We start from the raw sequence: 53,799 nt of genomic DNA, 5'->3' as shown, positions 1-53,799 counted from the left end.
GACGGCGATACCGCCATGGTGGACGCCGTGAACAAGACCTTGAAGGAGATGTACGACGACGGCACCATCGCCCAGCTGTGCGAGAAGTGGGGCGAGTACGGCATCAGCATCGACAACTGGGTGCTGACTGACTAGCCGGTCGCAACCTCGCTGACTTCCTTGGGCGAACCAGCGAGAAGTAGGTAAAGATATATAGAGGGAGGGCGAAGTCCTGACGGGCTTCGCCCTCCGTGGCGCTGGGGTGCGGTATCATGGGCACCCGGGTGTAGGCCGGACGGCTAGAGAGGAAGTGGAGAGGCGTGGAATTTCCCGTTATGATGGGCATTCTCATGGAAGGCTTCGGGCTGACGGCCCAAATCTTCGTCATTACGCTCGTGGGGTCGCTGCCCCTCGGCATTGTGGTGGCCCTGGCCCGCATGAGCCGGTTCAAGCCCTTGGCCTGGCTCGCCCAGCTCTACATTTCCATCCTGCGCGGCACACCGCTCATGCTGCAGCTTATGGCCATCATGTTCGGCCCCTACTATTTGTTCGGCCTGAACATGGGTAGCGATTGGAAGTTCTGGGCCTGCGCCATCGGCTTCATCCTGAACTATGCGGCCTACTTCGCGGAAATCTACCGCTCGGGCATCCAGTCCATTCCCCGCGGCCAGTACGAGGCGGCCACGGTGCTGGGCTATTCCAAGGCCCAGACCTTCACGAAGATTGTGCTGCCCCAGGTCATCAAGCGCATTCTGCCGGCCATGGGCAACGAGATCATCACCCTGGTGAAAGACACGTCTCTGGCCTTCGTGCTCGGCATCATGGAGATGTTCTCGGCAGCCAAGGCGCTCGCGGCCAGCGAGGTGTCCATGATCCCCTACGCCATCGCCGCCCTCATCTACTGGGTGTTCTGTCTGGTCATCGAGTTTATCCTGAACCGCGTCGAGAAGAAGCTGGATTATTATCATGACTAACGCTGTTGTAACATTGAACCACGGCAAGAAGGCCTTCGGGGACAACGAGGTCCTGAAGGATATCTCGCTGACGGTGAATAAGGGCGACGTGCTGGCGGTCATCGGGCCGTCGGGCGGCGGGAAGTCCACGCTGCTGCGCTGCCTGGCGCTGTTGGAAACGCTGAACTCGGGCGACTTGTCCTACGGCGATTTGGTGGTGTGCTCCAACAACGCCGAGGGCCGCGCCGTGTACGGAGATGCGGCCACCATCGCGACGGCCAAGACCCGCTATGGGCTCGTGTTCCAGAACTTCAACCTGTTTCCGCACTATACGGTGCTGCAGAATGTGACCGATGCCCTCATCTGCGTGCAGAAGATGCCGAAGGACGAGGCTTTGGCCCGGGGGCGCGATCTGCTGGCGAAGATGGGCTTGGCCGATAAGGAATCCATGGTGCCCTGCGATCTGTCCGGCGGCCAGCAGCAGCGCGTGGCCATTGCTCGGGCGATGGCCATGAACCCCGATGTGCTGTACTTCGACGAGCCGACGAGTGCCCTGGACCCGGAGCTCACGCGCGAGGTGCTGAAGGTTATCCGCGATTTGGCGGCCGAGCATATGACCATGGTGATCGTCACCCACGAGATGGGCTTTGCCCGCGACGTGGCCGATCAGATCATCTTCATGGACGGCGGCGTTATCGTAGAGCAGGGACCGGCCAGCGAGGTCATCAACAACCCCCGGCACGACCGCACCCGGGCCTTCCTGGCGAACTACGACCGAGATTAGCCGCACGTCATGGCCGTCACCTTCTACTTCACCCGCCACGGGGAAACCCAGTTCAATGTTGAGAACCGCGTTCAGGGCTGGTGCGATTCGCCCCTCACCGAGAAGGGTGTGCGCGATGCCCGCCTGCTCGGCCGGGGCTTGGCCGATCGGGATTTTGCGGCCGCCTATGCCAGCGACGCCTCCCGGGCCCGCGATACGCTGGCCCTGGCCTTGGAAGCCCGGGCAGAGGCGCGTGCCTGCGAGGGACGGGCTATTGCGCCCGTTCCCGTACGCGAAGATGCACGGCTGCGCGAGTGGTGCTTCGGGGCGCTGGAGGGAGAACCCTCTGAGGCCATGCGCCAGTGCCTGCGGGATCTGTTCGGGGAGGATCTGCCCCGGGAAGCCCAGAATCGGCGCCTCAACGAGATCGCCGACTATCTGAATGCCACCGATCCAATGGAACGGGCTGAGAATTTCGCTGCCATAGCTGCCCGCATCGAGGCGTTCCTGCACGAATGCGGCCGCGCCGTGGAGGAGGCGGGCGGTGGCAATGTGCTCGTGGTGTCCCATGCCCTGCTCATCCGCGCGTTGGTGTTCCTGTACGCCCGCGATGACGTGCCCTTTCCCTCCAAGATCGAGAATGCCTCTATCACCGAGGTGGTGTGGGATGATGGCGCCATTTCCGTGGGGGCCATCGGCGCCACCGATCATTTGGCGGGCTAGCTGCTGGAGTTGCATCGGCTCCCGCCCAACGGTGCAGCGGGACTCTTAACGGCATGTTTCGTTCCCGAGCAAAGACGCTTTGTTGAAAAATCGTCGGGTTGGCGTATACTGTGCGACACCTATACTGACGATTACGTTTGCGTCTTCCTCGGTCCATCGGCTGTGGAAGGCCAGGTGGGAGCAGCAATGAAAGAAAACGTACCCCAAAAGAAGCTGTTTCGCTGCATCCTGGCGGTAACCCTGGCGGCGGGCTTGACCCTGCCGTCCGTGGGTGCATTCGCCTACGGAAGCCCTGAAGAAACATCTTCCGATTCGCTGACGGTGAACGACCGTCCTCTGGATGCCGGCGAAACTGGCACTGGCGAGGCCCTGCCGCCCGAATCTGATGAGCACGCCGACACTTCCGCTGGTGGCGATGGCGTTGCGCCTGACAGCTCGGCACCCGGCGATGGCTCCGAAAACGCCACGGGGGGGGGCGCTTCTAAGGAAGAGGTAGCCGATCCCGCTGTCGATGCCGCCGACTCTGCCGATGCCCCGGCTGTCGCTGCTCCCCCAGCCGATGATGGCATCGTCGCGGCCTCCGAGGAAGGCGAGCCCGCGCCCCAGGCCGACGGTGACGGCTTCACCGACTACGGCGGCCTCTCCATCCAGGGCGGCACGCCCGGCACCGACTACGATTTGGAGACGGTGACCTATACCCATTACTGTCGGAGCAGCACGCGTCCCGCTGGCTCGAACAGCGGCCGCGACATTACGGTGTACCCTCAGTACAAGGCCGAAAACACGATATCCTCCCTCGTCATCAAGAAAGACGGCACCTATCGTCTGAAGAATACCCAGGGGGTTGATACGGCGGTGGCCACCTCCATCCGGGTCGAGCCCGGCGTGAAGGCCGATATCACCTTCGAGGGCGTGAACATTCGCAGCGAACTTCCCTTCAACATCGTCACCAACAGCACCGATAACGGCTCCTACCTTACAACTGAGGTGTCTGCTGACGATGTGAAGAACAAGACGACCGTGCACCTCACCCTCGCTGACGGCACGGTGAACACGCTCTACGCCAACCAGCACCTTACGAAGACGGCGAACACTGCCACCGACCCCACGCGCTATCAGCAGTACCCGGCCCTTCGCTGCGGCGAGGGTTCGGTCCTCGTGGTAGACGACGCGGTCCGCAACGTGGACACGGCCGGCAGGGCCATTGTTCCCGAGCAGGGCATGATTCCCGCAGGCACGAAGTACCGCGATAAGGACGGCGACACGCAGACGGCTACGGCCAAAGGCTCCGATCTGGTCAACAGCCTCTCGAACCTCGACAGCCGCAACCCGGGAGCCCTGAACGCCTATGGCGGCATTCGTGCGGCGGCCATCGGCGGCGGCCCTCTGGAGAATTCGGGTCACATGACGTTCAACGGCGGCATTATCCATGCCGAGGCAAACGACAGAACTGGCAACGGCGCCGGCTGCGGCATCGGCGGCGGCCACGCAGCGGGCAGCACCGAGACTATCTTCAACAGCGGCGAGGTGAAAGCCTATGCCTCCTATCATGGGGCGGCCATCGGTGGCGGCTGCACCTACGAGGGCGGCATGTCCCTGGGAACCCAGTACACATTCCCCTTCCAGGATGCTCTCATAACGCGTAACGCCCACGCCACGGTGGCTGGCGACATCACCATTAACGGTGGCTTCATCGAGGCCTTTGGCGCCGAGCACAGCAATGCCTTCGGCCAGGGTTGCGCGGGCACCAATGCAGGAAAGACCATTCTCATCACCGGCGGTACGCTGCTTCCCCATTGGGGCAACGGCGCTGGTTACCTCGAGATCGGCGGTGACGGCGGTTATGTGATCATCACCGGCGGCTCGGTCTACTGCACGCGCTTCCAAGGCAACGGCGTGGCGCCGGGTCAGACCGCTTTTGCATGGGGCGACGTGGAGAAGACCAAGAAGGTCGGCATGATTACCGTGGACGTGAAGTCGAAGATTCAGGCGGCGGCCGACAAGGCCGGGGTTACGCCTGACTTCAACGCCAAGATGGAGAGCTGGGAGCTTCTGCTTGACAAGAAGCTTTCCGACCCACGCTATGGGGCACCGGCGAACCTGAACGACGGCAAGCTGTATCTCTGGCTTCCCCAAGGCACGAACGCCGATCATCAGATTGATGCGAATTTCTCCTATTATGTGGGAGACAAGCTGCTCACCTCCAATACCACCCTTCCCCCCGGATCGGTGGACGGCGGTGACACCAAGCCGAAGGAATGGAACGTCTTCGAGCTGGACGAGACCTTCGTGCAGGAGAACTGGAACAAGTACTACGATGGAGAACAGCTTGAGCCAGTCGACGTGGAAAAGACCCCCATTCCCGTCGACGATCCCCCTGCCGGCGAGTTGAACCAGAACAAGTTCATCAAGTACTACTATTGGCAGGTGGATGAGGACGGTGAGACGGTCGGCAGCGCGTCGGAGAATACCAAGACGCCCACCGCTGCGGGAACGTACACCATCGAAGTACGCTCCAATCAGTATGCCTCCGACACGAATTTCAACATGACCTACTGGGGCCATGCGGCTACGGGCAGCGCCATCATCTCGCCGGTGACCTCGAAGACCTCCTGGGAGCTGACCGAGCCGCTGAAGTTGGAGATCACCGACGGCGACGGCAACAAGGTGGAGAAGGAGTACACCGGCCCCACCTGGGCCCAGGATGAGAACGCCGGCAACTTCAACACTGCCACGAACAACCACCTTGTGGTGCCCGTGGACGTGGCCAGCGACAAGTTGCCTTTCGGCGACACCTATCCCGACGGTTCCAATATGTCGAAGCCCACTTGCAAGGCGCCGACGGGCCGTCTGCAACTGTACATCGACGGGCGCGCGGTGCCCGAGAGCCTCGGCGGCGTCATCGAGTTCGACCGCGCCGAGCTGGAGGATGACACCTTCGAGAAGGCGTGGATCAAGCAGGACAAGGACGGCCGCGAGCACACCATGGCCTACTTCAACCTGACCCGCGGCCAGCTGGAGGCTTTCGGCCTGGAGGACAAGAGCGCCGAGGGCAACGAGCACCATGTGTATGTGGAGTACACGAGCGCCCGCCCGGGATCCGACCCGCGCGACGAGGCCGCTGCCGGCGCCGCTGTGGCCTCGGCTCTGGCCCGCATCATGGGCACCGAGCCCCGTGAAGCCTGGCAGCCGGCCCACAACGATTCCGCCTACGTGAACTACTACGAGTCGGCCAACGAGGCGGCACCGGTGGAAATTGAGCTGGCCACGCCGGACTTCCGCCTGTTCAACATGAAGGACACCGGCTATGTGCCCAATGGCGAGGGGCTCAGCGAGGCCGAGCAAGCCGCCAACGAGGCTACCGTGAAGGCCAACATCAACGAGAAGACCGAGCGCGACTGGGTTGACCCTGCCACCAAGGAGCCCCGCGGCAAGCGGGAAGAGACCGACGTGTCGAAGTTCCGCGACGAGACCGACGAGGACGGCACGGTGATCGCGACCCATGCGGATTGGTTCCCGCTGTACGTGCAGTCCAACTCCATCGGTGACATCGTGTTCACCAGCTCGAACCCGGGCGTGATTAAGATCGAGCCCAACGACTTCACCACGAACCGCCCCTATGTGGACGGCAAGGTGGATTACGGCGTGGGCGCCGTGGCGCGGGTGATGTCGGCGGGCAAGACCACCATTACGGCCACCATCAAGGGCACGGGCGCCTACAGCAGCGTGACCAAGAGCTTCGACGTGTACATCTTCCCCGACCTGGCCAAGGAACCCGAGCTGGCCATGACCGAGACGGCTTACGATATGTCGCGCACCGACGGCACCATTCGCCCCGGCGACACCTTGCGCTATGTCGTGACGGCCACCAACGAGAAGAACGACACCGCCTGCATCAACCCCGTGTACGAGCTGGGCATTCCCGGCGACACCGACTTCTCGGCCCTGACCATCGTTGACCCTGAGGGCAACGAGGTGCAGGCCGATTACGAGGTGGTCGGCGACAAGGTGGTGGTGAAGAGCCTGCCCACGCTGTTCGGCGGCCAGTCCTACCGCTTCAAGCTGGACGTGGTCGTGAAGACCGATGTGCTGGACAAGCAGCCGGGCGAGAAACCGGAGTTCCTGAGCCATTCCGAGGTGTCGGGCGTCTACGGTATCGATCCCGACGCCTTCGACTGGGATAACCGCATCGATACCGAGAACGGCGTGGAGGTGACCCCGGCCGAGGCCGAGGCCAACCCGACGCTGCCCCCGAGCCCCGATGCCGCTCCCGAACCGGAGCCGGAGCCCATTGTGCCCGACCCCGATACGGCCACCGAGATTCTCGGCGGCGACCTGGAGGACCCGGAGCCGGAAGACCCGAGCAACCCCGACGGCCCGAAGAAGCCCGGCGTGCCCGTAGGCCCCGTGAAACCCGGCTCGCCCTTCGACGAGGCCGTGGATGCCGACCCCGACGACCCGGCGAAGCCGGCTCCGCCGACCGACCCCGATGCCGACCCGGACGATCCCGATGCCCAGCCGCCGAAGCGCCCCATCCAGGAGGGCGACGTCATCGTGCAGTTCGGCGACAAGGAGGACCCGCAGTCGCCCGAGGATATTGCCAAGGAGCTGGACGAGCAGATCAAACAGAAGCTGGAAGAGGACCCCGAGGCCGACCACGTGGACATTCCCGTGACCATCGAGCGGCCCAACCCCGATGACCCGGATGGCGACCCCATTCGCGAGGAGGTCATCGTCACGGTGCCCATCACGCCCGAGATGCGCCCCGACCCGGTGGACCCCGATGCTCGCGACGATCACGATCTCATCATCGTGCCAGACGACGTGGACCCTCGTCCCGGTGGCGACATTACCACGACCAAGACGGCCGAGAACGTGACCCCCGGTTTCGCGAGCCGGCCCAACCAGGCATCGGCCCTGGTGGGCGATACCATTCGTTTCACCATTACCGTGGCCAACGGCAAGCCCGGCAGCTCCTACTACGATGTGGTGGTGAAGGATCCACTGCCCCAGGGCCTGGCCTATGTGGCCGGCTCGGCGGTGGTGATCGACGCGGCGGGCAACGAGTACCGCGACTTCGAGGCCGACTGGGACGAGGCCTCGCGCATTCTCGGTTTTTGCTTGGGCGATGTGCCGGGGCTGAAGAGCGCCAGCGTCACCTTCGAGTGCACGGTGACCGGCGAGGCCCTGGACGGCGACGGCAACCTGTCCAACATAGCGGCGCCCCTGGGCACCCAGCCCTCGCAGACGGTGCCCGAGCCCGATCCCGACAACCCCACACCGGGGCCCATCGAGATCGACCGCAAGCCCACCCCGCCCGGCCCCTACAACCCCGAGGACCACGGTACCACGTGGGAGGACAAGGAGAAGGACGTCATCGACGAGATCAAAGACCTGTTCCCCGAGATTCCCGAGGACGAGGAGATCGTGATTCCGCCCTCCGAGCCGGCCGACCCCGGCACGGCAAGCCCGTCGGATCCGAAGCTGGAAGATGACGACGAGGGACCGGCCGACGTGAAGTTGGTGAAGACGGCCGAGAACCTGGACCGCAGCGACGGTAGCACCCACGTGGGCGATACCGTGCGCTACACAGTAACGGTGAGCAATGCCAAGCCGTATTCCATGTGGTACGACGCGGTCGTTCGCGACGAGGTGCCCGAGGGGCTGGAGGTGCTGGAGAAGAGCATCAAGCTGACCGATGCCGCCGGCACGGTGCACGACGTGCCCGATTCGGCCTACGATGTGCGCAGCCGCGTGCTGGCCGTGGCCTGCGGCGACTTGCCCGGCGGTGCCTCGGTGTCGGTGACCTTCGACGCTCTGGTGACCGAGGACGCGGTGGGCAAGGACGTGGGCAACACGGCTTCGGCCCACGGCACGCTGCCTTCCACCCGCGAGCCCGGCGGTGCCGGCACGACGCCTGGTGGCCCCTTCGTGCCCTCCGAGGGCTGGGACTCCTTCATCGAGGGGCATCCCGGGGTGAGCAACCCCGACCCGGTGTACCCGTCGGCCGATGTGAACGCCAAGGGCGGCATCATCGGCGGCGAGGCAGACGATGACAAGAAGCACCGCACACTGCTGTACCTGGCCCAGACCGGGGATGCGGCCCGCGGGGCCCTCCTGGTGGTCGCGGCCTGCGTGGCCGGCTGCGTGGCCGTCATCGCCCTGGCGCGGTCGCGGCGTCAGAGCCGGCGCAGGGCTTAGGGGGCTGCGGCGGCTAGGGCCGGGGTCGGCCGGGCCGCGAGCCAGGCCTGTCGAACGCGGATAGCATGAGCGAGTGAGCAGGGCGGTTCCGGAAGGGGCCGCCCCGCTTTTCGTTGAGCGCCACGTCCGTGCCCGGCAGACCGTCCTTCTTCACGAGCAAGGGGCCGCCCCGTTTTCCATGGGGCGTCACGGGATGTACACCAGTTGGTGTATCTCCGTGACGCAAGCGTGACGATGGGTTGCCAGCATGGTGGATTCTCTCAGGGGCGTGCTAAGGTTTGCCGCAGCATACGTTGCAACCCTTCTGCAAAGGAGACCCCTATGACCGACATGAACGGCACTCCCGCCCCCGGCGGGAGCACCCCGAACCCCGGCGGCCAGCCCGGCCAGCCGAACCCCTTCCAGCCGGTTCATCCCGCGCCGACTGCCCCGCAGACCCACGGTGCTCCCCATGGCCAGCAGGCCTACGGAGCGCCCCAGCACGGTTATGCCGCGCCCCAGGCCGGCGCCCAGCAAACCTATGAAGCCGAGCCCGTCCATGCCCAGCATGCGGCTCAGAAGAGCTCCGGCGGCAAGACCTTCCTCATCGCGTTTGCCGGTGCCCTGGTGGCCTGCGTGCTCGCCTTCGGCGTGTGGGGCGCCGTGGACGCCATGACTGGCTCTTCCCCGGCCGCCACGGTGACCGACCCCAACACTGGCCAGCCGGTGGTCATCTCGCCGAGCGAGGATGCCACGTTGGCCGAGGCCGTGGCCGCGAAGTGCCTGCCCTCCGTGGTGGCCATCGACGTGTACGCCGCGCCCCAGTCCATGGGCGGCATGGGCGGCCTGGAAGAGCTGTTCGGCTACAATTACGGTTATGGTGCCCCGCAGGATCAGGGCGGCCAGGAACTTCAGATGTACTCCCAGGGCTCTGGTGTGGTGCTGTCCGAGGATGGCTATATCATCACGAACAACCACGTGGTGGAAGGTGGCGCCGCCTATAAGGTGACCGTGGCCGGCGAGACCTACGATGCCGAGCTGGTAGGCACCGACGCCTCCTCCGACGTGGCCGTGCTGAAGGCTAAGGATGCCAGCGGGCTTACCCCCATGGATATCGGCGATTCCGACAACCTAACTATCGGCGAGTGGGTCATGACCCTCGGCTCCCCCTTCGGCCTGGAGCAGTCCGTGGCCACGGGCATCGTATCGGCCACGAGTCGTTCCCAGATCATGGACGCCACCGAGTCCATGCAGTCCGGCGGCTCGGGCGAGGTGACCATCTATCCGAACATGATCCAGACCGACGCGGCCATCAACCCCGGTAACTCGGGTGGCGCGCTCGTGGATGACGAGGGCAAGCTCATCGGCATCAACACGCTCATCACCTCCTATTCCGGCAACTACTCCGGCGTCGGCTTCGCCATCCCGGTGAACTACGCCATCAACCTGGCTCAGCAGATCATCGCCGGCCAGGAGCCCACCCATGCTCAGCTCGGCGTGAGCCTGTCCACCGTGAGCGCCCAGGCGGCCCAGCGCTACGGCCTGGCCGTTGACACTGGCGCCTACGTGGCCGGCGTGTCCGAGAACTCCGGCGCCGCCGCGGCCGGCATCGTGCCCGGCGACATCATCACCGCCTTCGACGGCCAGCCCGTGGAAAGCGCGAGCGACCTCATGCTGGACGTGCGCACCAAGAACCCCGGCGACACCGTGACCCTGACTGTGAACAGTGGCGGCCAGGAGAAGGAGGTTCAGGTGACTCTCGGCGACGATGCTGCCACCCAGCAGCAGAAGAAGGCCGAGACCGAGCAGCAGTCCATGGGCCAGCCCCAGGGCGGCATGGGCGGCATGAGCATCGAGGACATGCTGCGCCTCTACGGCCAGCAGCAGCAAGACGCCGCCTAGGCCTCGAGCGCTCCGACCTGCGTCGCCTCAGCATCGCAGCCAGGCGCAGCAAGCGCTCCAGCCAGCGGCGGCAACGCGCCGCGTAGGGTTCGCGTCAACCTGCGCCGCTTAAGCACCACTCGCGCCCCAACACCTCAGTGGGCCGGCTCCCTTCCCGGAGCCGGCCCGCTTTCCGTTTGGTGGGGGCGGGCCCGATTGTCGGCCACGAAGAAAAAGAGCGGCGCAGATAACCCTGCTGGCTGTAAAAATGGTCCCATAAGACCCTCTTCGATACCAAACCCCTCATTTCTGCCAGCCTCAGAAGATTTTCCGGCAGAAATAAGGGGTTTGGTACCGTTTTTCCCGGCAAAAAGCAGGGGTTTGGAACCCTCGCCCAAAGAAGCACCAGGTCACGGCATCGCCAAAAAACCGCCCGCGATACCAAACCCCTCATTTTTGACGGAAAACCCGAAACGCCCGTCAAAAACAGGCGGTTTGGTACCCAGGAGCCCTGCCTAATGGCTACCCCAGTCTGTCATTAGCCGTTTGGTGATTTTGCAGACTGAATTTCTCCGATGCGGCCATCAATTTTGATTTGCGCTTGAATCGGGATTGACTTCGTTGTCCGAAGGAAGTTCTACGGTTATGCGGGGTGTTGAGATGGGATAGAAAACCAGGTCTGACTTGTCCATCCATAGAAAATGAGATGTGTCTACTTTCAAGAGTGAGGAATCGCTTAGATCGCATTCCTCCACGCAAACGCGATCTTTGTCAGAGAACACGACAAGCCAGGTTTGCTTTTCTTCGGTCTCGTTGTCGACAACAGCAATAGTTGCGGGAGCGCCAGGATACTGCGGAGCGATAAAACCTATGGCGACAAAACCACACGACAGAATAGCTAGAGCTAGGCCATATCGAAGTGCCTGGCGGCCAATTTTGTTCCGTATGATTCCCGCGTTATTGCTTGGAGCAGTTTTTTGCGGCGAGTCTTTTTCGTAGCAGCGGACCGATAGGGGGCTTCTGCGCTCAGAGAGGCCGAAGATAGCTCCCATTCCAAAAACCAGTATCCATATAAGGAGAGCAAGAAGGACGAGTGCGCCAAGAAGTCCTGGCAATGGTTCAATCCAGGAGTCGCTCTGGCCATTTTCAGCGTTCTGCGGGGCAATTAATGTGTTAATTGGCGCGTTAATTATCGCGGTAATTAGCACATATAGTACAAAAATAATAACTACCAGGATGAATAAAAAGCCCCACCATTTGACGAGTTGTTTTAGGATGTGGGTGCACTTCTGGTATTTTACCTCGCGATATGAAACTGAATTTGTTGCAAGCAGGATAACGGCGGCAGCGATCATGATCAAAATGGTTTCCAAAGTTTCCGCAGGGGGAATTTCAGTGATTGGAATGGCGAAATAGAAGGCTCGGCCGAATTGAGTGCAATAGGAGAGGAAGATGAGCACGAAGCCTGCGGCGCTCGCAACGAGGGCAAGCAAGGCAGGGCGTTCTGCACACCATGCAAGTAGTTTGGACCGAAAACGTCGGATTTGCTCCTCGGTGGCCTCCTCCTTCCACTCGGGAGCTCCAAATGGAGAAAAGGTATCGTCCATTGTCAAACCGCCTTTCTTAATCAGCTGCTCGAATGTGTGACTGTTGGCAATTGGGATTGGTCTTTGGACCAGGATGGATATTGGTGCTCGTAGTTCTTCGTGCTAGCCGATGGGATGTCCTCCGGGCTCTTCGTTGAGGCGCCGGGCAAGGCGCTGATCGAATTGCCAAAAACTAGTGCTCCGTGCATTCTCTCCTGTAGACATAGTTCTCCTCTCTCGATTATGGGCGGGAACGATTCGCGGGTAACGGTTCTTGCGATCCCCGTCCTCGGATAAGGGTGGATTGAAGGCGGGAAAGGCTAAGGTGGTTTTTATTCTGGGGGTAGGTGAGGTAAAGGGGCAGGGCGAAGATGCCTTCTTCGACGGTAAGTGGCTTTTCGCACAGGAAATCACCCAGTTCCAGAAGCGGACTCTTCTGGCCCGCCAAGATGAGGCCATCTTTGGCGAGAAAGGCTTTGTGGGCTTCGAGGGTTGGCGTGAGGGCTTCGAAGCGATTACTTTGGCCTGTTTGGGTAAACTGCTGATCGATTTTGGGAAATACAAAGCGCAGGTCTTCGGGAAGCGCGATGGGGAATCGTGCCAAATCGTTGAAATCGACCGCTTCGCCCACGGCGGCGGGGTGGCCTGTGCGAGCCAGAACCTTAAGTTGCAACGAGCCGATACGCACGTTGAAAAAGTCATCCTGGTTGCAGCGGCCAATGCTGACCGCTGCATCAATGAGCCCCTGCTCTAAGGCCCTCAGACACCCGTCCGCTGAACTGTGAAATAGTTCCAGTGAGATTTCCGGGAATTCAAATCGGAAAAGATCGAGCCGGCTTTCATCAAACAGAGCGCCGCGTAAGGCGGTAACGGGAATGCCCAGTCGAATAGCGCGAGGAGAATCGCCGTCCTTAACGTAGCTTAGCCCAAATGCCTCGAAGTCTTTATACCCTTCAACAACGGGACGGGCGAGGTCTGCAAGCTCGGTGCCTAGCGCTGTGGGCTTAATGCTGCGCCCGTCGCGCGCAATGATCTCGTGGCCAAAGTACTTCTCCATGTCTTTGATGGCCTTGGAGATTGCCTGACTGGTCACGTGCAGGTGGTGGGCCGCTTCGGCCATGCTGCCCAAATCCACCGTCGCGACAAGGTAAGCTAAATGATCGATATGCATATCGTCATCTCCGCAATCAACAAAACTTCGTTGGTAATCAATGATACTCGATGATTGGGGGTGTTGTGAATCGCATATAGGGCACTTTCTGGAAAATGAGCCTTGTGATTATCAACGAATCGTTTCAATTAACAACGAAAAGTTGATAATCGGGACTGGAAAACAACGACGAAAGAGCGGAAACTATGATTCGGCTTGAGAGGAACAATGCGTATCGAAAGGGGCGAAATGCAGTGAACGAACGGGCTCGGCTTTTCGCCGTCGACGGTATTGCGATGCTTGGAAACCCTCAGACAGGCTTCGTGATTGGCCTCTCGCCCGATGAAGTGCCGCTGGCGCAGGCATTCGTGGCCGGCGAAGTGTCCATCGCTGAGGTAGGGAGATTGGCTCCTGATTTGGCGGCGCAGATGGAGGCAGGCCGATTGGACCGGCTGGCCTTGCCTGTATTGAAGAGTGCCTATCTGCATATTACCCACCGGTGCAATTTGCGATGCGAGGGATGCTATTCCTGGATTGGTGATCGCAATGGTGCTGATGACCCTACGGTAACGCAGATTGGCAACGCATTGCGGTATCTTTCGTCGCGGGGCATTGCGGAGTTGAATATATCGGGCGGTGAACCCTTCTTGCGCTCCGACCTCCCTGCTATCCTTGAGTTGGCGGCTATCGATCATGGGATTTCATCCATCAACGTGCTAACAAACGGAACAGTGCTTGATCGGAGTCTTCTTTCTGCTTGCGCTCCCTATATCGATACGATCTCCGTTTCCTTCGACGGGGCGACTGCCGACCATCCAGCGTTCATTCGCGGAGAGCAACGTTTCGATCGACTGGTGGAATTCGTGACCGAGGCGCAGGCGACGGATATCAATGTCTGCATTACCCCCACGATGCACCGCCTCAATATAGATGATGTGCCGCTCTACTATGATTTGGCTGCTCGGCTGCATTGCGAACTGAACTTCAGCCTCCTTTCTTCTACGTCTTGCGGATGGGGCGACGAGGGCCTCATGCCCACTGACGATGACTTGCGACGCTTGGCTTCCATAATGATCCAGTGCTCTGGAGGCGATGGGGCGGCCATTCAGACACTCGCGAGCGGGTTGGAGTGCCGCGAGAATTGCGGTGCCGGCATGGACACGCTCAGTGTGGCCGCCGATGGCGAGGTGTACCCCTGCCACATGATGCACGACGAGCGCTATGGCATGGGTAATGTGTTTGATGGGCAGGGACCGACGGCGAAGGAATGCGAGCTGATTGGCCGCCGAGTGCACGAGGTGAGCGCTTCGAGTCCGTGTGCCTCGTGCGACCTGCGCTACCTTTGTGGCACCGGTTGCCGGGCCCGCGCCATAGGAAGTGGCGGGGAAACTGACCCATATTGCACCTTGTACCAGGTGTTTTTTAGGGAAACGTTGGAAAGTATCAAACGACAACTGCCAAAGGAGGCAAACCATGCTGTTTCATTCTGATCTCGATGATTTCGATGTCCCTTCCCACTCGCGTTGCCAGCATATTGGGTTTGGAGGCGTGTGCGTAAACGTCGGCTATGCGAAGCAAAGCGCGGAGACAAAAAGCGAGTCTTCCCAGGTGCGCAAGTTTTGTGAAAAGAAAGGCTACTTTCCTCAACCCAAGCCTCTCGTCCTATAGTTTGTTGGGCATAGCAGACTGAGAAAAGGAACTTTGTTGAAAATCAACAGAGAATTGGGCAAGATCGAATCATCGCTTCAGAGGGCTCATCGTATGGGCCGCTTCCTTAGCGTAGCTTTTGCTGTAGCCGCAGCGTTCTTTGTCGTTCTTGCCCTATTCCTTCTTGTCGCTTTGGTTCAGCAATCAGGCTCAGGGAATGGGGCTGCTGTCTGGATTGGGGCGATGTATGCTCTTACGCAGGATGTCGTGATGGGCCTCGCCTTTACCCTCTGCGCTCTCGTTGCTCATGATGTGGCGAAAGGCGCCACTCCGTTTTCTGAAAAACAAATCAGGCGCATGCTGGTCACGGGGTGGCTTATGGTTGGCTTTACCCTGTTTTGCCTTTTCTGGGATCCTTTGGTCTCGGCGCTTAGCTTTTCTTTTGGCGGTGTTGACTTTGGGATTTTTACCAGCGATCAACCCGGAGGGCTCAACCTCAACTTCGAGACACTTATTGCTGCTGGGGCATTCTTCCTGTTTGCTTACATTCTCAGCTATGGGAAAACTCTGCAAGAATTGGCCGACGAGGCCCTGTAGGGGAGCGGAGCCATGGCAATCATCGTAAACTTAGACGTAATGCTTGCGAAGCGGAAGGTTCAGTCGAAGGAAATAGCCGAGCTCATTGGCCTTTCGGAGAACAATCTTTCGCGCATCAAAACGGGGCGCATCAAGGCCATTCGCTTCTCTACTCTGAATGCACTGTGCCGGGCGCTCGATTGCAAGCCAGGGGATATTCTCGATTACGTCTACGATGAGGCGGACGAGCAGGAAGACTTCTACACTGAAGACTAGCGCGCTGGAGACGAGCGTGATTCTCAACGAATCGTTTTCTTTATCAACGATAAGTTGGCGTTAAACGAATGATATTTTAGCTGATAGATTCCATAATGGTTTTCATGGGCCCTTGGCTTCAGAAGGGGATGAGAACCATGTCTCGGGGGTTTGGCTACGTTATTGCAAAGTGCTTGAGCGCTATGCTCGGCGCCGCAGTTTTGGCGGCATTGCTGTCAGGACTGGTTGGCTGGGCTGCCTGGGAATGGGTTGTGCCCGCTCACGGCTTGTCAGCGGCCCGGGCTTTCGTTCGCATGGCTTCCGTCGCGATCGGCCTGGGCTCTTCCACCGTAGCCATGGTCATGCTCGTGCGACATCTCTACGGACGTTCGCGGAGGAATCGAAGCGATCGGGGTGGCATCAACGCGAGTGTTTTGGATGCCGTGGTGCCCCGGATGCGCCGATCGGGTCGTCAAGCCCTCTGTTGCCTCCTTGCATTCTTGCTTACGTTCTCGCTGCTGGGCGATGGCGTGGCTGCCTATGCTGACGAGTTGCGAGGTGATACGGGAGCACCGCAGGCGGAAAGCGACATTCAGACACCCGGCGCAGATGGGGAGCAATCGGGCCTGCCCGGGCCCGCGGACGAGCCCGATGAAGAAACATCTCCCAGTCCGACCGAGGAAGACGCCCCTTCTTCGGCAGAATCGGATCTGGGGAGTGACGATGTTCTGCCGTTGCCTTCGGAGGAACAGCCGGAGGATCCCTCGGCATCGGCAGATGCGGGATCCGAAGGGGAGGGTCTGCATTCGGAAGAAGCCACCGAGGAAGTTCCCGTTGTCGAGGTGATTGAACCTGCGCCGCCGGTGGACTACTACGCCGAGCCAGAGCCCGAAGGGGAGCTGATATCGGCAGAAGATGGAGTGGCGGTCTACCAGCTTTCGGAGACGCGGTTCCGTACAGTGCTGGGTGGTGTGGCCACAGCCTATGTCGACGAAGATGGCAGTGCCCGACCCATTGATAACACCCTGGTTGTCGCTGAGGAACCGGCGAACGAAGGACCCGTGGCCGCGTTCCTTTCCCTGTTCGCGCCCGATTCGCCTGAAAGGGGGAGCGCTGCGGCTGTTGCCGAGGGCGCAAGCGATTCCGGCGAAGGCGATGGAGCGGCCCCCGTGTTTCCCGAGCCCAACTTCGCCACCGTGTACGAACCTGCTGCCAACGGGTTCGATCTCCGTTTGCCCGCAGCCTTGGGCGAGGGGCGCGGCATCGTTATCGAGAAAGATGGCCATCGCATCGAGCTCGTCCCTGAAGAGGGAGACTTCACCCATTCGGCCGCCGAGGGTAATGCCATTCGCTACACCGAGGTGCGTCCTGGCGTGGACTACCAATACACGCTCCTCGGCGGCGTGGTTAAGGAGGACGTCATCCTCACGCGCCCCGTGGAGGCCTTCGCGCCGGCCATGAAGATCATCGTGGACGATGATCTGGAGGTGGTGCATGAACGGGGCATCGTCATCGTACGCGAGAAAGGAGCGGCGCCCGATCCGAGCGATGGAGAGAGCGCCGATCCGGCCCTGGCGGCCACGGCCCAGGACCCGCGCGAGATCATCACGCTGTCGGCACCCATAGCCATAGACGCTGCTGAGGCGGTGGACAATTCGGTCTCCATGGCCCTCGGCACTGCTGAGGACGGTACGCCCGTGGCGCGGGTGGAGGCGAATTGGGAGTGGCTTTCGGCTCCCGAACGCGCCTACCCGGTGCGCATCGATCCTACCATCGACATTGCCAAGAGCGCCATGCGCGTGACGGCGGTAGAGCAGCTGGCGCCCGATACCTACGTCGGCGAGAACGACTTCCAATATGCCGGCTACGACGACGGCGACAAGACGGGTACAGCGGAATTCCGCGGCGGCTACGGTCTTGGAATGTGCCGGGTGTACCTGGCCATCCAGTACGACTTCGGCAACATCATGGACGAGGCTCGCATCGATTCGGCCAAGCTGTGGCTGCATCAGCGTACGGCTTTCTCCAACGGCAAGACAGAGCTTGGCCTCTACCGCAACAAGTCGTCCTGGGACTTCGACTCTATTACCTGGAATAGCCAGAAATCCATGGGTCACGAGTTCGTCACCTCGCAAAACGCCCGCACCTCCAAGGGCTATCTGGCATGGGATGTGCGCGAGCCCGTCAACAACTGGGTGCAGGGCACCTGGGGCCAGAACGGCCTGTGCATCAAGGCCACCGATGAGCGCAACATGCAGTGCGAGCTTTTGGACAACAAGAACGCCGACAACCCTCCATCCTTGGAAATTGACTGGGCGGTGCCCGACCCGGTGAGCGAATCGCTGTCTCTGAACGCCACGACCATCAATCTGCGCACGGTGACCGAGGCGGATTTCGCGGGCAAGCTACAGCTAGACGGCGTCTTCGCGGACGGCGTGGCCCAGCCCCGTTCCATGGTGGCCTACGAGCTGGTGGGTAAAAACGACGCCGGGGTGGCCTATGCCAGCCGCAGCTACAAGTACCCCGACAGCACGGAGTGGGAGAAGCAGGTACCCAGCGGTACCAAGTACCGCGACAAGCTGTCGAACTGGCAGAGCAAGTTGTTCGGCGGCTTCGCGTTCAACACCAGCTACAAGGTGCGGGCGCGGGCCGCGGCCAACGGCAGCTCGGGCAAACTGGTGGAATCGGACAGCTTCCTCGTGTACAAGGCCACGGCCAAAGATACCCTCCCTTCCATTGCGTCTCATTACGGGGTCAGCCTGAACACATTGGCCCAGGACAATCGTGTGCAGGACACACTCATCGTGGGCGGCAACACTATATTCGTGCGCAATCCGAAGACCACTAAGGCCTATAACCCCAAGCAGCTGACTGACAGCCAGAAGAAGCGCATCGATTCGGCGCTCATGGGCCGCGGCAGGCATTGCGAATACGGCTTCGAGCCCATCAACCTGAATACGGGCAATTTCATCCTGGAGGCCACCGACGCTTCGGTGCCGGGCCTCGGCGGCGACTTTGCCCTCACGCGCACCTACAACGCCCAGGGCGACGGGTACCTCTCGTCTTTCGGCCGCAACTGGAGCTTCGCTTGGGATGAGAGCTTGGGCCTGCAGGAAAACGGCGCGGCGGTGTACTCAGTGGGCGATGGCAAGACATACTGGTTCGACCCCGACGGCAAGGGCGGCTTCAAGAGGCACGGCGAAGCGGGGTTGGCCCTGAAGAAGATCGCCTACAAAGAAGGCTCGGCCACGCGCTACCGCTGGGAGATCGTCGATGACGACGGAACGGTGCGCCGCTTCGATAAGTGGGGTCGTCTCACCGAGATACAGGACGCGGGCGGCTCCATCACGCGGATCGGGCGCGACGCCAACGGTCATATCGCCTCTCTCGCCGATCGCACGGGCACCTCCTACGCTGTGACCTGCAACGCTCAGGGGCTCATTACCGCCGTGAGTCTTCCCGGCGGTGCGCGCTTGGCCTACGGCTACGATGCCGGCGGGAATCTAACGAGCTTCACCGATGCCGGCGGTCGGGCGGTGCGCTACGAGTACGACGGCGCTGGGCGCATGACCGCCTGGTACGACCAGAATGGCCGGCGCGTGGTAGCCAACACCTACGACGGGGCCAATCGCGTGACACGCCAGGTGGATTTGGCTGGTAATGTGAACACGCTTTCCTATGGGTCTGGCTACACCCGAGCCACCGATGCGGCCGGGCGCACGACGGTGCATCGCTATGACGACCGAGGACGCACGACGTCCATCGAGTATCCCGACGGGCGGAAGGTCGCGCGCGTCTATGGGGCGAATAACACACTCATCTCGGACGAGAATGGTACCTACGCTTACGATGCCGCCGGCAACTTGGTGCAATCCACTAGTCCCGATGGGCACGTCACCCGCTACACCTATGACGGCAAGAACCATGTGACGAGCCGCACTGACCCCGACGGTGCCACCACCCGCTATACCTATGACGGCGCGGGCAACTTGCTCTCGGAAACCTCGCCGGCCACGGGCACGACCGCCTACACCTACGACTTTGCGAATCGCTGCACCTCCAAGACCGATGCCGATGGCGTGCGCGAAACCTACGCCTGGACCGGTGCGAAGCTCATGCGCGTGGAAACGGCTGCGGGCACCACCCGATACGCTTACGATGCCATGGGGCGCAAGGTGTCCGAGACCGACCCGGCGGGGCACGGACGCACGTGGGCCTACGATGCGGCCGGTCATCTCGTCGGCGAACGGGATGGTGCAGGGGGAAGCCGCTCCTACCGACTGGACGGGTTAGGGCTCGTAAAGGCCATCACCGACGAGCGTGGTTACACCACTTCCTTCACCTACGACGGCGCCTACCGAATAGCCACCATGACCGACCCAGCTGGCGGTGTCACCCGCTACGGCTACGACAAGGCGGGAAACTTGGTACGTCAGGTCGAACCCGGCGGAGCGGTTGCCACCTACGCTTATGACGCTCGCGACCGCATGGTGTCCGAAACGGACGCTCTGGGGCACACGACCCGTTATGCCTATGACGAGCGGGATAACGTCATTCGCGTGGAAAGCCCCGATGGCGTTGTAGAGGAGGCCGCCTACGACGACACCTACGGTGTGCCGACCAGCTATACGGATCCGCTGGGGAATGTCACAACCTATCGCTATGATGCTGCTGGTCATCTGACGGAAACCGAAGATGCCCTGGGTGTGAGCGAGCGAATTACCTGGGAGCCGGGTGGGCGCCGCGCATCGGTCGCTGACGGGCGTGGGACAACGACATCCTACGCATACACGGCTGCCGGGCGCGTGAGTTCTATCGACGAAGCGGGGCGCACCTGGTCGTTCGCCTACGATGGCTCCGGCGCCATGGAAGGCGCCACCGATCCCGCCGGTCGCGCTTTCTCGTTTACGTGGGATGGGGCGGGAAACCTGACGAGCCTTTCCGACGGTCAGGGTGCCATTGCCTCCTGGACCCATGATGGCGAGGGTCGCACTCTCAGTGAGACTGATGCTCTGGGAGCGGTTACGCGCTTCGCCTACGACGGCGCTGGCAACGTGGTGCGCGAGTGCGATGCCCTCGGCCATGAAACGAGCTACGAGTACGATGCCTTCGGAGCCGTGACGGCGGTCACGGACGCAGCGGGCAACACGGTGCGCTGCGAATACGACGAGGCGGGCAATGTCGTGGCAGTGACTGACGCCTTGGGCCACCGGCGCACGGCCGCCTACGATGCGGTGGGCAATCTTGTGAGCGCCACCGACACCCTGGGAAACGTCACAGCCTACGAGCACGATACAGCGGGACGCGTGACTGCCCGTGTCCGGCCCGATGGGGCCCGCGAGACCAGCGAGTATGACAAATTGGGTCGGCTCGTGCGCACAGTGGATGCTGCCGGCGTGGAGGCCACCTATGAATGGGACGTGCGAGACAACCTGACAGCTGTCTCCGATAGCGCCGGCAGTGCGGAGGTTTACGAGTACGACGGTGCCGGCAACCTGACGAGTGCGACTGATTCTCTGGGCCGCACCGCGTCGCTGGAGTACGATGCCTGGGGCCGCGAAGTGCGGGCGAGCGACTTCGATGGTTCCGTAACGACCTACGAGTACGACGCTGCCGGCAATCTTTCCCGCGAGATCGATGGGCTGGGGCACGCTATCTCCTATGGCTGGGATGCTCGCAACAATCTGCTTTCCGAGACGCGAGAGGCGGATGGGGCGGTCACGAGCTACGAGTACGATGCCGCCGGCAATATCACTGCGGCCACCGATGCCATGGGCGCGGTGCGGCGATGGGCCTACGACGCTGTCGGTAATACTACCGAGGCCGTGGACGAGGAGGGCAACGCCACGACCTATGGTTACGATGCCTTGGGAAACCTGGTTCGCTCCACCGATCCTTTGGGGAACAGCGCGGTTTTTGTCTGGGACGCTAACGGCAACCTGACGGCCGCAACGAGCCCCGAGGGCTCTCGCGACCAGTGGGCTTATGACGGCGAGGGGCGCCTCATGTCGCACACCGACGCTCTGGGCCGCGAGGAGCAATGGGCCTGGGACGCTCTCGGCAACCTGACAACTCATACCGACACCGCGGGCGCGGCAACCTCGTACCGTCACGATGCGGTCGGCAATCTGACGGCTGAGACCGATCCGCTGGGGCGCACGACGGCCTATGAGTACGATGCCCGCGGCAACGTGCTCTCGCGCACCGCCCCGGGCGGCGGTCGCTGGGAATACGGCTGGGATGAGCTCGACCGCCTGACCCGCATAACCACGCCGCGGGGTTACGTGCGCGAACTGGAGTACGATGAAGCAGGCAACGCTGCTGTCGATCGCGACAACCTGGGCGCTCGCGTCACCTACAGCTACGATCTTCTGGGGCGTCTGACGGGTCAAGAGGACGCGGCGGGTCATAAGCGTTCGTGGGAATGGGATGATGCCGGCAACTTGGCCGCCGAAACCGATGCTGCCGGCGTGCGTACCGAGTATGCCTACGATGGGCTGGACCGCCTCGTATCCCAGCGCAACGGTGAAGGGGAATCGGCGCGGTGGGCCTGGGACGCTCGCGGCAACCTCGTTGCCCAGGGAGGCACCGATATCGAGGGCCTGGTGTTCTCCTACGACGCGGCGGGCAATCTGACCAGCCAGGCCGATGCTCGTGGCAACATAACTGCCTACGAATGGGATGGCGACGGCCGCCTCGCGCGGCAGACTTCTCCCATGGGCGCGGTCACAACCTATAGGTGGGATAAGGTCGGCAACCTGTCGGCAGTCACCGATTCCCTTGGCCGGGTGTCATCGTGGGACTACGACGACGCCAATCGTGTGGTTCGGGCCACCGATCGCAACGGCCATAGCGCGGCCTACGAGTGGGACGATGCCGGGCAGCTGACGAAAGTGACGAGCCCCGAGGGTGCCGTGACCTCCTACGAGTACGACCTGGACGGGAACTTGGCCCAGGTAACCGATGCCATGGGCCGCATCACCCGCTACGGCTACGATGCCGAGGGCGGTCTTACCTCGGTGGAGTCTCCCTCTGGCGCTCTGGAAGAATTCGTGCGCGATCCGGCCGGCCGTGTGACGGCCGTGGTGGATGCCGCTGGCAACGCCACCACCTACGACTGGGACGAGCTGGGCAATCTGGTGGAAAAGGGCTATTCCCAGGGGGATGCCCAGTCGGTGCTGTACGCTTACGATGCCAACGGCCTGGTGACCGCTCGTGCCGATGCGATGGGAGAGGCGGCTTACGAGTACGACGAAGTGGGCCGCGTCATTGCCGAGGCGGACGGCCAGGGACGCCGCATCCAGTACACCTACAACAGCTTGGGTGAGCTGGATTCGGTTACCTATCCCGATGGCTCGGTGGTGGCCTATGCCTACGACGCGGTAGGCAATCTCATCCAGGTGCGAACGGCCGAGGGTGACTACACCTACGAGTACGATGAAGAGAACCGCCCCGTGCGCTTGATGCGGCCCGATGGGTCGGTCACCACCTACGAGTACGACGGTGAAGGCCAGCTGGCAAAGCTGGAAAACGCCGGGGCCGATGGCGACTCCGTCTCGTCGTTCGCCTATAAGTGGGACGGCGAGGGCAATCCCATTGCCGAGGAGGCGGTCCTCACGAACCCCGATGGGGTCGTCATTCAAAGCGCGCGCATTTATGCCTATGATGACGACGACCGCCTGATTGCCTTCGAGGAGAAGACCGATGACGGCTCGGGGGAGACCCACATCCGGGAGGAATACCAGTGGGATGCCGCCGGCAACCGCACGGCTATCGAGCGCACCGACGTGGTCTCGGGCTCTACCGCGCTTACGAAGCTCATCTACGACGACGATGACCGTCTCGTGGAATCGGTGGGGCCGGAGGGGCGCACGACCTACGAGTACGATAAGGCCGGCAACTTGGTGCGCAAGGATGCCGCCGGCGAAGACCCTGTGGAGTACGCCTATACCGCCGAGAACCGGCTGGCCGCTGTGCGCCAGGGCGGCCGCGTGCTCATGGCTGCCACGTACGATGGCGATGGCAACCGTGTGTTCCAGGCCACCTTGTACCATACCGACGAGCTGGCCGTGGGCACGATGCCCTTCACGGAGCTGGAGCCCAAGGAAGTTACACCGGGACAGCCCCTGCCTGAGCCCGAAGACCCTGCCTGGTGGGGCGCTCCTACCCGCGTGGCACCCCGGTGGACAGCGGCAGAGTTCGGCCGCCTCGCCACCACTGGCACCTGGGAGCGCCGCCCCATCGAGGCTCCCGTGGCCTCGTGGAGGGCCGCGTCCGCCAAGCGGGAGGCCCCGGGTTCCGATCCGGCTCTGCGCTGGGCGGTCTATGGCGCAGCGGTAGGTGCCGCATCGGCCCTCGTGCCGGCGTGCCCGGCTGCAACGGCTCTGGTTGCGTTGTTGGACGGCTTGCTGGATCCTTTGGCCACCCATGGCGCCCAGCCGTTCGGGATACCGCTGCCGGGGACTGATGCGGCCCTGCTGGCAGCGGCCACGCTCTCGTCCGAAGAGCGCCAGACCATCCTCTCATCGGCAGGTGTGCCCCTTGCTGCCCCTCGGGCATTGCCGCTGCGCGGCAATGATTTGGTGCCAGCGGCTCAAGAGCCTGCTGTCTTGAAGCCGTTGGGCGACAGCGTGCAAGTACGCTACGGCACCATACCCACCTACACGCCCTATGTGCAGGAGCGCTGGGAGCTGGTGGCCTATGTGAACTCCACGGTCATCGACGATGTGGCCCAGCCTCTGGCCCGCGAATCCAGTGTATCGGGCGCCCTGAACGACACTTACGGCTTGGGGCGCCTATCCACTGTGGGCGGCACTGAGGCCGTGCCCGTGGCCGATACGTACTTGGAGGATGGCTTTGGCAGCGTGAGCGCCGTAATGGCCGGCGACGGCCGCATCGCGGCCAGCTACGCCTACGCCCCCTGGGGCGAGGCAGCCGCCGATACCGGCGAGTTCGGGGGTCCGGCCCTGGGCGGCATCGGCTACCAGTCCGAGCTGCCCCACTACGGCTACAACGGCGAGGAGGCCACGGGCGCCGCCGGCCTGCAGTACCTGCGCGCCCGCTGGTACGACCCGGGTGCCGGCACCTTCGGGAGCCGGGACACCTACCTGGGGGACGCTGCCGACCCCGCCACCCTGAACCGCTACGCCTACGCCGAGGGCAACCCCGTGGCCTCGGCCGACCCCACGGGTCACGAGTCGCGTTCGACGAGAGGCAAGACCGCTAAGCAGGTCCGCAAGAACTCCTACAGTCGTAACCGGGTGCTCTCGGGCGGCAAGGGAACCTGGATGCAGCGGAGTTACACCTCGAAGGCCCTGAAAACGAAGACCTCTGGGCTTCTTACTACCAACAGGAGCATGGACAGGCGACTCGCATCCGGAGGCAAACCGAAAGCCCCGTTCCAGTCAAACACGATAATACGCACGAGTGGATCGAGTGTCATTGAGAAGGCGTGGAGCGTCTCTCAGGCAGCCCGATCGGTCGGCAGGACGACCAAGAAGATATTCTCCCCATCGAAAAAGAGGAAGAGTTCGGCGCAGATCTACGCCGAGCGCGAGGCTGCCCGCATTAAGCGCCTCATGTGCTCCACGCTGCCCTACTACAACGCGCCGAAGCAGAAGAATCACAACTCCGATACCCACACTACCCTCGACATTATCGGGACGTTCGACCCTACACCTCTGTCTGACGGCGTCAACGCGATAGCCTATTGGCGGGAAAAAGATTATACGAACATGGCGATTTCTGCCATTGCTGCGATCATCCCCTATGGGGGTGACCTTCTCAAGGGCGGAAAGGTCGCAAAGAGTATCGCAAAAGCCGCGTCGGATGCATCTAAGGAATCCGCAGCAGCATTGAAGCTTGGGAGGCCGGCTAGCTCGAAAGTGCTTGCGCACAATATGAAGGAAGCGGGCGTAACTCGCCCTAGTTCGGATTATGCAGCGCATCATATTATCGCGGGAGGTGCAGCAAAGGCTGATGAAGCGCGACGGGTCCTTGAAAAATGGGGTATCGATATTAACGATCCAGCGAATGGGGTCTATCTTCCGACGAAAAAAGAGATCGTTCCAGACAGTGCCTATCACCCAGGTCTGCATACCAATGAGTATTATAAGGAGGTCAATACGCGCATATTAAAGGCATCGGGTTCGAAGAAAGAAGTTCTTGAAGAGCTCGCCAAGATACGCGGAGAGCTTGTAGCGGGTACTTTCGATTATTAAGGAGTGTTACTTATGAAGGTGTGGAAAGTGGGCCATTCGGAGGAGAACAACGATTGGGTTCGGGTGAAGGGAGGGAACTTCCCGTTTGTTGTCGACGTTCTCGATGATACGCCGCGCAGAAGCGGGTGGGCGCAACTGGAGTTGGAGGGGGTGGACGGCACTCATGCCCCCTTGCACTTCGATTCCCCGTGGTTCACGGGTCGCTCTCTGGTTGTGTCCGATCGCGCTAAAAGGTGCCTAGAGGATCTCATGGGCGACAACGTCGAATTGCTGGCGGCAGACTTGGAGGGAGAGCCTTTGTGGCTCCTGCACGTGATGTCGACGGAAGGGTGCGTAGACCACGGGAGGTCGGTGGTACAACGGACGACGTCCGGGGAGGTGAGGGGCTTTCTGGAGTACCAGCTTCATCGGGAGACCATTGCCACCCTGGCCCTCTTCGGCATTCCCGAGGAGATGGTGTACAGCCCCTTCTGTACGGAGGCCTTCAAGCGGCGTGTCGAGGAGTGCGGCCTGACGGGGCTGAAGTTCAAGCTCGTGTGGGACAGCGAGCTGCCCCAGGGCAGCATCGTCTTCCGGACGGTATGCGTATGAGCGGCTTTGGGCCGGGGGCGGAGGGATCTGCGACTCGGGAGATAGAGGAGGCCATCCTTGAAGTGGGCTGGGCCCACCGAAGGGCCGCCCTGTCGTTCGAGATCGGGGGGACGGCTCCTCCCGACCGGCTCTGCAGCCGGCTCGGCGGCCTTCCGCTGATGCCGCCCGGAGAACAGTGGCCGCGCGACTCCCGGGGACGGCCGCTGTCGCTCCTAGCGCAGGTGAAATGCGCCGATCTGGCCCCGTTGCCGGGCTTCCCGCACACGGGCCTGCTCCAGTTTTTCGTCCTGGGAGCCGGCCCCGGCTGGGGCGTGGGCGCGTCGGGCTACGACGTGCAGGACGGGTTCCGCGTCCTCTACTGGGACGCCGCGCCGCTCGCCGCTGTCGATCCTCCCCCGGGTACTAGCGACCGGCTGCCCTTCTACCCGCCCGGGTCCTGGGCCCTCCGGTTTGGGCCCGCTGTTGAGCTGCGGCCCATGACGGCCTGCGAATGGAGGTTTGAGCCGCTGCTTGTCCGCGCCTGGAGCCGCGTGCACCCCCAGGCCCCGCTGCGGTTAGCGGACGACGGATGCGGCCTGCCGGCGTTCCTGGAAGCGGAGGGCTGTCCCGGGGAGCTGTGGGTCGACGAGGTCGCGGCCGTGTGCCCTCCCCGCGGCTCGCGCAGTCAGGTGGGCGGGTGGCCGAGCTTCGAGCAGTGCGACCCGCGCCTGTGGCCGGACTGCGAGGGTCTGCGCCGCTATGACACGGTTCTGTTCCAGCTGGATTCGAGCATCGTCGACGACGGCGTGCGCCCCTGGGTCGAGTGGGGCGATGGCGGTGTGGGAGTGTTCCTCATCAACGGCGACGACCTGCGCCGCCTCGACTTCTCGCGGGTCATGTACTATTGGGACTGCGGGTAGCCGCCGAGGGCACCCGCGGCGGCCCGCGCACCGGCCAGGAGATGCCGCTGTACAAGCAACCGAGATGGGGGAAGGCATGGCCGTGACGGACATCAGATTCTTGAGAAACATGGCTGGGAGGGGAGTCCAAGAGGATGATTGCCTATGCGTGGGATGAGACGTCAGACTGTTTTGTCCGGTTGTCCTTGTGCGGTTTGACAATGAGGGCCGGCGATAGAAGAGCGGCTGGACAGTGGACGGGAGCCGATATGTCTCTAGGTTTGTTTCATAGGTACGGACTAGTTCCTACCTGGGTAGATGTCATGTTCGGGTTGAAGGTAGGGCTTGTGGCCGAGAAGGAGGCCTCCGATGAGGCAGTGCGAGCTTTGGAGGGGGACGGAAAACAAGGGGAAGACGATGAGAGAGCTCTGCTAGAACTCTGCTGGCCCGATCTTAATCGTGATGAAGTCATAGGTCGCGTAGAGACGCTCGCCGATGTTCATGCGGTCGGATTGGCCGAGGAAAGATGGGAGTACGTCCTGTGCAAGGCCGCTCTAGACAGGCGGGGGTCTGACGAAGAGCTCCTCGACGCGTTGGCAGATGTTTACGCGACTCTGGGCTATCCTGCCGATATGAGGCCTTTCATCTATTATATTCCCGCAGAGAGCGCCGACCGTAGCCCTGCAGGGCTCTCTGTCTCGCAGAGAAGGCGCGCCCTTCTCGACCGGGCTCGGTGCTTTCTCCAAGGAAGGAGGCTGACTATAGGCTTTCCACCTGAAGATGCAGCAGTTGAATGGTGAGCCGAGAAGGCAGGAACCGCTGTCGATTGTCCGGCCGTGCCGCCGTACTGGTGCAAACGTACGAGAGGGATGGCGTTCTGTGGCGAGAGAGTCGAGCTGCTCCCCTTCATCCTGGCAAATGAATGGCGCGTCCGCCGGACGCTGACAGGCTCCCCTCAGAGGCGCTATTCCGTAGAGCTGGTCGCTATAAACCGATTCTTTCAGGCACCGGGTGATGCACACGCTGTACGGCACAGTGTCCTACATGGGCTCGTCCCGGGCTTCGGTGCCGGCACCGACGTGGTTAACGGTTTGTGGTACGCTGCCGAGGGGCAACTACGCGGACGCAGCCTCGTCCTTCACGTCGGCCGGCCACCGTCAAACAGCTAGCTGGGGCGGAAGTGAAAAGCGGCGATATATCGAAAAGAGCAAGAACGACAAATCGAGCAAGGACGTTTTAGGGAAGCCCAGCAGATGGACGTCGACGACATTCGGAGCAACTTCGGCGATAAATACAACAGAGAAATATCCCAAATGCAAGATTACACCAACGAACTCGAACGAAAAGGGCTTATCTAGTTTGGCGCTAGCCATAGCGGAAAGGAGAGTATATGAGGCATGAAATAAGACCATATGTTGGCGTTGACGGGTTGCGATTTGGTATGACGACGCAGGAGGTTCATGACATATTGGGGGAGCCTCGGACTCGTTTTCGGCGTGATTCGCGCACGCCCGGCGATCCGGATACAGAGGAGTTTGTCGACCTGTTCGTTAGTTTCGATGCCCATGGGAAATGTGACTTTGTCGAAATCTTCGGAGGAGAGGTGTTCCTTGAGGGATATCAGCTTTTCCCGGGGGAATACGTCGAGGTATTGGAGGGGATCTCTGCGATGGGCGGCGACTTCAGATGCGATAATGCTGGATGCGAATCCATGAAGTACGGTGTGTCCCTTTACGTTCCAGATGCCATCGATCTCGCATACGACGATTGCGACGAGCCGCCTCTCGTCGTGGCCGCGGGGGCGTTCCGCAGGGGGTACCGGAATGCCTTCGACGCGCAGCACTCCGGGGCTCTGGGTCTTCCGCCTCATGAGTGGCTGGAAGAACTCAAGCGGGGACGGGCATAACGGCTGGGCCGCGACGGGAAAACAGGGCAAGCAGATACCGTAGATGACGGGAAGGGCGAGCCGTGGCGATCATGCTGAAAGAGAAGTGCTCTGGGATTCTGGGACGGTCGCCTTGCGAATGGCGGGGGCGTTGAAGTACGAGCGCGGATAGCGGCTGGTCGCCTGCCGTGTGCAATTGGGGTATCGCAATGGAGTTGCAGCTCGTGTTCCGTTAGGGCGAGGAGGTGCCCATGAAGAGAAGGCTTGAATATCCCCTCTGGGAGGATGGGGACACTATGAGGTATCGGTGGGCTCCTTGCTACAGGATTTGGACGATGGAGCGCTCTGGGAGGATCGTCGTGGTCGCCAACCGTCCGGGGCTTATTTCCCTCGCCCGTATCTGCATGTCACTTGCGAGTTTTGACGGCGGTCGCCCACTGCATGAGCATCTTGAGACGGGCACCGATTTGGAGGATGGGTCTACGGAGCTGACCCTGGTTCGCGAGGGCGAGGAAGCTGGGCCCGGTATCCCGCCCGCGGAAAGGCTTGGAGAGATCGCAATCGATGTTTCAGAGGGCGCTGGCCGGGACGCCTGTGCTCTCCTGCAGCTCGAGCCAGGCGAGCATGTGGGGTCGGAAATCGATGGGGACAGCCTGACTCTCGTCGCCAATCGGGATGGCTTCATTGCTCTCGCCCGTGCCTGCATGGCGCTGGCCGAACCCGATGTTGGGCCGGGGGCGAGGATCGAGCTATCGGGCGTTGCCGGGCCGACGGTCGAGTTCGAGAGAGCGGTTCCCGTTGAAAAGGATGCCTCATGGCGGCCTCGCGTCTGGAGAGTGTGGGCCGGCGAATCGTGGGTTGAGGAAGGGTGGGGTGATGCGAGGCCTTTGGGCGACGGTACGCTTCTTATGGACAGTCGCGCCCAGGCGTTCTTCGCGGAACTCTGCGGACTTGTTGCGAGTCCCTCGGATGTGGGGATTTCCGGAGGGCTTGCGTGGCACCTGCGCGATGTGCCTGAGGTGGACGCTTTCATTCGCGAGGAGACAGACGTGGCCCGCGGGGCGAATGGCGACATGTGGATCCGTCGGTACGCCTTGGCGACCAATCGTGGCGCCGGGTGCGACCTTTTCCGACTGTGCGGCGACCAGACTGGCGGCTTGTATGCCTCCCAGCTCCTTTTCGAGCGGTGGGTCGATGCGGGTCTTGAGGGTCTTGGCTTTCAGCTTGTATGGGATAGCAACTATGGCGAGCAGGTTGTTTTCACCTCCCCCGACGACCGAGGTTCCGTATGGGTTGATGGGAGGTTGGTCTGAAACGGGGAAGGGCGATGCAAAGTACTTTAAGGAGTGGGATACCACTACGACGTGGATTCGCGTGTCGGATCAGTACGAGTATTTCAGCGACTTGAGCAATGGGTATGCGGTCGGCGAGGTGGTCAACGTCTACACCAATTCATCCCAGAAGAATGCCGGTATGAAGAATGTCGCTGTCAACGATCTTTCGAAAGGCACGGAAGGCCTAGGTGTGCAGCCGGGTGATCTGGTCTTCTTCTACAATGACGAGGGCAAGGCCCATCATGCTGCAGTGGTGAGCGGCGTAACGGACGACAAGATTAACTATGCAGCCAACACAACACGTAGGTTTGATCAATCGTTGAAGGCGGCTCTCGATGCTGGCGGAGAATCGAAGGGCGCATACATCGTCAGGCTCAAGAGCAGGGGAGGAGTTTAATGTCTAGAAAAATTCGGTCACGTATTGTTGCCTGTGGAGTCCTTATCTTGCTTGTGATTGTCTCCTATATTGCTTGGGCTCGCGTGGACACCTACGAAGTTGTCGCAAAGATAGAGGCTTCGTCGCAAAGCGAGTATGAGGGAGTGGACAAGGTGGTGAGGCATTTCGCTATAGAAAATGTTTGCCATGAGGATGGCTTTTCGTCGCGAACTTGGACAGAGGACTTTCAAGAGTACTTTGCATGGGTATGGGGCGACATGGGGGGTATTTGGATTGGCTACACGCAGCGATACACGAATTCCGATGGTGACAACCTCAGCTCATACGATAGTGTATGGGTTGACATTCGCAAGGGCGCCGATGGAAGCTGGAAGATTGTGCGCGTGAACGTGAGGCCGTAGAACGGCGAAGCCAGTCGTCCTATCGGTTCGCCTCCCCAGAGCGTGTGCTGGGCTTTTGGATTGTTGCCCCGGCGACGTTCTCGCTCGGATTCCCGACGCAGGGCGGCATCATCAACGGAACGTTGATGGTTTTTATCGGGCTTTGGGCGCATACTATGGGGGTGGAGGCCGCTTCTTGGTGGGACGGTCTGCCATGCGGAGAGCTTGAGGGGAAAGGGGAATGCCATGGCGGCTGGTATGGCGCGTGCGGCACGGAAGGCGGTGGCCGCGGGTGCGGCGCTGTGTCTGGCGCTGGGGTTGTGTGCGTGCGCGGATGCGACGCGCGATGAGAGCTTCAGTGAGCCGAGTGATGCCGACGGGGTTGGCATGGAAGAGACCGAGCGGCTGCAAGGGCTGTTAAACGCCCTTCCCGATTCCTATGCTTGCAACACAACGGAACGGTATGTCATTGGCGAGGGCGACACCGTTCAAGAAGGCGTCTTGAACAGCGAGACCGTGGCCGACAACACGGACGGCGCCGCCCTTGTGTACATCAAGTACGAAGGCGACTGGGAAGAGAAAGACGGCGTCGAGCTGTACGCCGAGGGCGAGAAAACCGTGCAGGTGAGCGAGGGAGGGGCTGTTGACGTATCATCGATCAATCCAGCTACTGGTGGCGAGGGGTGGCAACTGGTTGGCGGCTGGCAGGAAATCTATTGGCGTTATGACACCTTGGTCTCTGTCGAAGAGGATGGAGAGGATACGGTATTCCACCTGAGGTTCGGAGGAGAATTTCCCGAGGCTATTGGATTGGTGGAGAAGCCGACGGAAGTTGAGGTGAGCTGTCGGTTCAACGCCATGGGAACTCTGGTGGGCGAGACGGTGACGGCCAAGGGCGCTGCGGAGGTCGGCGGCCAGTCGGTGCCAGCGCGCACGGCCATCGAGACGACTTATCACAACTGGGGCAATGTGACGGTACCCCCGATGCCCGAGGACGAGGGGGCGCTGGTGACGCGTGATGCTGCGCAGGCCTCCGCCGAGCTACGCGAGAGGTTGGAGAGCCTTCCCGCCAATATGACCGTGGGAACTGAGACGACGGTCACCACGACGGTTGGCGGCCAGGAGGAAATCACCACGGTATACGCCGAGGCGCTGGTTGACCGCACCGACGGCTTCAAAGCTGCCATGTACCTGGAACTTAACGGGGACGAAGACAATGCGACGCTTACGATTTTCGATGGCGATCAGTCGCAGGTGATTCAAGGCGACGAAGTGGTCGGTGAATCGCAGACGGGCGTTCCGGATGACCCCGCCGGTATCGAGAAGGCGCTGGCGCTGTTGGATTGCGCTGGGGGTATCGATGTGTACGAGTATGATGACGGAGCCATCGAATACGTTCTGAATACCGATCCGACGAAGGTGCCGTCGGGGCTCTTCGACGGCATGGAGAGCATTGGATCTCTCATTGTCAGCTACTATTTCGATGGCGAGGGCGCCATTCAGGGCGTGGTGATGAGGATCAAGGGCACGCCGGCCGGAGGCGGCGCGGGTGATGCCATTGCCATGGAGACGAACGCCTTCTACTGCGATCTTGGCACCACCGAGGTGCCACCGCTGCTTTAGCTGGCCAGGTAGTCGTCCCTATGACAAAATCCTCTCTCGCCGATAGCTGCGGGAGGCGGACTCTCGACTTTTGATGCATATATTATTGTTAAATTGCATTTTCTAATTATAATAGGAAGATATTAGTAGCATATTATATGTGGGGTGAAAAATGAAGCTAAGAGACTGGGCTTTTCTGGGCAACTATGAATTCTTTACGGGCCGGGTTCGGCAGCTTGCCGTGGACGAGTTGGAGCCTGAAAGGTGGAGTTGCCCGGGAAAAAACGATTTCGGGATCTTGAAGAACTACCTGTATTTTACTTTCGAGAAACTTTGGTGTGATCGAGAGGATGCGGCAGATGAAGACAAGCAGACGCTGATTTATATAGATGACGATGTGGCTTGCTTTAACACCGGACTTTTCGACAAAAACTGGCAGGAGATATATTTCTATTGCGAAAAGAACCCAAACGAAAACAAGCAACCTTGGAAATTCATCTCCTTCTGCAATAGCTACACAATGCAATATCGACCCGTAGGCCACGAGGCTTATTCGCGTTTGAGACGAGCAAATTACTTTGATGACCCCAGCCTACTCCTTTTTGACAGCAGGTTGGAAATCATCCCGCAGTGGAATCATATTATTCATGATCCCGAAAACTTCCAGCGCATTCCCGCTAGTTTGCGGGAAGAAGGCGAATCTCTCTGCAGGTCTGTTATCGACGGCGAGATTCGCAAGGTCAGAAAGCGTATCCAGGCCAATTATAAAACTGTTGTTCCTCAGTACTATAAAGGCCGCATACAGCTTCTTATGCCGCTCTATTTGACGAACCCTAACACCGCAGATCTCGCGCTCGTGCTGTCGCTGAGCGATGACCGGTCTGTATATTATGGACACACTTGCCTTACCATTGATATGGCGTACAACAATGCGCGTCTCATTGCGCGGCCTGAGAGTTACTGGCTTCACGTGTAGTTGACGAAGAGTTGAGGTTGCCTTAAGATAGCGCTGTCATATTTGCTTGAGCGTTTGATTGGCATTAGGTTCAGATTTTCTTTTTGTGAGTTTGTTGCTAGGGGCGGGATGCGAATCCCGCCCCTTATTTTTTTGGTACTAAATCATTGAAGGAAAAGGGGCTGGGGGGTCGTTTGTTTTTTCGGGTCTTGGGGGAGCGCGGGGGTGCGGGGGCGCTATTTCGGGTAATATGTATCCGTTTAGATAGAACCTGCCGATGAAGGGATTTGCTCGATGGCGAACGAATATAAGTACGATCGCGTTCTGCTGAAGTTGTCCGGCGAGGCGCTGGCCGGCGATCTCGGGTATGGAATCGATCCGAAGGTGGTCGACGACCTGGCCGAGGAGATTGCCGAGATCGTTCACGACGGCGTGCAGCTGGCCGTGGTCATCGGCGGCGGCAACATCTTCCGCGGTCTGGCCGGCTCGGCCGAGGGCATGGATCGCGCCCAGGCCGACTACATCGGCATGCTGGCCACGGTGATGAACGCCCTGGCCCTTCAGGATGCCTTCGAGCGCCACGGCATCTTCTCCCGCGTGCAGAGCGCCATCAACATGCAGGAGGTCTCGGAGCCCTACATCCGCCGTCGCGCCGTGCGCCACCTGGAGAAGGGCCGCGTGGTCATTCTGGCCGCTGGCACGGGCAACCCCTACTTCACCACCGACACTACGGCCGCCCTGCGCGCCTGCGAGCTGGACGTGGACTGCGTGATGAAGGCCACCAAAGTGGACGGCGTTTACGATGCCGACCCCACGACCCATCCCGAGGCCCAGCGCTTCGACCGCATCAGCTACATGGACGTGCTCAGCCGCGGCCTCAACGTCATGGACGCCACGGCCACGTCGCTGTGCATGGACAACAACGTGCCCATGATTGTGTTCAGCCTGACCACGCCCGGCAACATCAAGGCCGCGCTCCAGGGCGAGCCGGTGGGCACGGTCGTCGAGTAGCGCGCACGGCCCGCGGCCTTTCCGGTCGCGCATTTTGTATCCGAGGAGCCCGCGGGCTCTGTTCTCTAAGAGGGAGGAAACCTCATGGCAGACATCGACGAGATTCTCATGGGCGCCGAGGAGCGTATGGAGAAGGCCGTTGCGGCGCTGAAGGACAACTTCGCCAGCGTGCGCACCGGCCGCGCCAACGCCATGGTGCTCGACCGCATCAAGGTTGACTACTACGGCGTGCCCACCCCGGTGAACCAGATGGCCGGCGTGAAGACGCCCGAGGCCCATCTGCTGGTCATCGAGCCCTGGGACAAGGGCGTGCTCCGCGCCATCGAACAGGCCATTCTGGAGAGCGACCTGGGCGTGACCCCGAACAACGACGGCAACGTCATTCGCCTGCCGTTCCCCTCGCTGACCGAGGAGCGCCGCCGCGACCTGGTGAAGCAGTGCAAGACCTACGCCGAGGAGGCTCGCGTGGCCGTGCGCAACGCGCGTCGCGATGCCAATTCCACCGTGGAGAAGGCCGTCAAGACCGACAACCTCCCCGAGGACGAGTCCAAGCGCGCCGAGGCTGAGATCCAGAAGATGACCGACAAGTTCGTGGCTGAGATCGACGAGGTCTTGAAGAAGAAGGAAGCCGAGGTCATGGAGATCTAATTGGTTCCTTGGGCGAACCCGCGAGAAACGATATGGTCAAAAGCTTAGACTACATATTCCCTCAGCCGCCCGCGGGGCTCGACCCCGCGGCGCTCGATTGCGACCGCATTCCCGAATCGGTGGCCGTCATCATGGACGGCAACGGCCGTTGGGCGAAGAAGCGCGCGCTCAACCGCCTGCGCGGCCACAAGGCCGGTATCGAGGCGGTGCGCGAGACCATTCGCTGCGCCTCCGACCTGGGGGTACGGTACCTCACCATCTACTCGTTCTCCACGGAGAACTGGAAGCGGCCCGAGGAAGAGGTCGTGGGGCTCATGGACTTGTTCGCCAAGACCATGCTGGCCGAGGTGGACGGGCTTCATGCCGAGGGCGTGCGCGTGCGCACCATCGGCGATCTGTCGCCGTTGCCCCAGGAGACCCGGGACGCCTTCGATGCCGCGTGGGAGAAGACCCGCGACAACGAGGGCATGACTCTGGTGGTGGCCGTGAACTACGGCGGCCGCCAGGAGATTCTGCGGGCCACGGCTGCCTGCATGCGCGAGGCGGTCCTGATCGCCGAGGAAACCGGCGCGGTGCTGGAGCCCACGGAGGAGATGTTCGAGCGCGGGCTGTACACCTGCGGCATGCCCGATCCCGACCTGGTCATTCGCACCTCGGGCGAGATGCGCGTGTCGAACTTCCTGTTGTGGCAGATCGCCTACTCCGAGTTCGTGGTGACCGATGTGCTGTGGCCCGATTTCGACCGCTACGAGTTTTTACGCTGCCTGCTGGCCTACCAGGGCCGCAACCGCCGTTTCGGGGGCGTGGCCTAAATGAGAGGCGGCATCTCCGACGACGAGAAGAAGAGCCGTGCCCGTCGGGCCCGCGAGCGGTTGCGCCAGAGCGCGCCGAGCATCAAGGGGGCCCGCTGTGAGCCCAAGGCCGAGCATATCGGCTTCGGCCTGCTGACCGACGAGGACGAGGAGCGCGAGCTGCCCCCGCTGGCCTGCGACCCCGCCTCGGCGCCTTCCGGGCCGCCGTGGCACTACGACCTTTCCGAGGAAGAGGAGCAGGCCCTTCAGGAGAAGCGCGAGACCCGTCAGGAGAAGCGCGACCGCCTGAAGCGCAAGGCCCTCGACAAGACTCCCCAGAAGCTGAAGAACCCCTCCGATCTGCAGGTGCGCTTCCGCACGGGCGCGGTGTACACGGCGGTGACCGTGGTGTGCGTGCTGGCGGGCAACATCCCCATGGTGCTCATGCTCATGGCCGTGGCTGGCATCTGTGCCGGGGAGTTCTTCTACATGCTGCGCTCCGATGCGAAGCTGCCCAACGAGATGCTCGGCATCGTCGCGGCGGTGCTCTATCCGGCGAGCGTGTATCTGGCCGGGCTCATCGGTGCCATGCTCGTGAGCCTGGGGCTGCTGCTGGCGCTGATCGTGTGGTACGTGTTCTGGCTGCGGGCCCGCATTCCCGATGTGGGCGTGAGCTTCTTCGGCGCGGCCTATACCGGGCTCTTGCTGTGCGGTCTCATCGTCATCCGGGTGTCGCTGCCGGAGCCGTGGGGCGGCATTGTGGTGCTGCTGCTGTTCTTGAGCGTGTGGGCCAACGATGCCTTCGCCTACCTGGTGGGCAGCAAGATCGGCCGCCACAAGCTGGCTCCGCGCACGAGCCCGAAAAAGAGTTGGGAAGGCTTCTTCGCGGGGCTCGTGGGCTCGGTGCTGTTCTGGTGCGCCATCTCCTTCGTGCCGGGCGTGACCATGTCCATCGTGCAGGCGGTGGCCTTCGGCGTTATCGCCGGGTGCATGGGTGTGCTGGGAGACTTGGCCGAGAGCCGCATCAAGCGCAACTCGGGCTTCAAGGATTCCGGCACCATCATGCCGGGCCATGGCGGTCTGCTCGATCGCAGTGACTCGCTGTTCCTCACCTCCATCACCGCCGCCATCCTCATGGTGGCCGGCGGGTGCATTCCCTACGTCGTCTTCTAGGGCGGCGTCTCGCCTTCTGTTCCCGACCTGAAAGGCAGGCCCATGAGCAAGCGCCGCATCGTCGTTCTCGGATCGACTGGCTCCATCGGCACCCAGACGCTGGACGTGGTGCGACAGCATGGCGACCAGCTGGAAGTGGTGGGGCTCGCCGTGCATGGGAGCCTGGACGGCCTGCTTGCCCAGGCCCGCGCGTTCGGCGTGCGCCATCTGGCCGTGGGCGATGCGGCCCTGGCCGGCGACCCCCGCTGTGACGAGGCGCGTACCCTGGTGGCTGCGCTGCCCGGCACTGCGGGCGAGAGCGAGGCCTCCTTCGCCGTGGGGCCCGAGGCGGTGGCGGCCCTGGCCCAGCTGCCCGAGGCCGATGTGGTAGTGAACGCCCTGGTGGGCGCCGCGGGCCTGCGGGCGAGCTACGATGCCCTGGCTGCGGGCAAGGTGCTGGCTTTGGCCAATAAGGAGTCGCTCGTGGTGGGGGGCGACCTCATTATGCCCCTCGCGGCTCGCCTCGACGAGCAGCGCCGCGCCGACGGCGTGGCCCCAGCCACGGGTCCGGCGGGGGCGCTCATGCCCATCGATTCCGAGCACGGTGCCATCTACCAGTGCCTTCTGGGGGAGAACCCCCGGGAGGTGTCCAAGCTGTGGGTGACAGCCTCGGGCGGCCCCTTCCGGGAGAAGACCCGCGACGAGCTGACGGCCATCACGCCGGCCCAGGCCCTGGCCCATCCCACCTGGAACATGGGGGCCAAAATCTCCATCGACTCCTCTACCCTCATGAACAAGGGCCTCGAGGTGATCGAGGCGCACCATCTGTTCGCCATGCCCTACGACCAGATCGAGGTGGTGGTGCAGCCTCAGAGCGCCATCCATTCCATGGTGGAGTTCACCGACGGATCGGTGCTCGCGCACCTCGGCACGACTGACATGCGCATTCCCATCCAGTTCGCCCTGTCCTATCCGGCTCGCTGGGAAGCGCCGGTGGCTCCCCTCGACTTCCGCACCCTGGGCACCTTGGAGTTTGCGGCTCCCGATACGGATACGTTCCGCTGCCTGCCTCTGGCCCGCCATGCCGGTGAGGTGGGGGGCACGCTGCCTGCCGTTATGAACGCTGCCAACGAGGTGGCCGTGGCGGCGTTTCTGGCCGAGCAGATCGGCTACTTGGACATTGCCGCCTGCGTGGAGGCCACTATGGACGCCCACGAGCGGGCGGCCGTCCAGATGGTGGAGAGCCTCGATCAGCTAGAGGCCGTGGACGGTTGGGCCCGCGCCCAAGCCCGCTTGTGGTGCGCCGCTCGCTAACCTCGCAGCACGCGCTGACGCTCCTTGTCGGCGCGGTCGACGAGCCACATGTTGATGACTCCCTTGCGGGTCATGCCGCGTCGGCTGGCTTCTTCGTCGAGAGCGGCAATGAGCCAGAGGGGGAGTGTGACCGTAATGGTTTTGGTCGTGGTGTCGAGTAGGGGCCGGGCGGCCCGGGGCCGCCCGGCTGTGGCTACTTGCGGCGATTGCGGAAGCTACACCAGGCCAGGGCCCCGCCGAAGCAGGCGGCCAGGGCCGCGATGCAGATGGGCACGAGGTTGCCGTCGCCTGTTTGGGCCAAGCGTCCGGGAGCGCGCGGGGCGTCCTGGCTCGGCTCGGGTTCCTGAGGCTCGGTCTCCTCGGTGCCGCCCGTGGGAGGCAGCGGCAGGTCGGGGTAGCCGTAGGTGACCGTCTGCCCCTCGTCCTCCAGGTCGGCGTGGAGGGCCACCTCCGCATCGCCATGGTAGAGCGACTCGAAGACGACGAGGCTCGCGCCATCAAGATCGGTGCCGGGGATGGCGATCTCCACTTCCACGATGCCATCGCTGTGCTCGGGCACGAAGGTCTTCTCGGCGGTGATGATCTCGTCGCCCACGGCGAAGGGCTCGCCGCTCTGCTTGTCCATGAGCAGGGCCACAAGGCGGTATTCGAAGCCCGGGGTGAGGCCCTGGTAGCTCACGGCATCGATGATCGTGACCCCTTCGGCCGGTTCGCCCTCGTGGGTACCGCTCACGCTGTCGCGGGCGGAGGTCGTGATGGTGATGGGGTTAGCGGTAATGGTCTGCTTGCGATCGTCGATATCGTGGTGGGCGGCCACCTCCGAGCCATCCTTGAGAAGGGTCTCGAACACGACCAACTCGGTGGATTCCTCGATGGCCGAGGCATCGAAGTGCAGCTCGATGTTCTGGTAGCCGTTGTAGTCGCTCGGCGTGAAGGTGGCGGATGCGGCCACCTCGGCCTCATCGGCGAGGAAGGGCTCGCCGGTGGACTTGTCCATCAGCACGGCTTGCAACTCGTAAGACTCGCCCGGCTTGAGGCCGGAATAGGTCACGCGATCCACGATGGACACATCGGCATCGGCGCTGATCTCGCGGTCGCAGAGATCGTTGGAGATGCCGTCATAGGCGCTCGTGCGGATGGAGGGGCGTCCGGCGGCGGTGTTGTTGAGCGTGCCCAGGTCGATGGCCAGGTCCTGGTCGCTCTCATCCACGACGATCTCATCATGGATCATCTGGAACAACTCGTTGGCGGGGCAGCGCAGCTCCTCCAATTCGTAGGTGTCGAAGGGCAAAGCTCCCTGCTCGTTGTCGGGATCGATGGCCGTGCCGTCGGCCCGCAGGCCGAACCAGGTGCCGGCGGTGGGGTCGAGGGCGTCTACGTCCAGGGTGAGGGGCATGCGGAAGCTGCCGTCGGGGGCGCGGAACTGCTCGTCGTTGCTGTTCGTGCGCTGGTCGTGGGGATGGGCTGCGGTGGACTCCGTGGAGGCGAGGCCGTTCTTGTCGGTGACGATGATGTGCCACTCGCCCGTCGTCTTGGAGGTGAGCTTAAAGGGAATGCCCGCTAGCTTCGCAGCCCCCTCGGCCCGCTTCATGAAACGCAGATCGGAGCGCACGACTTGATCGGTTACGAGGTCGCCGTTCTCCTCGGCGTCATAGGTCTCGATGATCTCGCCGTCGTGGTCGGCATCGGTGATGTGGCGCACGCGTACGGTGGGGTCGAGTCGGTAGCCCTCGGGGGCCTTCACCTCTTGGATGGCGTAGGTGCCGATGGGCATGGCGATGGTGCCGTCAGAGAGCTTGTAGAAATCGGATCCGCTCACTTTGTAGGGGAGCTGCGTCTCTTGCCCGTTCTTGTCCATGTGCGTGAAGCTACCTTCCGCGTCTTTCAGTACGAACGCGCCCTCATCGTTGGTGCGCACGACCCAGCTGGCTCGCGGCGTTAAGGGAGCGATGGACGACGCTGTGCCGTCCTTTACGTCATGATAGTCGATACGGAAGTGCGCGTCCCCCAGGGTCGCCGCACCTTGGGCAAAATTCTCCTTGCTTTGGGCATCCCGTTTCTGGATGAAAATGGACAGAGGGTTTAGCTTCGCCTTGTCGGTGACGGCGGTGGTGTTGACGCGGACCACGGTGCCGTCGCTGACGGTAACGGGGTAGATGCGGGTATCGAGGGCGAAGCCCTGGAGCGGACGCTTCGTCTCGCGCACCCAATAGGACCCTACGGGCAGCCCGTCGGCCCGGGCATAGCCGTCTCCCTCGGCTGTCAGGTCGGTGCGCAATTCGCGAGCGAGCTGCGTGCATGCCTCGTCGCGGTAGATGCCGTAGGTGGCGCCGGCGAGGGTATAGCCGGGATTGTTGTCGGTCAGCTCGGGATAATTCGATTGCTTGAGCAGGTCGATGGAGCCCTGCTGGGGCACGTCCTCGAAGGCGAGAGAGCTTACGGCCTCGGCATCGCTCGAGGCTTCCACAGCGAGAGCCTTGACGGACGACGCCAAGCGGAAGCCGGGGGGCGCGAAGAGCTCGGCAACGTAGTACGTGCCGGCCTCGATGTCCTCGACGACGTTGCTCGCGCCGCCGCTATCGGTCACGAAGGTGAAACTCGCGTTCTGGTCGGCCCAGGTGCGTGCCTCCTCCCAGGTGTCCCAGGTGCCGCTCTGGGCCTGGCGCGATGCCGCCTCGGCAGCAGATTGCCCGTCGAAGGCGGCGAACACGCCGTGCTCAAGGGAGTAGTTCCCATTGGCATCGGAGATGGCCGGCTCGGTAGACACCTTGGTAAGCTGGGCCTTCCCGGTGGTTACGGGTGCAGCGAGCAGGTAGCCCACGACATCCTGGAACTCGTTGCCCGTGGCGGCGGACATGGCATCGAATTTGTAGTAGAACTTGTACCAGCCCTGATACTGCGTCTGAGGCCCCGCATAGGTGCCCTTGAAAACGATGTAGTTATCGCCGGCGGGATTGGTGGTCACGGCGCCGTAGCCGTTGTTCACGTTGGACGACCCGCAGGTGCCGTGGGCCATGGCGCGGTTGGTGGGCGCTGTGCCCGAGCTGATGCCGGCATCGAAGAAGTCGCGGCCGGTGGTGACGTAGCGGTCGTAATAATGGCTGCCGGTCTGGGCCGTGGCGAACTGGGCGGCCGATCCGTTGCGGGCCGCCACCGTATCCCACAGGTAGAGGTCCACGGCGGCATCGAAGGAGCTGTCGTTCACATCGAGGAACCAGTCGTTGAAGTGGGTGCTGTTGGGCTTGCCGTTCTCCCATATCTGGGAAGCGCTGAAGAGCACGCCGAATCCGTAGCTGCCCACTTTTTCCGGCGGGAACCCGTAGGCCTTCTGCTTCTCGATCTGCTGGTCGGTGAAGTTCTCGAGGCGCGTGTGGGGGTTCAGCTGATAGCGCTTCTCGGCCTGCCCGGGGAAGGTGCGGGCGCTCTCACCGGATTCCGCAGCCCCCGTGGCCGCGCGCACGAGGCCGGGGATGTCGGAAGAGAAGGTGATCTCCTGGTCATCATAGGTGATGGTCACGTCGTCGGTGTCGAGGTCGGCCAGGACATAGCGCTCGTAGGCGGGATGGGCGGGTGAGAGCCAGAAGATGATCCCGAGGCTGTCGCGGCCCTCTTCGTAGGCGGCCGGAAGGCGTACCGTGCCCGCTTCGGCATCATAGGAGCACTCGGCGGTGATGTCGCGCTGCTCGTAGTTGAAGGCGGCGTAGTTCTCGTACACCTCGAAGGACAGGTTGTCGCCATAGTGCAGGGTGGCCGGATCGTCGTTCACCGTTACGACGAGGTCGTCCCCGTCGCGCAGATAGGGGGCCTCGTAACCGGCGTAGTCGATGGTCTCTCCGGCCTCATCCTTGAAATGGAGCATGACGGGCACGGTGCTTTGCTCGTCAGCTTGGGCGACGACGGTCGCCGGTGTGGTGAAGGGCATGATGCATGCCATGAGGAGGAACGCCATGATGGCGCTGACGATCTTTTGGGCGCGGCCCGGAGCGGGCCGCGCGAGGTCTGGACGAGTGGGATCCATGGAAGGCTCCTTTCTGCGCTGGCCCGGAAGGCGCGCGGGTCGATGGAAACGCCGAACGCGAGGGATGGCCCGATGTCCGAAGAGGGAAGAGGGGAGAGCTGGGTCGGCTCGCGTTCGACGGCGCCTACTGTAGGCTCCCAAAACCGTAGAAATGTCGCGGGAACATCGCACTTGATTCCCGCCGCGCACCGTTCCGGCGTCGTCCCAGAGCCTTCCCCAATTCCCCTTCCCGTCGCAGCGGCGTCGCTCGGGCAGCCGCCCGCAATTCCCGCTTCCGTCGCCCGGAACCGCCCGCGACAACGCTCTCCCGCTGTTTGGAGCCGCCCGCAATACTCGCTTCCGTCGCCCGGAACCGCCCGCCATGTCCGTCAGCGTCGCGTTCCGAGCCGCTCCGGCTTCCGTTTTCGCCGTAGCTGTGAAGGCCCCGTAGGCCCCTTGTAGTTATTTCAAGGGCGACCCTGCTGCGGGAAGGCGCGATCGGGGGCGCTCCTTATAATGAGCGGCGATACACGCCCGTCGGCCCGTCAAGGACGGGGCCGGCGACCAACGATTCTCATTCAAAGGAGTTAGTGAGTGGATATTCTCATCATGCTCGTGTGCGCCGTCATCACCATCGGCTTCCTCGTGTTCATCCACGAGGGCGGCCATTTCCTGGCGGCCCGCGCGTTCGGCATTCGCGTGACCGAGTTCATGCTCGGCCTTCCCGGCCCGTCGGTGGGCTTCACCCGCGGCGAGACCCGCTTCGGCGTGACGGCCGTGCCGCTGGGCGGCTATGCCAAGGTGTGCGGCATGGAGGCCGGCCCTTTGCAGCCGCACCTGCAGGAAGTGCTCGCGGCCCTGTACCGGCGCGGCACCGCCAACATGGAGGATGTGGCTCGCGATTGCGGCATTTCCGACGATGCGGCCTACGAGGCCCTGGAAGAGCTGGTGGAATGGGGCAGCGTCATCGGCCCGCAGAAAGCCGATCAGTTCAACACTTACCGTGCTCCGCGCGTGGCTCCCACGAAGCGCCAGCTCAAGAAGGCTACGGCCGCAGGCAAGGCACTGCCCTCCTATGAGCTGGGCGAGGCGCGCCCGGTGGAGAACGAGCGCGCCCTTTACGAAAGCGAGTACCGCCAGCAGTACCGGTCGCTGCCCTTCTGGAAGCGCTCGGTCATCCTGCTGGCCGGCATTGCCACGAACCTGCTGTTCGCCATGATCGTGTTCATCCTGGTGTTCTCGGTTATCGGCTTCCAGGTGCAGCACCCCGAGACTGGCGAGGTCACCACGATTCACGCCTCGGTGCTCCAGGCGCTTCAGGCCGGCTTCATGTACATCGGCATGGTGGTGCAGGCGGTGGCGGGCCTGTTCAACCCCGCGACGGCGGCCCAGACGGTGTCCGATTCCACCTCCATCGTGGGCATCGCCGTCATGTCGAAGGACTTCTTCCAGGCCGGTCTCGTGCAGGGTCTGGAGTTCATGGCCATGATCTCGGTGTCGCTCGGCATCATGAACCTACTGCCCATCCCGCCGCTGGACGGCGGCCGCTTCGTGGTGGAAATCTTCCAGAAGGGCACGCGCCGCACCGTGTCCCAGAAGGCCATGAACTACATGTCCATGGCCGGCATGGCCCTGTTCCTCGGCTTCTTTGTCATCATGCTGAACCAGGATATCCAGCGCTTCGTCTTTGGCAATTGGTAAGCCCTGCCGCGCACAGCGAAATGAATGATGTATGGGGACGGCTTGCGGGCCGTCCCTGGCTTTATAATAGGGCGACTTATCGCGTTCTAAGGAAAGCCTATGTCTGAGATTACAGCGCAGGACGGCGAACTCTTCTCGGAGATCTCGAGACTCATCCGCGAGAGCCACAAGCAGGTTGCCACTACCGTCAACGCTGAGATGACCGAGCTGTACTGGCAGGTGGGAAACGCCATCAATCAGAAGGTGCTCGGCGGCGAGCGCGCCGAGTACGGAGCGGATGTGGTGAGGGGCCTCTCGAAAAGGTTGACCGAGGCCTATGGACGCGGGTGGGGCGTTCAACACCTGCGTCACTGCATGCGCCTTGCGAAGGTATTTCCCCATGATGAGAAATTCTACGCACTGCGTAGAGAATTGAGTTGGACAAGCATGAGGACGCTTTCCTATATAGAAAACCCTGTAGAACGCGATTTCTACGCAGAAATGTGCAAGCTGAACCATTGGAGCTCGCGCACGCTGAATGGGCGCATCAAGTCCATGCTCTTCGAGCGTACAGCCATTAGCAAGAAGCCCGAGGAGACCATCGAGAACGACCTGATGCGGCTGCGAGAAACGGGTGAAGTGTCAGAGGAATTGGTGTTTCGCGACCCCTACTTCCTCGACTATCTCGGCTTGCGCGACAGCTATTCAGAGCGCGATTTGGAAACGGCCATCATTGCCGAGTTGCAGCAGTTCATTACGGAACTGGGGAATGATTTCGCATTTCTCGATCGACAAAAGCGCATCACCATCGATGGCGAGGATTACTATCTCGATCTCCTGTTCTTTCATCGGCGTCTGCGTCGTCTCGTGGCCATTGAACTGAAACTTGGGAAATTCGAAGCCGCGTACAAGGGGCAGATGGAGTTGTATCTTCGTTGGCTTGAGAAGCATGAAATGGTCGAAGGCGAGAATGCGCCTATCGGCCTGATTCTTTGTTCGGGCAAGAACGACGAGCACATTGAGCTCATGGGCCTTGATGAGGGAAGCATTCGCGTCGCAGAGTATCTGACGCAGCTGCCCGATCGAAAGCTGCTGGAAGAGAAACTGCGCCTCTCTATTGAACGGGCGCGGCGAAGAATAAGCGCAGCGAATGCCGAACGAGGGTAAAGGGAAAATCCGTTGCCGCTCTTGGAGAGGCGATACGAATGATGTGCAGGGACGATCGCGGTATCGTCCCTGCTCTATAATGGGGGAATCAGTTTCGTTCTCAGTAAGGAACGCCTATGAGTGACGCATTGAAGCCCTGCGCGCCGGAGGGCGCCCCGACGGCTACGGCCGACGGCTCGGCCTGCAAGCCCCATGATCGCACGCGCCGCGTGATGGTGGGCGCGGTTCCTGTCGGCGGCGGGGCGCCGGTGGCTGTGCAGTCGATGCTGAATGCCCCGGCCGACGACGTAGCGGCGAACTTGGCCCAGATCGAAGCCCTGGCCGAGGCCGGCTGCGAGATCGTGCGCATGGCCATTCCCCGCCGCGACTGCCTCGATGCCTTCGAGGCCGTGTGCGCCGCGTCGCCGCTGCCTGTGGTGGCCGACATTCACTTCGACGCCCGCATCGCCATCGAGGCGGCCCGACGGGGCGCGGCCAAGCTGCGCATCAACCCGGGCAACATCGGGGGCCTGGAGGCCACCCGCGCGGTGATCGCCGCCGCAGCCGAGGCGGCCATTCCCATTCGCATCGGGGTAAACGCTGGCTCGCTCGACGACGCCATCGCCGAGCGCCAGGACCTCACGCTGTCCGAGAAGCTGGTGGCCTCGGCCACCGAGTACGTGCGCTTCTTCGAAGACGAGTGCGATTTCCGCGACATCGTGGTGTCGGCCAAGGCCCACGACGTGCAGACCACCATCGACACCTATCGCCTGCTGGCTGCCGCGTTGCCTGCGGTGCCGCTGCACATCGGCGTGACCGAGGCGGGCACGGCCTTCCAGGGCATCATCAAAAGCGCCTGCGGCCTGGGGGTTCTTCTGGAAGAGGGTATCGGCGACACCATGCGCATCTCGCTCACGGACGATCCGGTGGTGGAAGTACGCGCCTGCTGGACGCTGTTGGGCTCGCTGAACCTGCGCCGCCGCAGCCCCGAACTCATCAGCTGCCCGACCTGCGGCCGTTGCCAGGTGAACCTCATCGGCCTGGCCCGTGAGGTGGAAGAGCGTCTCGCCGCCGTGAGCAAGCCGGTGAAGGTGGCCGTCATGGGCTGCGTGGTGAACGGCCCCGGTGAAGCCGCCGATGCCGATATTGGGGTGGCCTGCGGCGCGGGCTCGGGGGTTGTTTTCTCCCATGGTAAAATCGTTCGCAAAGTGCAAGAGTCGGAAATCGTTTCCGCCCTGATGGAAGAGTTGGAGAACCTATGATTCAAATCCTGCGCATGAGCAATCTGTACGCTCCCACCCTGAAGGAAGACCCGTCGGACGCCGATATTGCCAGCGCCCGCCTGCTGCTGCGGGCCGGCATGCTGCGCAAGACCGCTTCGGGCGTGTACACGTTTCTGCCCCTCGGGTGGCGCGTGCTGCACAAGATCGAGAACATCGTGCGCGAGGAGATGGACGCCGCCGGTGCCCAGGAGATTCTCATGCCCGCCCTGCAGCCGGCGAAGCTGTGGCACGAGAGCGGCCGCTGGGACGACTACGGCCCCGAGCTGATGCGCCTGTGCGACCGCCACGACAACGAGTTCTGCCTTGGGCCCACCCACGAGGAGCTCATCGTCGACCTGGTGCGCAACGAGCTGCGTTCCTACAAGGAGCTGCCGGTGAACCTGTACCAGATCCAGACGAAGTACCGCGACGAGATTCGCCCTCGCTTCGGCCTTTTGCGCTCCCGCGAGTTCATCATGAAGGACGCCTACAGCTTCAACGCCTCCCAGGAGTCGGTGCAGGAAACCTACGACGCCATGGGCGAGGCCTACAAGAAGATCTGCGACCGGTGCGGTCTGGAATGGCGCGAGGTGGAGGCCGACGGCGGCCAGATCGGCGGCAGCGTGACCGCCGAGTTCATGGCCCTGGCGGAATCGGGCGAGGCCGAGCTGGTGTACTGCTCCTGCGGTTACGCCGCCGATGCCGAGGCCGGTGCCTGCCTGGCCCGTCCCACCATGTACGAGGTGGAGGCCATGGAGAAGGTGGCCACCCCCGGCGTGCATACCATCGCCGAGCTGGCCGCGTTCCTGAACATTCCGGAATCTTCCACGGTGAAGGCCCTGTCCGGCAAGGACGCCGAGGGCAACCTGGTCTGCGTGTTCGTCCCCGGCGACCACGAGCTGAACGAGCTGAAGATCGAGGGCGTGGCCCCCGGCTTCACCCTGCTCACCGACGATGAGATGAAGGACTTCGGTCTGTGCAAGGGCTCCATGGGCCCGGTGGGCCTGCCGGAGAGCGCCCGCGTCGTCGCCTGCACGAGCCTGCAGAGCGTGTCTCAGTGGGTGGTCGGCGCCAACGAGGACGGCTTCCACTACGTGGGCGCCCGCCTCGGCCAGGACTTCTCGGTGGACGAGTGGGCCGACGTGTCCACGGTGAAGCCCGGTGACGGCTGCCCCGAGTGCGGCCTGCCCCTGGAGGGCGCCCGCGGCATCGAGGTGGCCCAGATCTTCCAGCTGGGCGACAAGTATTCCCGTGCCATGGGCGCGACGTTCATGGACGAGGAGGGCAACGAGGTCCCCTTCTTCATGGGCTGCTACGGCGTGGGTATCTCCCGCACCATGGCCGCCATCGTGGAGCAGCACTACGACGAGCACGGCATCATGTGGCCGCCGTCGGTGGCCCCCGCCCAGGTGTGCGTGGTGCCGCTGACCGTGGGCGACGACGAGGTGCAGCCCATGGCCGAGAAGATCGCCCGTGATTTGGCTGAGATCGGCTTCGAGGTGGTCATCGACGACCGCGATGAGCGTGCCGGTGTGAAGTTCAACGACGCCGACCTCATCGGCTGGCCCATTCAGATCGTCGTGGGCAAGCGCGGCCTGAAGGACGGCAAAGTGGAAGTGAAGCTGCGCCGCACCGGCGAGAAGAAGGACGTGTCGCTGGAGACCCTGGCCGAGCTCATGGGCTTCGCCCGCCGCGCCATGCGCAACAACACCATGCACGGTGCCGGCTACGGCAGCTTCGACGCCATCTTTAGCTAGGAGCGACGGCGAGCCGCGCGGGACGCCTTGGACGCACTCCGCGCAGGATACTTCGTAAAGCACCAGGTCAGAACCCCTGTCAAAGACTTTTGGCAGGGGTTTTCTCCTTCTTGAGGGGCTATGTCAAAGGGTTTTGGTGGTAGGGTGGTGCCCGTCATGTCACTCTGATTGCGAAAGGACGGAACAGTGGAGCTGAAGGAGTCGTTGAAGGAGCATCGGGCCCGCCTCGGCCTGTCCCAGGAAGAGTTGGCTGAGCGCATTTTCGTGTCGCGCCAAACCATATCGAATTGGGAAACCGACCGCACGTACCCCGATGTGCAGAGCCTTCTACTGCTGAGCGAGCTGTTCGAGACGTCCATCGACGAACTCGTGAAAGGAGACGTGGCAACTATGGAAAAGACCATCAAGGAAACGTGGAAGACGATGGCGAATTGGGCGATGGCGGCCTGGGGCTTGGTAGCCGTAGGGTTCGTCTGCCTGATCGTGGGATTCCTGCTGCCGACGGGCCCCTCGTCGCTAGCGGCCAACTGCACCGAGGGCGAGGTGCTGGGCATTGTGCTGTTCGTGGCCTTCTGGATCATGGGCCTCATCGTTATCAACAAAGTGGAGATCATGAAGAAGCAGAACAACCTGGTGACCTATCGGGAGATCATCGCCTTTTCCAAGGGTGAGGAGCCGGAGGCCGACGAGCAGGCATTCAGCCGCCGCCATCCGGCGCTGTCCAACGGCCTGAAGCTGTCGGTGTGTGCGATTGCGGGTTTCGTGGTGATGTATGTGTTGATGAAGATTTTCCTGGGGTAGGTGGGTGCCGGGCGACGGCGGTGCGGCGCGGCTATGCGGCCGGGGCCCGCTGTCGGCGCAGAACCGTGTGCCGCTACCGGGGGCTCGGCCGAGGTGCCCCGTACCGCCCTCGGGCGCGTCCGCGGCCTCGGGCCGCCGTCCGCGACGCGGCTGGGGCGAGCGACCAGTGAATATGACTGGGTCAATCATCTTCTGACGGGGCGGTAACGCTGTCGCCCTATGGGCTGCGGGGCCTTCGGAGGGTCGTATAGTGGAAGGTGCGAAACCGCCACCAAGATAAGGGAGGCCCGATTATGACAACGATAGCTGACGGACTGAAGGACGTCTTTCTGGCTGGCGTGGGCGCCATGGCCCTGGGGGCCGAAAAGACCCAGGAGCTGGTAGAGCAACTCATCGCCAAGGGCGAGATCACCGTGGAACAGGGCAAGGAGATCAACTCCGAAGTGCTGAAGCAGGCCCAGGCCACGGCCGAGCGCGTGGGCCAGCAGGCTCAGGCAGCAGCCGGCGAGGCGGCCCATCAGGCAAAGACGGTCGCCAGCCACCTGAGCGATCAGGCCAAGACTGCCGGCGAGCTGGCGAAGGAGCAGGCCGAGGCCGCTGTGTCCATGGCCCGTTCCCAAGCCGAGATGGCCGCCGATGCCGCTCAGAAGGCGGCCGGGGAGGCCAAGAAGGACTCCGCCGACTTCGCCGCCGCCTTGAAGCACGACGTGCTGGAGGCCCAGATGGCCGCCATGACGCCGGAGGAGCGTGCCGCGTTTGCCCAGAAGGCCGCCGAGATAGCCGCCCGCGACGCGGGCGATAAGGTGGAGTAGCTGCCGGAGCGGCTTCTGTGCGGCATAGTGCTGAGCCCCCATTGACGATGGGAATGGTACGGCCCGTTTGATGTTCCGCACGTTCGGCATCGATCTGTCGCTGTTCCTCGATGATGACTTCCGCCAGAATCCTTCCTCCGATTTCCGAGGGGTGCTCGTAGAGAACTGCGCGATGCAGGCGCTGGCAGCCAATGGATTGCGAACATTCTGCTGGGTGCCGACGGATAAGGTCGGGAATGGGGAAATCGATTTCGTCTTCCAGAACAATCGAGTGCAGATCATTCCCGTTGAGGTGAAATCGGCGTGGTTGGGGCGCGCAGGCGGCGGGGCGCGTCGGGGGCCGTGGTACACTTTTGCGGTTACAAGCGAAAGGCAACTGGCCGTCGAGGGCGCTCCTGCCGACGGCCCCAACCAACGAAAGCGAACCCATGGCTGATTTCATTGAAGGCAAGCGTCCGGTCATCGAGGCGCTGCGTACCCACGTGCCCCTGAAGTACATCCTCATGGCCGACAACCTGAGCCAGGCCGACAGCATCGTGCGCGACATTCAGCGCAAGGCGAAGAACCTGAACGTGCCCATCAAGAAGGTGTCGAAGAAGAAGCTCGAGGAGATTTCCGAGCGCGGGAGCCACCAGGGCGTTATGGCCGAGGCGGCGCCCTTCGGCTACGTGAACGTGACCGCCATTCTGGAGGCGGCGGAGAAGTCGGCGGCCGAGCACAACGGCCGCGCCCTCATCGTAGTACTCGACCACATCACCGACGCGGGGAACCTGGGCGCCATCGCCCGTTCCGCCGAATCGGTGGGGGCCGCGGGCATCATCATTCCGAACAAGCGGGCCGCCCGGGTGACGGCCGCTACCTACAAGAGCTCGGCTGGGGCCATCTCCCACATTCCCGTGAGCCAGGTGGCCAACATCACGAGCACCCTCGACCGCCTGAAGGAAGCGGGCTTCTGGGTGGCCGCCGCCACTGAGCACGCGAGCGACTACATTTGGAATGCGAACCTGAAGGGCAAGATCGCGCTCGTCATGGGCAACGAGGGCGACGGCGTGTCGCGCCTGGTGCTGGAGAGCTGCGACTTCGGCGTGAAGCTGCCCCAGGTGGGCGAGATCTCCTCGCTGAACGTGGCCCAGGCCTCCACTGCCTGCATGTACGAGTGGCTGCGCCAGAACTGGGAATAACGCGCAGGTCGCATTATGGCCAAGCAAAGAAAAAGGCTCCTCATTGTGGATGGGTACAACGTGCTGCGTTCGGGCAGCCGGTACCGGTGGCAGCCGCGGGCCGATGAGGACTATACGGACGACTTCTTCAATACGGCGCGCGAGCGGCTCATCAACGATGTGGTGAACTACGCCGGGCGCGATATGGGGGCCATCATCGTGTTCGACGCCGGTGACAATGAGCTGTCCCAGGGCAGCCGCACGAAGATCGGCGGCATCCAGGTGATCTTCTCGCCGGCGGGGCAATCGGCGGACAAGGTGATCGAGAAGCTGGCCTACGACGCGGGCAAGCGCGGCATCGAGACCATGGTGGTCACGAGCGACGCCGCCATTCAGGACACGGTGTTCGGCGGTGGCGTGGATCGCATGAGCGCCGACGGCTTCTCCCACGAGATGAGCGAGTACGACGAGGACGCCCGCCTGGATGACACGCCGAAGGTGGCACCGAAGCGCACCGTGGCCGACCGCATTCCCGCCGACACCCTGGCGAAGCTGAAGGCCCTGCGCGACGGGAAGTAGCGACGGGGTGCCCGCGCGGTTTTGAGGGGTCGCGCTGATGGAGCTTTTAGATGCCGCGTGCGGGAAAATCAGGTCATTTCCCCAGATCAAACGTCCCGCAACCAATAATTGCGGGAAATGACAACGGGAATAGGTCGCGCGGGCAGCGGCGTTTCGGTAGGCTCTTGCGGTGTGAGAGCCGAACGCAGCAGAAAGGGAGCACATCATGAACGTTGAGATTGCCGAGCGCCTGGCCGCCCGTCGGAAGTTGGCGGGACTGTCCCAGGAGGCCCTGGCGGAGAAGCTGGGCGTGTCCCGTCAGGCGGTTTCCAAGTGGGAGCGCTCCGAGTCGTCTCCCGACACCGACAATCTTATCGCGCTGGCGAAGCTGTACGGCGTGTCGCTGGACGAGTTGCTGTACGTGGATGACGCCATTGCCGACGACGTGGCCTTCGAGGCGGCTGACCGCGCAGAGGGCCGCCGAATGGGGGCGACCGACGCGGCGGGTCTCGTGCAGGCACGCACATCGGGCGGCACAGAGCCGGTCGCGGGGGAGTGCTCGGATGGCTTCGATGCGGACGGCACGCAAGAGGCCTCCGCCACAATCGACTCGCCAGAGACTGCCGATGCGAAAGGCGTCTCCTTCGAGAAAGAGGATCGGGGCAAGGTGCACTTCGGGCCCGATGGCCTTCATGTGGATGACGGTCGCGACCATGTGCACATCAGTTGGGCCGACGGGGTGCACGTGGTGGATCGCCATGGCCAGGAGGTGCACGTGGGCTGGGACGGCGTGCGCGTGAACACGACCGATCCCGATGCGGCCGAGCATATCTTCACGCGAGCATCGATGCTCGAGGACGTCGATGCCGAGTTCGCCCAGAAGTGGCTCAAGTTCCCGTTTTGGGCCGTGGTGATCGGGGTGTACCTGCTGTTCGGCATCGTGAGCGGCGCCTGGTGGCAGGGTCTGTTTCTGCTGTTCCTCATTCCCGTCTACTACATTGTGGCCGCGGCGGTGGCATCGGGTCGCATCGCGCCGATGCTGTGCGCTCTGTACCCCGTTGGCGCGACGGCCTGGTTCTTCCTGATGGCCTTCGTGGCGGGCCAGTGGCATCCGGCGTGGGCCATCTTCCTGACCATTCCGATCGTGGAGGTTCTCATTGTGCGGGTGTCTACGTGGTGGCGCCATCGGAAGGACGGCGAAGTTTGCCCCTAAGGCTGTGCGTCGCCGCGGTTCCGTCCGTCGCCCTTTCGCCCTTGTTGCGCCAACGGGCTTCGGGCATCGGGCAGCCCGTTTGACCACGCGAGAAGGAGAGGCTCGCATTCTCCAGGGGTGCGGGCCTCTCTTTTTGTTATGCTGACATCGTGCTGAAATGAGAAGGATCCCTGTTCGCGGTAGGGGCAACCATTGGTTGTCGCTGCGAATTTCGGGGTAGCGGGAAATTGACCACAAAGGGTGCTGGTGCAACTTCCGGGGAAACCATAGGGTGAAAGGCGAGCAGTGACCACACGCAGGACACGAAAGGGAACCATGATGAACGTGGAGATTGCCCAGCGCCTTGCCGAGCTGCGCCGTGAGCGCGGCTTTTCCCAGGAGAGCTTGGCCGAGCAGTTGGGGCTGTCGCGGCAGGCCGTTTCCAAATGGGAACGGGCCGAGTCGGCACCCGATATGGGAAACCTCATTGCCTTGGCCGACTTGTACGGCGTGACGCTGGACGAGTTGTTGCGCGTGAGCCCTGAGGTGGCCGAAGACGTGCGCTACGAGTCGCAGGAGCGCG

At 62.3% G+C, this 53,799-nt stretch carries 39 protein-coding genes (1 of these 39 only partly in view); 36 read left to right on the top strand and 3 right to left on the bottom strand.

All coding sequences use genetic code 11. The annotated features are described in order from the left end of the window. The first annotated feature begins 15 nt into the window (after positions 1-15). The 6 genes from ACTOXK_RS03100 (at position 16) to ACTOXK_RS03075 (ending at position 10,500) form a co-directional block, all read left to right on the top strand. The gene (locus ACTOXK_RS03100; RefSeq protein ID WP_482279845.1) at positions 16-135 is read left to right on the top strand and encodes a hypothetical protein; all 120 of its coding nucleotides are present in this window, start codon (positions 16-18) and stop codon (positions 133-135) included. A gap of 164 nt (positions 136-299) precedes the next feature. Continuing rightward, positions 300-953 (top strand): amino acid ABC transporter permease, encoded by a 654-nt coding sequence (locus ACTOXK_RS03095; protein WP_135970631.1) that lies wholly within the window; start codon positions 300-302, stop codon positions 951-953. After that, a complete protein-coding gene (locus ACTOXK_RS03090; protein WP_160325045.1) occupies positions 946-1,716 on the top strand; it encodes an amino acid ABC transporter ATP-binding protein in 771 nt (256 codons plus the stop codon). The genes ACTOXK_RS03095 and ACTOXK_RS03090 overlap by 8 nt, the downstream gene beginning before the upstream one ends. 9 nt (positions 1,717-1,725) lie before the next feature. Further along, complete coding sequence (locus ACTOXK_RS03085) at positions 1,726-2,418, top strand: histidine phosphatase family protein (protein WP_160325044.1); 693 nt, start codon at positions 1,726-1,728, stop codon at positions 2,416-2,418. Positions 2,419-2,604: 186 nt separating this feature from the next. Then, positions 2,605-8,619, top strand: coding sequence for an isopeptide-forming domain-containing fimbrial protein (locus tag ACTOXK_RS03080; RefSeq protein ID WP_482279844.1), 6,015 nt, complete (start codon positions 2,605-2,607; stop codon positions 8,617-8,619). Between the two features lie 321 nt (positions 8,620-8,940). Next, the gene (locus ACTOXK_RS03075) at positions 8,941-10,500 is read left to right on the top strand and encodes a S1C family serine protease (RefSeq protein WP_482277048.1); all 1,560 of its coding nucleotides are present in this window, start codon (positions 8,941-8,943) and stop codon (positions 10,498-10,500) included. Between the two features lie 563 nt (positions 10,501-11,063). Here the strand turns inward: ACTOXK_RS03075 and ACTOXK_RS03070 are convergent. Both ACTOXK_RS03070 and ACTOXK_RS03065 read right to left on the bottom strand, forming a co-directional pair. Then, on the bottom strand, positions 11,064-12,086 hold the full coding sequence (locus tag ACTOXK_RS03070; RefSeq protein ID WP_482277049.1) for a hypothetical protein: 1,023 nt from the start codon (positions 12,084-12,086) through the stop codon (positions 11,064-11,066). A gap of 220 nt (positions 12,087-12,306) precedes the next feature. Then, positions 12,307-13,236, bottom strand: coding sequence for a LysR family transcriptional regulator (locus tag ACTOXK_RS03065; RefSeq protein WP_482277050.1), 930 nt, complete (start codon positions 13,234-13,236; stop codon positions 12,307-12,309). Between the two features lie 233 nt (positions 13,237-13,469). Between ACTOXK_RS03065 and ACTOXK_RS03060 the strand changes: the two genes are divergently transcribed. The 19 genes from ACTOXK_RS03060 (at position 13,470) to dxr (ending at position 38,851) form a co-directional block, all read left to right on the top strand. Beyond that, positions 13,470-14,705 (top strand): radical SAM protein, encoded by a 1,236-nt coding sequence (locus tag ACTOXK_RS03060; protein WP_482277051.1) that lies wholly within the window; start codon positions 13,470-13,472, stop codon positions 14,703-14,705. After that, positions 14,689-14,883, top strand: a complete 195-nt coding sequence (locus ACTOXK_RS03055; RefSeq protein ID WP_482277052.1) for a hypothetical protein — start codon at positions 14,689-14,691, stop codon at positions 14,881-14,883. Before ACTOXK_RS03060 ends, ACTOXK_RS03055 begins: the two co-directional genes overlap by 17 nt. Positions 14,884-14,919: 36 nt before the next feature. Next, positions 14,920-15,459, top strand: coding sequence for a hypothetical protein (locus ACTOXK_RS03050; protein WP_482277053.1), 540 nt, complete (start codon positions 14,920-14,922; stop codon positions 15,457-15,459). A gap of 12 nt (positions 15,460-15,471) precedes the next feature. Beyond that, positions 15,472-15,714: a helix-turn-helix domain-containing protein gene (locus ACTOXK_RS03045; protein WP_482277054.1), complete on the top strand. Its 243-nt coding sequence runs from the start codon at positions 15,472-15,474 to the stop codon at positions 15,712-15,714. 821 nt (positions 15,715-16,535) lie between these two features. Next, complete coding sequence (locus ACTOXK_RS03040; protein WP_482279843.1) at positions 16,536-25,913, top strand: AHH domain-containing protein; 9,378 nt, start codon at positions 16,536-16,538, stop codon at positions 25,911-25,913. Positions 25,914-25,925: 12 nt separating this feature from the next. After that, positions 25,926-26,504 carry an imm11 family protein gene (locus tag ACTOXK_RS03035; protein WP_482277056.1) on the top strand — a complete coding sequence of 193 codons (579 nt, stop codon included), beginning with the start codon at positions 25,926-25,928 and terminating at the stop codon, positions 26,502-26,504. Beyond that, a complete protein-coding gene (locus ACTOXK_RS03030; RefSeq protein WP_482279842.1) occupies positions 26,495-27,403 on the top strand; it encodes a YwqG family protein in 909 nt (302 codons plus the stop codon). Before ACTOXK_RS03035 ends, ACTOXK_RS03030 begins: the two co-directional genes overlap by 10 nt. A 134-nt stretch (positions 27,404-27,537) precedes the next feature. After that, on the top strand, positions 27,538-28,182 hold the full coding sequence (locus ACTOXK_RS03025; RefSeq protein ID WP_482279841.1) for a DUF2247 family protein: 645 nt from the start codon (positions 27,538-27,540) through the stop codon (positions 28,180-28,182). Positions 28,183-28,772: 590 nt separating this feature from the next. Next, positions 28,773-29,288, top strand: coding sequence for a hypothetical protein (locus ACTOXK_RS03020; protein ID WP_482277059.1), 516 nt, complete (start codon positions 28,773-28,775; stop codon positions 29,286-29,288). 230 nt (positions 29,289-29,518) lie between these two features. Beyond that, positions 29,519-30,580, top strand: a complete 1,062-nt coding sequence (locus ACTOXK_RS03015) for an Imm32 family immunity protein (protein WP_482279840.1) — start codon at positions 29,519-29,521, stop codon at positions 30,578-30,580. After that, positions 30,564-30,998: a hypothetical protein gene (locus ACTOXK_RS03010; protein ID WP_482277061.1), complete on the top strand. Its 435-nt coding sequence runs from the start codon at positions 30,564-30,566 to the stop codon at positions 30,996-30,998. Before ACTOXK_RS03015 ends, ACTOXK_RS03010 begins: the two co-directional genes overlap by 17 nt. After that, positions 30,998-31,399, top strand: a complete 402-nt coding sequence (locus ACTOXK_RS03005) for a hypothetical protein (RefSeq protein ID WP_482277062.1) — start codon at positions 30,998-31,000, stop codon at positions 31,397-31,399. Before ACTOXK_RS03010 ends, ACTOXK_RS03005 begins: the two co-directional genes overlap by 1 nt. Positions 31,400-31,624: 225 nt before the next feature. Beyond that, entirely contained in the window at positions 31,625-33,001 is a 1,377-nt protein-coding gene (locus ACTOXK_RS03000) for a hypothetical protein (RefSeq protein ID WP_482277063.1), read from the top strand. 151 nt (positions 33,002-33,152) lie between these two features. Next, entirely contained in the window at positions 33,153-33,956 is an 804-nt protein-coding gene (locus ACTOXK_RS02995) for a DUF3825 domain-containing protein (RefSeq protein WP_482277064.1), read from the top strand. A 273-nt stretch (positions 33,957-34,229) separates the two neighbouring features. Further along, positions 34,230-34,946 carry a UMP kinase gene (pyrH, locus tag ACTOXK_RS02990; RefSeq protein WP_482277065.1) on the top strand — a complete coding sequence of 239 codons (717 nt, stop codon included), beginning with the start codon at positions 34,230-34,232 and terminating at the stop codon, positions 34,944-34,946. 84 nt (positions 34,947-35,030) lie between these two features. Further along, complete coding sequence (gene frr, locus ACTOXK_RS02985; protein ID WP_482277066.1) at positions 35,031-35,594, top strand: ribosome recycling factor; 564 nt, start codon at positions 35,031-35,033, stop codon at positions 35,592-35,594. Between the two features lie 32 nt (positions 35,595-35,626). Next, positions 35,627-36,406: an undecaprenyl pyrophosphate synthase gene (gene uppS / locus ACTOXK_RS02980; protein WP_482277067.1), complete on the top strand. Its 780-nt coding sequence runs from the start codon at positions 35,627-35,629 to the stop codon at positions 36,404-36,406. Next, complete coding sequence (locus ACTOXK_RS02975; protein ID WP_482277068.1) at positions 36,407-37,558, top strand: phosphatidate cytidylyltransferase; 1,152 nt, start codon at positions 36,407-36,409, stop codon at positions 37,556-37,558. A 42-nt stretch (positions 37,559-37,600) separates the two neighbouring features. Beyond that, positions 37,601-38,851 (top strand): 1-deoxy-D-xylulose-5-phosphate reductoisomerase, encoded by a 1,251-nt coding sequence (gene dxr / locus ACTOXK_RS02970; RefSeq protein WP_482277069.1) that lies wholly within the window; start codon positions 37,601-37,603, stop codon positions 38,849-38,851. Positions 38,852-39,044: 193 nt separating this feature from the next. Here dxr and ACTOXK_RS02965 read toward each other — a convergent pair whose 3' ends face one another. Continuing rightward, positions 39,045-42,869: a VaFE repeat-containing surface-anchored protein gene (locus tag ACTOXK_RS02965; RefSeq protein ID WP_482277070.1), complete on the bottom strand. Its 3,825-nt coding sequence runs from the start codon at positions 42,867-42,869 to the stop codon at positions 39,045-39,047. Positions 42,870-43,442: 573 nt separating this feature from the next. Between ACTOXK_RS02965 and ACTOXK_RS02960 the strand changes: the two genes are divergently transcribed. The 11 genes from ACTOXK_RS02960 to ACTOXK_RS02910 form a co-directional block, all read left to right on the top strand. Continuing rightward, entirely contained in the window at positions 43,443-44,549 is a 1,107-nt protein-coding gene (locus ACTOXK_RS02960; protein ID WP_482277071.1) for a site-2 protease family protein, read from the top strand. Positions 44,550-44,648: 99 nt separating this feature from the next. Then, on the top strand, positions 44,649-45,695 hold the full coding sequence (locus tag ACTOXK_RS02955; protein ID WP_482277072.1) for a PDDEXK nuclease domain-containing protein: 1,047 nt from the start codon (positions 44,649-44,651) through the stop codon (positions 45,693-45,695). A 116-nt stretch (positions 45,696-45,811) separates the two neighbouring features. Further along, positions 45,812-46,936 carry a flavodoxin-dependent (E)-4-hydroxy-3-methylbut-2-enyl-diphosphate synthase gene (gene ispG / locus ACTOXK_RS02950; protein WP_482277073.1) on the top strand — a complete coding sequence of 375 codons (1,125 nt, stop codon included), beginning with the start codon at positions 45,812-45,814 and terminating at the stop codon, positions 46,934-46,936. Next, positions 46,933-48,693, top strand: a complete 1,761-nt coding sequence (locus ACTOXK_RS02945) for a proline--tRNA ligase (RefSeq protein WP_482277074.1) — start codon at positions 46,933-46,935, stop codon at positions 48,691-48,693. Before ispG ends, ACTOXK_RS02945 begins: the two co-directional genes overlap by 4 nt. 186 nt (positions 48,694-48,879) lie before the next feature. Then, positions 48,880-49,494 (top strand): helix-turn-helix transcriptional regulator, encoded by a 615-nt coding sequence (locus ACTOXK_RS02940; RefSeq protein WP_482277075.1) that lies wholly within the window; start codon positions 48,880-48,882, stop codon positions 49,492-49,494. Between the two features lie 293 nt (positions 49,495-49,787). After that, a complete protein-coding gene (locus tag ACTOXK_RS02935; RefSeq protein WP_482277076.1) occupies positions 49,788-50,306 on the top strand; it encodes a hypothetical protein in 519 nt (172 codons plus the stop codon). 67 nt (positions 50,307-50,373) lie between these two features. Further along, complete coding sequence (locus ACTOXK_RS02930; protein ID WP_489689341.1) at positions 50,374-50,742, top strand: hypothetical protein; 369 nt, start codon at positions 50,374-50,376, stop codon at positions 50,740-50,742. Beyond that, positions 50,735-51,487 carry a 23S rRNA (guanosine(2251)-2'-O)-methyltransferase RlmB gene (rlmB, locus tag ACTOXK_RS02925; RefSeq protein ID WP_482277078.1) on the top strand — a complete coding sequence of 251 codons (753 nt, stop codon included), beginning with the start codon at positions 50,735-50,737 and terminating at the stop codon, positions 51,485-51,487. Before ACTOXK_RS02930 ends, rlmB begins: the two co-directional genes overlap by 8 nt. A gap of 15 nt (positions 51,488-51,502) precedes the next feature. Further along, positions 51,503-52,045 (top strand): NYN domain-containing protein, encoded by a 543-nt coding sequence (locus ACTOXK_RS02920; RefSeq protein ID WP_482277079.1) that lies wholly within the window; start codon positions 51,503-51,505, stop codon positions 52,043-52,045. 205 nt (positions 52,046-52,250) lie between these two features. Then, positions 52,251-53,237 (top strand): helix-turn-helix domain-containing protein, encoded by a 987-nt coding sequence (locus tag ACTOXK_RS02915; protein ID WP_482277080.1) that lies wholly within the window; start codon positions 52,251-52,253, stop codon positions 53,235-53,237. A gap of 315 nt (positions 53,238-53,552) precedes the next feature. Then, positions 53,553-53,799, top strand: partial view of a helix-turn-helix domain-containing protein gene (locus ACTOXK_RS02910; RefSeq protein ID WP_482279217.1) — the 5' portion only. 623 nt of this gene lie beyond the right edge of the window; 247 of the gene's 870 nt are visible here — the first part of the coding sequence; its start codon is at positions 53,553-53,555; its stop codon lies off the right edge, out of view.

It is taken from the genome of Adlercreutzia sp., from assembly GCF_056795635.1.
This window is presented reverse-complemented; position numbering and strand designations above follow the sequence as displayed.

Bases quoted from the DNA above. Each gene is read 5' to 3' on its own strand.
- ACTOXK_RS03100 (WP_482279845.1), top strand. From the start codon at position 16: ATGGTGGACGCCGTGAACAAGACCTTGAAGGAGATGTACGACGACGGC.
- ACTOXK_RS03090 (WP_160325045.1), top strand. From the start codon at position 946: ATGACTAACGCTGTTGTAACATTGAACCACGGCAAGAAGGCCTTCGGG.
- ACTOXK_RS03085 (WP_160325044.1), top strand. From the start codon at position 1,726: ATGGCCGTCACCTTCTACTTCACCCGCCACGGGGAAACCCAGTTCAAT.
- ACTOXK_RS03080 (WP_482279844.1), top strand. From the start codon at position 2,605: ATGAAAGAAAACGTACCCCAAAAGAAGCTGTTTCGCTGCATCCTGGCG.
- ACTOXK_RS03075 (WP_482277048.1), top strand. From the start codon at position 8,941: ATGACCGACATGAACGGCACTCCCGCCCCCGGCGGGAGCACCCCGAAC.
- ACTOXK_RS03070 (WP_482277049.1), bottom strand. From the start codon at position 12,086: ATGGACGATACCTTTTCTCCATTTGGAGCTCCCGAGTGGAAGGAGGAG.
- ACTOXK_RS03065 (WP_482277050.1), bottom strand. From the start codon at position 13,236: ATGCATATCGATCATTTAGCTTACCTTGTCGCGACGGTGGATTTGGGC.
- ACTOXK_RS03055 (WP_482277052.1), top strand. From the start codon at position 14,689: ATGCTGTTTCATTCTGATCTCGATGATTTCGATGTCCCTTCCCACTCG.
- ACTOXK_RS03045 (WP_482277054.1), top strand. From the start codon at position 15,472: ATGGCAATCATCGTAAACTTAGACGTAATGCTTGCGAAGCGGAAGGTT.
- ACTOXK_RS03035 (WP_482277056.1), top strand. From the start codon at position 25,926: ATGAAGGTGTGGAAAGTGGGCCATTCGGAGGAGAACAACGATTGGGTT.
- ACTOXK_RS03030 (WP_482279842.1), top strand. From the start codon at position 26,495: ATGCGTATGAGCGGCTTTGGGCCGGGGGCGGAGGGATCTGCGACTCGG.
- ACTOXK_RS03025 (WP_482279841.1), top strand. From the start codon at position 27,538: ATGATTGCCTATGCGTGGGATGAGACGTCAGACTGTTTTGTCCGGTTG.
- ACTOXK_RS03020 (WP_482277059.1), top strand. From the start codon at position 28,773: ATGAGGCATGAAATAAGACCATATGTTGGCGTTGACGGGTTGCGATTT.
- ACTOXK_RS03015 (WP_482279840.1), top strand. From the start codon at position 29,519: ATGAAGAGAAGGCTTGAATATCCCCTCTGGGAGGATGGGGACACTATG.
- ACTOXK_RS03010 (WP_482277061.1), top strand. From the start codon at position 30,564: ATGGGAGGTTGGTCTGAAACGGGGAAGGGCGATGCAAAGTACTTTAAG.
- ACTOXK_RS03005 (WP_482277062.1), top strand. From the start codon at position 30,998: ATGTCTAGAAAAATTCGGTCACGTATTGTTGCCTGTGGAGTCCTTATC.
- ACTOXK_RS03000 (WP_482277063.1), top strand. From the start codon at position 31,625: ATGGCGGCTGGTATGGCGCGTGCGGCACGGAAGGCGGTGGCCGCGGGT.
- ACTOXK_RS02995 (WP_482277064.1), top strand. From the start codon at position 33,153: ATGAAGCTAAGAGACTGGGCTTTTCTGGGCAACTATGAATTCTTTACG.
- pyrH (WP_482277065.1), top strand. From the start codon at position 34,230: ATGGCGAACGAATATAAGTACGATCGCGTTCTGCTGAAGTTGTCCGGC.
- frr (WP_482277066.1), top strand. From the start codon at position 35,031: ATGGCAGACATCGACGAGATTCTCATGGGCGCCGAGGAGCGTATGGAG.
- uppS (WP_482277067.1), top strand. From the start codon at position 35,627: ATGGTCAAAAGCTTAGACTACATATTCCCTCAGCCGCCCGCGGGGCTC.
- ACTOXK_RS02975 (WP_482277068.1), top strand. From the start codon at position 36,407: ATGAGAGGCGGCATCTCCGACGACGAGAAGAAGAGCCGTGCCCGTCGG.
- dxr (WP_482277069.1), top strand. From the start codon at position 37,601: ATGAGCAAGCGCCGCATCGTCGTTCTCGGATCGACTGGCTCCATCGGC.
- ACTOXK_RS02965 (WP_482277070.1), bottom strand. From the start codon at position 42,869: ATGGATCCCACTCGTCCAGACCTCGCGCGGCCCGCTCCGGGCCGCGCC.
- ACTOXK_RS02955 (WP_482277072.1), top strand. From the start codon at position 44,649: ATGTCTGAGATTACAGCGCAGGACGGCGAACTCTTCTCGGAGATCTCG.
- ispG (WP_482277073.1), top strand. From the start codon at position 45,812: ATGAGTGACGCATTGAAGCCCTGCGCGCCGGAGGGCGCCCCGACGGCT.
- ACTOXK_RS02945 (WP_482277074.1), top strand. From the start codon at position 46,933: ATGATTCAAATCCTGCGCATGAGCAATCTGTACGCTCCCACCCTGAAG.
- ACTOXK_RS02935 (WP_482277076.1), top strand. From the start codon at position 49,788: ATGACAACGATAGCTGACGGACTGAAGGACGTCTTTCTGGCTGGCGTG.
- rlmB (WP_482277078.1), top strand. From the start codon at position 50,735: ATGGCTGATTTCATTGAAGGCAAGCGTCCGGTCATCGAGGCGCTGCGT.
- ACTOXK_RS02920 (WP_482277079.1), top strand. From the start codon at position 51,503: ATGGCCAAGCAAAGAAAAAGGCTCCTCATTGTGGATGGGTACAACGTG.
- ACTOXK_RS02915 (WP_482277080.1), top strand. From the start codon at position 52,251: ATGAACGTTGAGATTGCCGAGCGCCTGGCCGCCCGTCGGAAGTTGGCG.